The sequence below is a fragment of the Pigmentiphaga sp. YJ18 genome, assembly GCF_038066655.1.
Taxonomy (GTDB): Bacteria; Pseudomonadota; Gammaproteobacteria; order Burkholderiales; family Burkholderiaceae_B; genus Pigmentiphaga.
On the sequence record NZ_JBBUKU010000001.1, the window covers coordinates 221,286 to 276,705 of the forward strand.

The 55,420-nt window shown below is 67.2% G+C and carries 58 protein-coding genes and 1 tRNA gene (2 of these 59 only partly in view); 10 read left to right on the forward strand and 49 right to left on the reverse strand.

Annotated elements, in window-relative coordinates; translation table 11 throughout:
* The 6 genes from WKR98_RS01095 to WKR98_RS01120 form a co-directional block, all read left to right on the forward strand.
* Window positions 1-1,186, forward strand: the 3' portion of a protein-coding gene (locus WKR98_RS01095; RefSeq protein ID WP_341431790.1) for a CaiB/BaiF CoA transferase family protein. 23 nt of this gene lie to the left of the window's left edge; the window shows 1,186 of its 1,209 coding nt (coding positions 24-1,209); the start codon falls outside the window, past its left edge; it ends in the stop codon at window positions 1,184-1,186.
* Between the two features lie 75 nt (window positions 1,187-1,261).
* Complete coding sequence (locus tag WKR98_RS01100; protein ID WP_341431791.1) at window positions 1,262-1,600, forward strand: hypothetical protein; 339 nt, start codon at window positions 1,262-1,264, stop codon at window positions 1,598-1,600.
* 201 nt (window positions 1,601-1,801) lie between these two features.
* Window positions 1,802-2,086: a BrnA antitoxin family protein gene (locus WKR98_RS01105; RefSeq protein WP_341431792.1), complete on the forward strand. Its 285-nt coding sequence runs from the start codon at window positions 1,802-1,804 to the stop codon at window positions 2,084-2,086.
* A gap of 114 nt (window positions 2,087-2,200) precedes the next feature.
* Window positions 2,201-3,607 carry a DUF1800 domain-containing protein gene (locus tag WKR98_RS01110; protein ID WP_341431793.1) on the forward strand — a complete coding sequence of 469 codons (1,407 nt, stop codon included), beginning with the start codon at window positions 2,201-2,203 and terminating at the stop codon, window positions 3,605-3,607.
* Between the two features lie 4 nt (window positions 3,608-3,611).
* Window positions 3,612-4,772, forward strand: coding sequence for a DUF1501 domain-containing protein (locus WKR98_RS01115; protein ID WP_341431794.1), 1,161 nt, complete (start codon window positions 3,612-3,614; stop codon window positions 4,770-4,772).
* 8 nt (window positions 4,773-4,780) lie between these two features.
* Window positions 4,781-5,203: a hypothetical protein gene (locus tag WKR98_RS01120; RefSeq protein WP_341431795.1), complete on the forward strand. Its 423-nt coding sequence runs from the start codon at window positions 4,781-4,783 to the stop codon at window positions 5,201-5,203.
* Window positions 5,204-5,227: 24 nt separating this feature from the next.
* Here WKR98_RS01120 and WKR98_RS01125 read toward each other — a convergent pair whose 3' ends face one another.
* On the reverse strand, window positions 5,228-6,466 hold the full coding sequence (locus WKR98_RS01125) for an MFS transporter (RefSeq protein WP_124691464.1): 1,239 nt from the start codon (window positions 6,464-6,466) through the stop codon (window positions 5,228-5,230).
* Between the two features lie 204 nt (window positions 6,467-6,670).
* Here WKR98_RS01125 and infA point away from each other — a divergent pair, with 204 nt between their 5' ends.
* Window positions 6,671-6,934, forward strand: coding sequence for a translation initiation factor IF-1 (gene infA / locus WKR98_RS01130; RefSeq protein WP_124691465.1), 264 nt, complete (start codon window positions 6,671-6,673; stop codon window positions 6,932-6,934).
* A 68-nt stretch (window positions 6,935-7,002) separates the two neighbouring features.
* On the opposite strand, the gene WKR98_RS01135 is transcribed toward infA, so the two are convergent.
* From WKR98_RS01135 to petA, 13 genes are all read right to left on the reverse strand, one after another.
* Window positions 7,003-7,209, reverse strand: a complete 207-nt coding sequence (locus tag WKR98_RS01135) for a cold-shock protein (RefSeq protein ID WP_124691466.1) — start codon at window positions 7,207-7,209, stop codon at window positions 7,003-7,005.
* A 211-nt stretch (window positions 7,210-7,420) separates the two neighbouring features.
* A tRNA-Thr gene (locus WKR98_RS01140) sits at window positions 7,421-7,496 on the reverse strand.
* A gap of 33 nt (window positions 7,497-7,529) precedes the next feature.
* Window positions 7,530-8,345, reverse strand: a complete 816-nt coding sequence (locus tag WKR98_RS01145; RefSeq protein ID WP_341431796.1) for a sulfurtransferase — start codon at window positions 8,343-8,345, stop codon at window positions 7,530-7,532.
* Window positions 8,346-8,364: 19 nt separating this feature from the next.
* A complete protein-coding gene (locus WKR98_RS01150; RefSeq protein ID WP_341431797.1) occupies window positions 8,365-9,783 on the reverse strand; it encodes an MFS transporter in 1,419 nt (472 codons plus the stop codon).
* Window positions 9,783-10,565, reverse strand: coding sequence for an ABC transporter ATP-binding protein (locus tag WKR98_RS01155; RefSeq protein WP_341431798.1), 783 nt, complete (start codon window positions 10,563-10,565; stop codon window positions 9,783-9,785). Before WKR98_RS01155 ends, WKR98_RS01150 begins: the two co-directional genes overlap by 1 nt.
* Entirely contained in the window at window positions 10,558-11,382 is an 825-nt protein-coding gene (locus WKR98_RS01160) for an ABC transporter permease (protein ID WP_161567964.1), read from the reverse strand. The genes WKR98_RS01155 and WKR98_RS01160 overlap by 8 nt, the downstream gene beginning before the upstream one ends.
* Window positions 11,375-12,409 carry an ABC transporter substrate-binding protein gene (locus tag WKR98_RS01165; RefSeq protein WP_341431800.1) on the reverse strand — a complete coding sequence of 345 codons (1,035 nt, stop codon included), beginning with the start codon at window positions 12,407-12,409 and terminating at the stop codon, window positions 11,375-11,377. Before WKR98_RS01165 ends, WKR98_RS01160 begins: the two co-directional genes overlap by 8 nt.
* 5 nt (window positions 12,410-12,414) lie before the next feature.
* Complete coding sequence (locus tag WKR98_RS01170; RefSeq protein ID WP_161567965.1) at window positions 12,415-13,332, reverse strand: TauD/TfdA dioxygenase family protein; 918 nt, start codon at window positions 13,330-13,332, stop codon at window positions 12,415-12,417.
* A gap of 139 nt (window positions 13,333-13,471) precedes the next feature.
* Window positions 13,472-14,005 (reverse strand): ClpXP protease specificity-enhancing factor, encoded by a 534-nt coding sequence (locus WKR98_RS01175; protein WP_124691488.1) that lies wholly within the window; start codon window positions 14,003-14,005, stop codon window positions 13,472-13,474.
* 94 nt (window positions 14,006-14,099) lie between these two features.
* Window positions 14,100-14,711, reverse strand: a complete 612-nt coding sequence (locus WKR98_RS01180) for a glutathione S-transferase N-terminal domain-containing protein (protein WP_124691489.1) — start codon at window positions 14,709-14,711, stop codon at window positions 14,100-14,102.
* Window positions 14,712-14,795: 84 nt separating this feature from the next.
* Window positions 14,796-15,638, reverse strand: a complete 843-nt coding sequence (locus tag WKR98_RS01185) for a cytochrome c1 (protein ID WP_192901847.1) — start codon at window positions 15,636-15,638, stop codon at window positions 14,796-14,798.
* A 50-nt stretch (window positions 15,639-15,688) separates the two neighbouring features.
* Window positions 15,689-17,074 (reverse strand): cytochrome b, encoded by a 1,386-nt coding sequence (locus WKR98_RS01190; protein ID WP_124691491.1) that lies wholly within the window; start codon window positions 17,072-17,074, stop codon window positions 15,689-15,691.
* 128 nt (window positions 17,075-17,202) lie between these two features.
* A complete protein-coding gene (gene petA / locus WKR98_RS01195) occupies window positions 17,203-17,811 on the reverse strand; it encodes a ubiquinol-cytochrome c reductase iron-sulfur subunit (RefSeq protein ID WP_124691492.1) in 609 nt (202 codons plus the stop codon).
* A 216-nt stretch (window positions 17,812-18,027) separates the two neighbouring features.
* Between petA and mscL the strand changes: the two genes are divergently transcribed.
* A complete protein-coding gene (mscL, locus tag WKR98_RS01200) occupies window positions 18,028-18,468 on the forward strand; it encodes a large conductance mechanosensitive channel protein MscL (RefSeq protein ID WP_341431801.1) in 441 nt (146 codons plus the stop codon).
* Window positions 18,469-18,745: 277 nt separating this feature from the next.
* Here mscL and WKR98_RS01205 read toward each other — a convergent pair whose 3' ends face one another.
* Window positions 18,746-19,570, reverse strand: a complete 825-nt coding sequence (locus tag WKR98_RS01205) for a Nif3-like dinuclear metal center hexameric protein (protein WP_341431802.1) — start codon at window positions 19,568-19,570, stop codon at window positions 18,746-18,748.
* 36 nt (window positions 19,571-19,606) lie between these two features.
* On the opposite strand from WKR98_RS01205, the gene WKR98_RS01210 reads away from it, so the two are divergent.
* Window positions 19,607-20,785 carry a S1C family serine protease gene (locus WKR98_RS01210; RefSeq protein ID WP_124691495.1) on the forward strand — a complete coding sequence of 393 codons (1,179 nt, stop codon included), beginning with the start codon at window positions 19,607-19,609 and terminating at the stop codon, window positions 20,783-20,785.
* A gap of 14 nt (window positions 20,786-20,799) precedes the next feature.
* Here WKR98_RS01210 and WKR98_RS01215 read toward each other — a convergent pair whose 3' ends face one another.
* From WKR98_RS01215 to WKR98_RS01350, 28 genes are all read right to left on the reverse strand, one after another.
* Window positions 20,800-21,531, reverse strand: coding sequence for an ABC transporter ATP-binding protein (locus WKR98_RS01215; RefSeq protein ID WP_341433754.1), 732 nt, complete (start codon window positions 21,529-21,531; stop codon window positions 20,800-20,802).
* Between the two features lie 14 nt (window positions 21,532-21,545).
* Window positions 21,546-23,366 (reverse strand): branched-chain amino acid ABC transporter ATP-binding protein/permease, encoded by a 1,821-nt coding sequence (locus WKR98_RS01220; protein ID WP_445936043.1) that lies wholly within the window; start codon window positions 23,364-23,366, stop codon window positions 21,546-21,548.
* Complete coding sequence (locus WKR98_RS01225) at window positions 23,363-24,397, reverse strand: branched-chain amino acid ABC transporter permease (protein ID WP_341431803.1); 1,035 nt, start codon at window positions 24,395-24,397, stop codon at window positions 23,363-23,365. The genes WKR98_RS01220 and WKR98_RS01225 overlap by 4 nt, the downstream gene beginning before the upstream one ends.
* Before the next feature lie 45 nt (window positions 24,398-24,442).
* On the reverse strand, window positions 24,443-25,591 hold the full coding sequence (locus WKR98_RS01230) for an ABC transporter substrate-binding protein (RefSeq protein WP_341431804.1): 1,149 nt from the start codon (window positions 25,589-25,591) through the stop codon (window positions 24,443-24,445).
* 76 nt (window positions 25,592-25,667) lie between these two features.
* On the reverse strand, window positions 25,668-26,432 hold the full coding sequence (gene tatC / locus WKR98_RS01235) for a twin-arginine translocase subunit TatC (RefSeq protein ID WP_124691499.1): 765 nt from the start codon (window positions 26,430-26,432) through the stop codon (window positions 25,668-25,670).
* Window positions 26,429-26,995, reverse strand: coding sequence for a Sec-independent protein translocase protein TatB (tatB, locus tag WKR98_RS01240; RefSeq protein WP_124691500.1), 567 nt, complete (start codon window positions 26,993-26,995; stop codon window positions 26,429-26,431). Before tatB ends, tatC begins: the two co-directional genes overlap by 4 nt.
* Before the next feature lie 161 nt (window positions 26,996-27,156).
* Window positions 27,157-27,396 carry a Sec-independent protein translocase subunit TatA gene (gene tatA / locus WKR98_RS01245; RefSeq protein ID WP_124691501.1) on the reverse strand — a complete coding sequence of 80 codons (240 nt, stop codon included), beginning with the start codon at window positions 27,394-27,396 and terminating at the stop codon, window positions 27,157-27,159.
* A gap of 61 nt (window positions 27,397-27,457) precedes the next feature.
* Complete coding sequence (locus WKR98_RS01250; protein WP_087838605.1) at window positions 27,458-27,811, reverse strand: histidine triad nucleotide-binding protein; 354 nt, start codon at window positions 27,809-27,811, stop codon at window positions 27,458-27,460.
* A gap of 1 nt (window position 27,812) precedes the next feature.
* The gene (locus WKR98_RS01255) at window positions 27,813-28,154 is read right to left on the reverse strand and encodes a phosphoribosyl-ATP diphosphatase (RefSeq protein ID WP_124691502.1); all 342 of its coding nucleotides are present in this window, start codon (window positions 28,152-28,154) and stop codon (window positions 27,813-27,815) included.
* Window positions 28,151-28,576: a phosphoribosyl-AMP cyclohydrolase gene (gene hisI, locus WKR98_RS01260; RefSeq protein ID WP_124691503.1), complete on the reverse strand. Its 426-nt coding sequence runs from the start codon at window positions 28,574-28,576 to the stop codon at window positions 28,151-28,153. The genes WKR98_RS01255 and hisI overlap by 4 nt, the downstream gene beginning before the upstream one ends.
* Complete coding sequence (hisF, locus tag WKR98_RS01265; protein ID WP_124691504.1) at window positions 28,576-29,355, reverse strand: imidazole glycerol phosphate synthase subunit HisF; 780 nt, start codon at window positions 29,353-29,355, stop codon at window positions 28,576-28,578. The genes hisI and hisF overlap by 1 nt, the downstream gene beginning before the upstream one ends.
* A 178-nt stretch (window positions 29,356-29,533) precedes the next feature.
* The gene (gene hisA / locus WKR98_RS01270) at window positions 29,534-30,286 is read right to left on the reverse strand and encodes a 1-(5-phosphoribosyl)-5-[(5-phosphoribosylamino)methylideneamino]imidazole-4-carboxamide isomerase (RefSeq protein ID WP_124691505.1); all 753 of its coding nucleotides are present in this window, start codon (window positions 30,284-30,286) and stop codon (window positions 29,534-29,536) included.
* An 81-nt stretch (window positions 30,287-30,367) separates the two neighbouring features.
* Complete coding sequence (gene hisH / locus WKR98_RS01275) at window positions 30,368-31,000, reverse strand: imidazole glycerol phosphate synthase subunit HisH (RefSeq protein WP_124691506.1); 633 nt, start codon at window positions 30,998-31,000, stop codon at window positions 30,368-30,370.
* Window positions 31,001-31,588, reverse strand: a complete 588-nt coding sequence (gene hisB, locus WKR98_RS01280; RefSeq protein WP_124691507.1) for an imidazoleglycerol-phosphate dehydratase HisB — start codon at window positions 31,586-31,588, stop codon at window positions 31,001-31,003. It lies immediately after the preceding gene.
* Window positions 31,589-31,626: 38 nt separating this feature from the next.
* Window positions 31,627-32,940: a histidinol dehydrogenase gene (gene hisD / locus WKR98_RS01285; protein WP_341431805.1), complete on the reverse strand. Its 1,314-nt coding sequence runs from the start codon at window positions 32,938-32,940 to the stop codon at window positions 31,627-31,629.
* A gap of 133 nt (window positions 32,941-33,073) precedes the next feature.
* A complete protein-coding gene (gene hisG, locus WKR98_RS01290; protein WP_124691509.1) occupies window positions 33,074-33,763 on the reverse strand; it encodes an ATP phosphoribosyltransferase in 690 nt (229 codons plus the stop codon).
* On the reverse strand, window positions 33,760-35,040 hold the full coding sequence (gene murA, locus WKR98_RS01295) for a UDP-N-acetylglucosamine 1-carboxyvinyltransferase (RefSeq protein ID WP_341431806.1): 1,281 nt from the start codon (window positions 35,038-35,040) through the stop codon (window positions 33,760-33,762). The genes hisG and murA overlap by 4 nt, the downstream gene beginning before the upstream one ends.
* Window positions 35,040-35,285: a BolA family protein gene (locus WKR98_RS01300; RefSeq protein ID WP_124691511.1), complete on the reverse strand. Its 246-nt coding sequence runs from the start codon at window positions 35,283-35,285 to the stop codon at window positions 35,040-35,042. Before WKR98_RS01300 ends, murA begins: the two co-directional genes overlap by 1 nt.
* A 4-nt stretch (window positions 35,286-35,289) precedes the next feature.
* Window positions 35,290-36,147 (reverse strand): ABC transporter permease, encoded by an 858-nt coding sequence (locus WKR98_RS01305; protein WP_124691512.1) that lies wholly within the window; start codon window positions 36,145-36,147, stop codon window positions 35,290-35,292.
* Window positions 36,144-37,133: an ABC transporter ATP-binding protein gene (locus tag WKR98_RS01310; RefSeq protein WP_445936047.1), complete on the reverse strand. Its 990-nt coding sequence runs from the start codon at window positions 37,131-37,133 to the stop codon at window positions 36,144-36,146. Before WKR98_RS01310 ends, WKR98_RS01305 begins: the two co-directional genes overlap by 4 nt.
* Before the next feature lie 215 nt (window positions 37,134-37,348).
* Window positions 37,349-38,014 (reverse strand): MlaC/ttg2D family ABC transporter substrate-binding protein, encoded by a 666-nt coding sequence (locus WKR98_RS01315; RefSeq protein ID WP_238160191.1) that lies wholly within the window; start codon window positions 38,012-38,014, stop codon window positions 37,349-37,351.
* An 8-nt stretch (window positions 38,015-38,022) separates the two neighbouring features.
* A complete protein-coding gene (locus WKR98_RS01320) occupies window positions 38,023-38,808 on the reverse strand; it encodes an MlaA family lipoprotein (RefSeq protein ID WP_124691514.1) in 786 nt (261 codons plus the stop codon).
* A 16-nt stretch (window positions 38,809-38,824) separates the two neighbouring features.
* The gene (gene mlaD, locus WKR98_RS01325; protein WP_124691515.1) at window positions 38,825-39,343 is read right to left on the reverse strand and encodes an outer membrane lipid asymmetry maintenance protein MlaD; all 519 of its coding nucleotides are present in this window, start codon (window positions 39,341-39,343) and stop codon (window positions 38,825-38,827) included.
* A gap of 84 nt (window positions 39,344-39,427) precedes the next feature.
* Window positions 39,428-40,213, reverse strand: coding sequence for a lipid asymmetry maintenance ABC transporter permease subunit MlaE (mlaE, locus tag WKR98_RS01330; protein WP_124691516.1), 786 nt, complete (start codon window positions 40,211-40,213; stop codon window positions 39,428-39,430).
* Complete coding sequence (locus WKR98_RS01335) at window positions 40,213-41,055, reverse strand: ABC transporter ATP-binding protein (RefSeq protein ID WP_124691517.1); 843 nt, start codon at window positions 41,053-41,055, stop codon at window positions 40,213-40,215. The genes mlaE and WKR98_RS01335 overlap by 1 nt, the downstream gene beginning before the upstream one ends.
* Window positions 41,056-41,424: 369 nt before the next feature.
* Complete coding sequence (locus tag WKR98_RS01340) at window positions 41,425-42,894, reverse strand: glutamate synthase subunit beta (protein ID WP_124691518.1); 1,470 nt, start codon at window positions 42,892-42,894, stop codon at window positions 41,425-41,427.
* Window positions 42,895-42,990: 96 nt separating this feature from the next.
* The gene (locus WKR98_RS01345) at window positions 42,991-47,775 is read right to left on the reverse strand and encodes a glutamate synthase-related protein (RefSeq protein ID WP_124691519.1); all 4,785 of its coding nucleotides are present in this window, start codon (window positions 47,773-47,775) and stop codon (window positions 42,991-42,993) included.
* Between the two features lie 207 nt (window positions 47,776-47,982).
* Entirely contained in the window at window positions 47,983-48,684 is a 702-nt protein-coding gene (locus WKR98_RS01350) for a hypothetical protein (RefSeq protein WP_341431808.1), read from the reverse strand.
* 262 nt (window positions 48,685-48,946) lie between these two features.
* Between WKR98_RS01350 and rpoH the strand changes: the two genes are divergently transcribed.
* Window positions 48,947-49,861 (forward strand): RNA polymerase sigma factor RpoH, encoded by a 915-nt coding sequence (rpoH, locus tag WKR98_RS01355; protein WP_124691521.1) that lies wholly within the window; start codon window positions 48,947-48,949, stop codon window positions 49,859-49,861.
* A gap of 690 nt (window positions 49,862-50,551) precedes the next feature.
* On the opposite strand, the gene WKR98_RS01360 is transcribed toward rpoH, so the two are convergent.
* The 6 genes from WKR98_RS01360 to WKR98_RS01385 form a co-directional block, all read right to left on the reverse strand.
* A complete protein-coding gene (locus WKR98_RS01360) occupies window positions 50,552-51,526 on the reverse strand; it encodes a tripartite tricarboxylate transporter substrate binding protein (protein WP_124691522.1) in 975 nt (324 codons plus the stop codon).
* 152 nt (window positions 51,527-51,678) lie between these two features.
* Window positions 51,679-52,278 (reverse strand): SCO family protein, encoded by a 600-nt coding sequence (locus tag WKR98_RS01365; RefSeq protein WP_341431809.1) that lies wholly within the window; start codon window positions 52,276-52,278, stop codon window positions 51,679-51,681.
* 7 nt (window positions 52,279-52,285) lie between these two features.
* Entirely contained in the window at window positions 52,286-53,170 is an 885-nt protein-coding gene (cyoE, locus tag WKR98_RS01370; protein ID WP_124691524.1) for a heme o synthase, read from the reverse strand.
* A 15-nt stretch (window positions 53,171-53,185) separates the two neighbouring features.
* A complete protein-coding gene (locus WKR98_RS01375; protein WP_341431812.1) occupies window positions 53,186-54,235 on the reverse strand; it encodes a COX15/CtaA family protein in 1,050 nt (349 codons plus the stop codon).
* Window positions 54,236-54,244: 9 nt separating this feature from the next.
* Entirely contained in the window at window positions 54,245-54,889 is a 645-nt protein-coding gene (locus WKR98_RS01380; RefSeq protein WP_238160192.1) for an SCO family protein, read from the reverse strand.
* On the reverse strand, window positions 54,861-55,420 hold the 3' portion of the coding sequence (locus tag WKR98_RS01385) for an SURF1 family protein (RefSeq protein ID WP_341431813.1). 226 nt of this gene lie beyond the right edge of the window; only the last 560 of its 786 coding nucleotides appear in the window; its start codon lies off the right edge, out of view; the stop codon is at window positions 54,861-54,863. Before WKR98_RS01385 ends, WKR98_RS01380 begins: the two co-directional genes overlap by 29 nt.

A 55,420-nucleotide genomic window follows, 5' to 3' on the forward strand; every position in this document is an offset into this window, starting at 1 on the left:
CGAAGGCATCACCGTCCTCGACCTCGGACAGGTGTACCAAGGGCCCTATTGTGGCTTTCTGCTTGCCACTGGCGGCGCGAGAGTCATCAAGATCGAGCCGCCCGGCGGTGATTCCGTGCGCAGCCGCGCCGACGCGCCCGGAGGCAACTCGCTGGCCTTCGCCATGCTGAACGCCAACAAGGAAGGCATGACCCTGGACCTGAAGACCCAGGCCGGCAGGGACCTGCTGCTGCGCATGGTGGATCGGGCGGACGTGCTGCTGGAAAACTTCGCGCCTGGCGTGATGGACAGGCTGGGCCTGGGCGCGGACGCCCTGTGCGCGCGCAACCGCCGGCTGATCTACGCCTCGGGCAGCGGCTACGGATCGACCGGCCCCTATCGCGACGTCCTGGCCATGGACCTCACCATCCAGGCGATCGGAGGCATGATGTCGGTGACCGGTTTCGCCGATGGCCCGCCGTTGAAGGCCGGCGCCGCCGTCAGCGACTTCCTGGGCGGAGCGCACCTGTACGGCGCCGTCGTGACTGCCCTGTTGCAGCGCGAGCGCACGGGCGAAGGCTGCGCGGTCGAGACCGCCATGTTCGACATGTGCTACCACACGCTGGCTTCCAATCTGAGCATGATGCACAAACAGGGGCGGCCCGCGCCTCGAACGGGCAACCGGCACGGCGGACTATCGGTGGTCCCCTACAACGTCTATCCGGCCCGGGACGGCCACGTCGCCATCATTTGCGTCAAGGACGCGCACTGGCGGAATCTGGCCCGCACCATGGACCGTCCGGAACTGGCGGACGATTCCCGCTATGCCAGCAACCGCGCACGCGCCGAGGCCATCGACGAAGTCGACGAACTCATCTCGTCGTGGTCCCGCCAGCACGGCAAGGAAGAAATTTTCCGGATCTCCCAGCGTAACCGTTTCCCGGCGGCGCCCGTCCGAGACCTGCGTGAACTGAGCGAAGATCCGCACCTGCACCAGCGAGGCGCACTGCATTACATGGACCATCCGGTGCTGGGACGGATCGCGCTGCCGCATTCGCCGCTGCGCTTCGTCCGGCAACACCAGTTGCCGCTATCGCCGAATCCCGCGCTGGGAGAGCACAACGCCAGCGTGCTGACGAACATGCTTCGCATGTCCGACGAGGATATCCGCAACTACGATCGCCTCGGAGCGTTCGGCTCCGCCTGACCGACACCAGGCAGGCTTGCTGCCCGCGGCAAGCCCACGTATCGTTGCTCCGCATCGCAGGCAAGGAGACGCGGGATGACGATAGGAACGACATGGCGCATGCTGGCCTGGGGCGGCTGCTTGGCCGCCAGCGCGGCTGCCGCCGAACCGCAGGCGATCGAAACAGAACTGGGCCCGGGCGCGCGCGCCGTCCGGGTGGTAGGCCAGCCCGGCGATTCCCCCTCGGCGCTGCGCGCCCGTCTCGACCAGCGCCTGGACGAACTGTGCCAGGGCCGGGTCTATGCCGTGTCCTACCAGGAAGGCCAATCCGTGCGACAGTGGCACGCAGCGGGCGGCTCGACCATGATGGCCGCCCCGGAAACCGTCGTTCCCTATGCCGATGCGCAGGCGGTGTGCGACCAGCAGCAAGACTGACCCGTCGAGACATTTCTGTCCACGGCGAGCTTTACCCGCACTTAGCCAGACTTTACGGCTCTGATCGCCCGCGATATTCGCCGGGACTATGAAGAAATCCGATACGTCGCCATCGGCTGCACGTTGCAGTGTTGATGGAAATCCCAACGGGCGTGCGCATCATCAGCCTGCGCAAGGCCAACTCTCGCGAGGTCCGAGCCTATGAGCAGAAACAAACGGCCGTTGACCGATGACTCCGGAGAAGCCCGGGAGCTTGGCGCGGAAGATCTGAAGCACTTCGGTTCCCCACACGAAGTTCTTCCCGAATCCCTGCGGGAGAAAATCGGCACCCGGCGGCGTGGTCCTCAAAAAACCCCGACCAAGGTTCCGGTCACCATCCGGCTTTCGCGCGAGGTCGTGGAACGCTTCAAGGCATCTGGCACGGGTTGGCAGACACGCGTCGATACCGCGCTGAAAGAATGGCTGGAGACGCACGAACCAGCGTGACCCCGCTTGGCCGCGAGAAGCCAGCCGGCCTTACACGCGCTTACACCCCCACGCCCCGCGCCGCGAAAGAATCGTGAAACGGCGGGTCCAACGGCAGGACCCCTGGGAGCAGGCATGGCCGTACACGAACCCGCGATGCCCGGCATCGCCCTCAACCGCTTCGGACTGGGCACGCGACCCGACGACACGGCGCCCGCCGACGGCAGGCAGTGGCTGCTGGAACAGCTTGGCCGCTACGAGCCTCGCCCGGCCGCCTGGGACCCCCTGCCGGCCTCCGGCGACCTGGTCCGGGACACCGTCGCCCGCCAGCGCGAAATACGCGACACGCCCTCGGACCAGCAGGCTCCCGCCCGCGAGGCCCTGCGCAAGGCGCAGCGCCAGCATTACCTGGATGCCATCGACATGCGCACGCTGTCGGCATTGGATGCGCCCACGCCCTTCGTCGAACGGCTGGTGCATTTCTGGGCCAATCACTTCGCCATCTCGGCCGAGAATCCCGCCGTCGCGATGCTGGCGGGCAGCTTCGAGGCCGACGCCATCCGCCCGCACGTGCTCGGCCGTTTCGAGGACATGGTGCTGGCGGTGGAGCGCCATCCGGCGATGCTGCTGTTCCTGAACCAGAATGCGTCGATCGGCCCCGGCAGCGTGGCCGCGACCCGCGCCACGCGGCGCAATCCGGCACAGCAGCGCGGGCTGAACGAAAACCTGGCGCGCGAGATCATGGAACTGCACACGCTGGGCGTGCGCAGCGGCTACGGCCAGGAAGACGTGACGGAGTTCGCGCGCGCCCTGACGGGCTGGTCGGTGGCCGGCCTGGGCGCGCCCGACACGCCCCGGCGCGGCGTCGAACTGGACCAAGGCACGGGCTACGCGTTCCAGGCCGAACGCCACGAGCCCGGCCCGCGCACAGTGCTCGGCCGCCGCTACGGCCAGGCCGGGCAGCAGCAGGCCGCCGCCATCATCCGCGATTTCGCGCGCGCCGATGCCACCGCGCGCCACGTGGCGACCAAGCTCGCCCGCCACTTCGTGGCCGACAACCCGCCGCCCGCGGTGGTCGAGCGGCTGGCCCGTGCCTACCGCGATCACGGCGGCGAACTGAAGCCGGTCTACCAGGCGCTGATCGCGTCCCCGGAGGCCTGGCGCCCCGCGCCCGCCAAGTTCAAGACGCCCTGGGAATGGCTGCTGTCCTCGCTGCGCGGGCTGGGCCGCACCGACCTGCAAGGCGTGCGGGTGGCGGCCCTGATGCAGCAGTTGGGCCAGCCGCTGTGGCGCCCCGGTTCGCCCGCCGGCTACGACGACGTGGCGGGCAGTTGGGCCGCCCCCGACGCCCTGATGCGGCGCGTGGAACTGGCGGGCCGCCTGGCCAGCCTGCCGGACGCCGGCATGGACGCGCGCCAGCTGGCGCCCCGGCTGCTGCCCGGACAACTGGGCGAGGCCACCGCCACGGCGCTGTCGCGCGCCGAATCCGGACGCACCGCGATGGCGCTGCTGTTGGTGTCGCCCGAGTTCCTGAGGAGATGAAGCCATGACCATCGCCCATCCCCGGCGCCGCTGGCTCCAGCAGGCCGCGCTTGCCGCGGCCGCCACGGCATTCGCGCCGCGCGTGCTGTTCGCGCGGGCCGAGACCGACCGGCGCTTCGTCTTCATCATCCAGCGCGGGGCGGCGGACGGCCTGAACACCGTGATTCCCTACGCGGACCCCGCCTATGCCGGGCTTCGGCGCGAACTGGCCATCGATCCCGCGCAGGCGATACGGCTGGACGGCAGCTTCGCCCTGCATCCCGCGCTGGCGGCCACCGGCGAACTCTACCGCGCCGGACAGGCGCTGTTCCTGCATGCCGTCGCGTCGCCTTACCGGGAACGTTCGCACTTCGACGGCCAGAACGTGCTGGAGACCGGCGGCACCCGCCCCTACCAGCGCAAGGACGGCTGGCTGAACCGGTTGCTGGGCATGCTGCCCGGCCTTAAAGATGCCGAGGCGATCGCCCTGGCGCCCACCGTTCCGCTGGCGCTGCGCGGCCAGGGGCGGGTTGCATCGTACGCGCCGTCCGCCCTGCCCGCGCCGCCGGACGACCTGCTGCTGCGCGTCCAGCAACTGTATGAGCCCGATGCCCAGTTGCATGCGCTGTGGGACGCCGCCCTGGAAGCGCGCGACATGGCGGGCCCCGGCCGGACCCGGCAGAATCCCGCCGAACTGGGCAAGCTGGCCGCCACGTTCCTGAAGCGCCCCGACGGTCCGCGCATCGCCATGGTGGAGACAGGCGGCTGGGATACCCATGCCGGCCAGAACGCCCGGCTGGCCGCGCAGTTGAAGAACCTCGACGCGCTGCTGGCCGCGTTGAAGGAACACCTGGGCGATGCCTGGACCCGGACCGTCGTCCTGGTCGCCACCGAGTTCGGCCGCACCGCCGCCGTCAACGGCACCGGCGGCACCGATCACGGTACGGGCTCCGCCGCCATGCTGGTCGGCGGCGCGGTCCGGGGCGGCCGCGTCATCGCCGACTGGCCGGGGCTGGGTCCGTCCCAGCTTCTGGAAGCGCGCGACCTGCGGCCCACCCTCGGCCTGCCCACGCTGATCGCCGCCACGGCCGCCGAGTGCTTCGCGCTGGACCCGGGGCGTACGCTGCAAACGCTGTATCCTGGACAGACGGCGGCAGGAAGGCTGCCGGGACTGCTGACGAGTTAGCCCCACCCATGCCCAAGGACCGCCCCGTCCCTTTCGCGCCACCCCGCCGGCAAGCCGCCGCGCCGCGCAACTCGCTGCTATGGATATTCGAGCCGCTGGAACGGGATGCCGGCTATTCCAGCAAGCGCATGTTCGGCTGCCTCGCCGCCTACCTGGACGACCTGCTGTGCCTGGTGGTGGCGGACCGGGGCGATCCCTGGAGCGGCCTGCTGGTGTGCACGTCCAAGGACCGGCACGCGGCGTTGATCGACGACGAGCCGGCGCTGCGGCCCCACGCGGTGCTGGGCAAGTGGCTGTACCTGCCCCAGGACCACGCGGAGTTCGAAACCACCGCGGCCAGGCTGGCAGAACTCGCCCAGGCGCGCGACCCGCGCCTGGGCGTTGCGCCCCAGCCACGTGCCCGGCGAACACGGCGGGGTACCTTGGGTTGACCGCTACGGCGGCGGGGACGTCCCTTAGCGCGCCCGACCTTCCTGTGCGCCGGCCTCGCCCCGGTCACGCGGCAGGCAAGCCAGCACCAGCAGCGAACACGCCCCGGCGCAGATGAAGGCAACGCCATAGCCCCCACCGGCCGAAACGAATATCGCGAACAGCGTGGGCGCGACCATGTTGGTCAGGTTGACCAGGATGCTGGACCCCGCGGCGGTTTCCGAAATCATGTGCGGCGGCGAACGGCGCGCCACTTCGGCGATCTGCACGCCGTTCCAGCTCGCGGCCGAGCATCCCGCCACGAACGCCAGCAGAAGCGCCGCCCATAGCGGCCACGCCGGACTGGTAAGACCCAGCAGCGCCGTCGTCACCGCCGACAGCACGGCCGCGATCGACAGCACCGCGGTGGCCGACCGCAGATAATCGGACAGCCAGCCCAGCGCGATACGGCCGATCACCCCGCCCGCCTGCATGACCGCGAAGACCATGCCGGCCCGCCCCAGGGAATAACCCAGCCCATCCACCAGATAGACCACGGTGAACGTGAACCAGCAGCTCTGGGATACGGCGAACAGGCTGCCGACGACGGAAATCTTCAGCAGGCCGCGGTTGTGCATCAGCGAGGCCAGGGGCACGCCCAGGGTACGCAGCGACCGCCACGTCGGCACGGGGAAGGAGCGGCCCGTGCGCTCGGGGATCTCGTCCAGGCCGGCGCTCAGCCGCCAGGTCAGCGCGATGGGCAGCAATACGACCACCGCGCAGGCCAGCAGAGCAATGCGCCAGCCCGCCAGCGCCACCACGGCGGGCACCAGCAGCCCCGCCATCACGCCGCCCAGCGGCACCCCGGCCTGCTTGATCGAGAACATCAGGTTGCGCTTGCCCGGCGGGGAGAATCTTTGCAGGACCTCGCTGCCAGCCGGGTTGGCGGCGCCATTGCTCAATCCCATGGCAAAACACGCGGCCAGCGCGACGCCCAGGCTGGGATACAGCAGGAACGCCAGGCAGACGGCCCCCAGCGACAGCGTCAGTTGCAGGGTGCGCATCCCGCCGACCTGCTTGAGCAGGGCGGAGCCCGCCAGCAGGATGGCCAGTCCCCCCATCGAATTGCTGGCGGTCAGGTAACCGATGGAACTGCCGCTCCAGCCGAACTCCGCGGACATGGCCGGCGCGATAATGGGAATGAGTCGGGTCAAAAACGACGAAATTGTCTGCAAAATGCAAATGGCCACTACAGGCATCAGCCAAGCCGGTGCGGTGCTTGTCATCGAGTCTCTTGCGTCGCGCTTGTCGGGGATGCCAGGGGAAAGCGGCGTCCCGCCCGGGTGATCCGGGGGTTTGCCTTTCATGATACCGCTAAGGTTCCTGACGATCTGCGTGGATCGCGGCGGTTGCCCAATTGCGGCAAACAGGGCAACATGGCCCACCACCGGGTCACAGGCTTTCGCCAGACCCATTTAGGAGCGAGCAGTTTGCCCAAGGAAGATTTGATCGAAATGCGTGGCGTGGTCAACGAGGTCTTGCCTGACTCACGGTTCCGGGTCACGCTGGAAAACGGCTTTGAAATCACGGCGTATTCCGGCGGAAAGATGCGTAAATTCAACATCCGCGTCCTGGCGGGCGACGACGTCACGCTAGAGATGTCCCCCTACGACATGACCAAGGGCCGCATCACGTTCCGCCATATCGCGGGACGTCCCGCCGCCGCCCCCGGCCCCAAGCCCCGGAAAAGGTAAAGCGGTCGTCCAAATGAAAACAGCTCCCGAGGGAGCTGTTGGCTTTCAGTCAGCCTGCTTGCGCAAGCTTAGAGCACCTTGATCTTGGTCGCGGCCGGGCCTTTCGCGCCCTGGCCGGGAATGAAGCTCACGCGCTGGTTCTCTTCGAGGGAGCGGTGGCCGCTGCCCTGGATTTCCGAAAAGTGCGCGAACAGATCCTTGCCGCCCGCGTCCGGCACGATGAAGCCGAAGCCCTTCTCGGAGTTGAACCACTTGACGATGCCTGTTTGTTCCATGTCATTTCCTTGGTGATAAAAAAAACGGATTTCCCGTCAACACACGACACTCAAGGAAGAAATGGGAACGACGAAGACCGCTATCGTGGACTTTGACTGACCTGGATTACGACTCTTGAAGGCCGTGGCTGGCGGACTATGGACTGGAAAGCTCGAGATGTCAAATCGGCTGTATCAGGAAGCTTTCCATCCAGGGGAAATGACAAGGCACTGGTGCCGGTGAAAGGAATCGAACCCTCGACCTTCTCATTACAAGTGAGCTGCTCTACCAACTGAGCTACACCGGCAGAAGGCGGGATTGTAATGGAAATCGATGTCCGTCACGCCGGGGCCGCGACGGCCAGCCGCGCCGGATCGCTGGACCAGGCGCTCCACGAGCCCGCGTACAGAGACGCCTTCACGCCCAGGTCCTGCACGGCGGCGATCCAGTACGCCGCCGCCACGCCCGACCCGCAATAGGCCACCACCGGCCGCTCGTCGTCGTCGAGCAGGCCGAGCTTGCGCGCCAGGGCCTGGCGCTGGGCGAAGGGCAGCAGGCGGCCGTTCGCATCCTGCCAGATGCCGGCGGGGCTGCTGACCGCGCCAGGCAGGTGGGACGGCTGCTTGCCGTCGCCCGCATAGGCCGCGGCTGTTCTGGCATCAAACAGGCGATATGCCGGAAGATCGGCGGCGATGGCGTCGGTTTCGATGGGAGACAGCTCAGGCGGGATCACCTGCCCGGGCAACGGCGCCGCGTCGCCGCCACGGGCGGCCCAGCCTGCCAGGCCGCCATCCAGGATGCGGACACGAGGCAGTCCGGCCCAGGTCAGCACCCACCACGCGCGCGCGGCGGCCGAGCCGTTGGCGGCGTCATAGACGACAATGTCGCCATCCGCACTCAGGCCGACCTCGGCTGTCCAGCGGCGGACCGCTTCCGGTGTCGGCAACGGCAGGCGGCCGAGGCCGGGATCGCCGGGCTCGGCGTAGTGCGTGGGCAGCGCGGTCTCGATGGATCCTGGAACGAGTTCGGCCGGCGCCGGGCCCGCATCGGGTGCGACATAGACCACGGCCACGTTTCCGGAAGCCAGGGCCGCCGCCAGATTTTCGGCGGAGATGAAGGGGGAATGCGTACCGGAAGCAGGAAGAATCGCGCTCATGAGGGTTCCTTGTGAAGGATCAGCGTTTGGTTTGGAGAAGGTCCCGGCCGGCCGACGGCGGCATCGCTAGCGTCATGGCCGCGCTGCCCAGGGCGACGGCGCCCAGGACGAGGTAGACCCAGGAATAGGCGGTATCGCCCGAGCCGGCCGCGGCCCCGCCCTGGAGCAGCAGCGCGGCCACGGCCACGCCCATGGCCACGGTCAGGTTCTGGATGGCCAAAAAGAAGCTGGTGGCGGCGGCCAGCCGGGGCCGCGCCACGTCGGCATAGGCTAGCGTGCCGTAGGCGTTCATCTGCAACGAGCGCGCCCAGCCGAAGCCGAATAGCATCGCCGCGTACACGGCCATGGCCTCGCGCGGCGGCACCCACCCCGCGGCCGCCAGGCAGCCCGCCGCCAGCGCGCCATGCAGGAACAACCCCTTGCGGTATCCGGTCCGGCGCAGGATCTTGCCGCTGAAGAACTTCATCGCGAAGCCTCCCACGGCCGGGATCAGCACGACCAGCCCCGCCTCGAGCGGGCTGTAGCCATCGCGCTGCTGCAAGGTCACGGGCAGCAGGAAGGGCACGCCGCCCACAGCGATGCGAAACACCGAGCCGCCCGCCATCGCATCGCGAAAGCTGCGCAGCGCCAGCAGGTCCAGGGCCAGCACGGGTTCGGCCGTGCGCCGCGCGTGCCGCACATAGGCCGCCACCAGCAGCACGCCGGCCGCCAGCGCCGCCACGGCCGGCCCGGTCCGGACCTGGGCCTCGGCCAGCGCCATCAGCCCCCACATCAGGCAGGCGAAGCCGATGCCGCTCAGCAGGGTGCCGCGCAGGTCGAACGCGCCCCCACCCCGGCCTTCGGTGGCGGGCAGGAAGCGCCGGACCAGCCATAGCGCGCCCAGGCACAGCGGCACGTTGATCCAGAAGATCCAGCGCCATCCCACGTAGGTCGTCAGCAGGCCGCCCAGGAACGGTCCGACCATGGGTGCGATCATGGCCAGCAGGATCACCAGCGCCATCGCCTCGACCAGTTCGTGCCTGGCGGCGGTGCGCAGCACGATCAGCCGGCCCACGGGCGCCATCAGGGCGCCCGCCATGCCTTGCACGAAGCGCAGCGCGATCAGGACCAGGGCGTTGGGCGCGAAGCCGCAGGCGATGGAACTGGCCAGGAACAGCCAGATCGCGCCGGCGAACACCCGCTTGTCGCCGTGGCGTTCGGCCAGCCTGCCGCTGAGCGGAATCAGGACGGTCAGCCCAAGCAGGTAGGCGGTAATGGTCGCGCTGAGCGTGACCGTATCCGAGCCCAGGTCCGCCGCCATGGCGGGCAGCGCCGATGCCACGCTGGTGGCGTCGAGCTGTTCGACAAAGAAGATGGACGAGACGATCCATGCGGTGCGCCGGGTCTGCGGCGACAGGCGCTCGGGCGGGGCAGCCGCCGCGGTGACTGCCGGGGGCATCAGGCCGCCCGGCGTACGCCGGCCGCATCGGCATCCGCCTCGGCCTCGCCCGCGATCAGCGCGCGCAGCGCCTGCCGGACCGCCTGCCGCTGCGCTGGCGTTTCCCATTGCGCGCGCGGGAATTCACCCACCACCCGTCCCGGTCGGTCGAACACCAGCACCCGGTCGGCCATGGACAACGCCTCGTCCAGCGAATGCGTGATCTGCAGCACGGTCTGCCCATGCGCCTTGGCGATGCGCTGGAAGTCGCCGCGCAGTGCGGCGGCGGTTACCTCGTCCAGCGCGCCGAAGGCCTCGTCGGCGATCATGACCTCGGGCTGGGTGATCAGCGCCCGCGCCAGCGCCACCCGCTGGCGCATGCCGCCCGACAGTTGCTGGGGATAGGCCTGCTCGTGGCCGGCCAGGCCGACCTTGTGCAGCAGTTCGATGGCCTGCGCCTCGGTGTCCGGCGAACGGGTGCGCAGGATCTCCAGCGGCACCAGCACGTTGTCGAGCGCCGTGCGCCACGGCAGCAGGCGATCGGTCTGGAACACGCAGCCTATCCGGCCACGCAGGCGGGTGAAGTCGCGCAGGGGATCGACCCCCAGCACCCGCACCCGGCCGCCCGAGGCCTGAGACAGGCCCAGGATCAGGTTGACCGCGGTCGACTTGCCGCAGCCCGTGCGGCCGACGATGCAGACGTGTTCGCCGGTGGACACGGAAAAACTCAGGTCGGCGATGGCCGGCGCGTGGCCCTTGCCGAACCGTTTCTCGACCTGGGCGAATGCGATGGCGTCAGGCATGGCTGCGTACTCCGTCATGGCCGCGATACGACAGGAAACGGCGTTCGAAGCCGCTCAGCGCCTGATTGCTCAGGATGACGAAAGCCACCAGCACGGCCGTCCAGACGATGGTCTGGTCCATGCGGAACATCTCCTGCGACACGCGCAACTGGTGGCCGATGCCGGTGATTCCGCCCAGCAGCTCGGCCATGATGGTGACGCGAGTGGCATTGCCGATATTGATCCGCCACACCGTCAGCAGCGACGGCAGGACCGCCGGCCACCACAGGATGCGCGCCCGCTGCCACGGCGTGGGCCGCATGGACTGCACCAGGTCCACCCAGTCGCGTGGGATGCCGCGCAGGGCGTCGCGGGCCTGGTAGAAGAACGCGGGCAGCGCCGACGTGACCACGACGAAGGCGATGCGCGCCTCGGCGTCGCGGAACCAGAGGATGGCGAAGATGACCCAGCACAGGGACGGAATGCCCTGCTTGAGCTCGACCAGCGGCACCAGGAAGCGCTCGACGTGGACGTTGCCGGCCACGGCCGCGCCAAGCAGGGACGACACCAGGAACGACGCCAGCAGGTACGCCCAGATGCGCCCGTAGGTGATGGCGATGGCGGACCAGCCTTCGGGCGAGGCCAGCAGGTCGCCCGCGGTGGCCGCTATTTGCGACAGCGAGGGAAAGAACATGGGGGTCGAATGATGCGACGCCCATTCCCACGCCCCCAGCATCAATGCAATGGCCAGCGCACCTTCCCACGGCACGGCCGGCCAGGACGGCAGTCCCGCGCCGCGCCGCCGCGCCGCCGTGTCAGGATCCGCGAGGCTATTCATTCCTTCCTTCCACGTCGAAGGCCGACACCAGCGAATCGAGTTCCGCATCCGTCAGCGGGCGCGGCAACTGGCCGCCCTCGGGCAGCAGCTTCTGGGTCAGCAATGCCACCGTCTTGATGTGCCGGCGCAGGGGCTCGATACGGGTCAGGTCGCGATAACGCTCCAGCACGCCTTGCAGCGCGCCCACCTCGACCTGCGCGTCCTTGGACACGAGGCGGGCGGCTTCGGCCGGCTTTTGCCGGATGAACTCCGCCGCTTCCCGGTTGGCCGCGTAGAACTTGCGGATCAACGCCTGGTTGGAGGCCTGGGCGATCCACGGCGACGCCACGCCCAGCGTGATGGACGGCACGAAATCCGTGCCCGATGCCTTCTGCCAGACGGCCTTGTCGAACACCGGCAGTGCGTGCAGCGCCCCCTTGCCCTGCGCGACCGCGGCGGCGCCCTCGGTGGGATTGACCAGCAGCGCGTCGACGCGCCCGAGCTGCAACTCGGCCAGCCCGGCGGCGCCGCGCGCGCTCGAGGACTTGATCGTGACCTTGCCCAGATCCACGCCCCGGGCCTGCAGGAACCACTTCGACAACGCCCAGCTTCCCGTGATGGTGTCGGTTTGCACCACCTTGCCCTGGAGCTGCTTGACGTCCGTGATCGCGGGATCGCGGATGACGATGTCGGACTCGAAGTTGAAGATATTCCACAACAACGTGAAATCGGCGCCCTGCTGCTTGAAGCGGCTGACCGCGGCGATCGCGGCGCAAAAGCAGACCGGGTCCCGGCCCGTGGCGAAATCGGTATAGGCTACGTTGGAAGGCTTGGGCGTAACGGTCAGTTCGAACCCGTGCTTGCGGTCCAGCCCCAGCCGCTGGATCAGCACCGGTATCCATATGCTTTGCGAAGGCGGCGAAAACACCGTGACCGCCAGCTTGGGCAGCGGCTCGGCCGCCTGGGCGACGGATACCGTAGCGTTCAACGCCAGCCCCACGGCCAGCGTGGTGCCGGCCCTGCGGAACAGCTCTTTCAGGTTTTTCATGGCTATCAATCCAGCACCGCGCGATGCAGCACGCGGCCTTGTCCCGCGTAGTTGAAGATGCCCCGATGCTGGACGATGCGGTTGTCCCAGATCAGCGCCGCGCCGGTCTCCCAGCGATACTCGGTGCAGACTTCGGGCGACTTGATGAACTCGAACACGATGCCCAGCAGATGGTCGCTGACCAGCCGGGGCACGCCCAGCACCCGCTGCGCATAGAGTTCGCAGGCGAAAAGCTGGCGGGCGCCGGTTTCCGGATGCACCCGCACCAGCGGTACCTCCAGCGGCGGCGTGTCGAGCCGCGCCTGGGCCAGCCGCTCCGGATCGCCGTAGGACATGGACACCAGCCCCATCTGGTCGGCGTTGTGCAGAATGGTCAGCGTGTCCAGATAGGCCGCGAAGCGCGGGTCGAGCAGCCGGTAGGCCGCCGTGGCATTCGAGAACAGCGTCCCGCCCCCGTGCCGAGGCGCTTGCACGGCGTACAGGGCCGTGAATTTCTGCGGACGCTCACGATAGGCCTGGTCGATGTGCCAGATGTAGTTGGTGCGCGTCTTCTTGCGCGCCGAGTCGATGGCGTTGGCCTCGCCGCCCACGCGCGGCGCCTGCGGATTGCCGGCGAACCGGGGCGCGCCGAACAGTGCCGCGAACTGTTCGAAGTCACCCGCCGCGACCGATCCCGGCTCGAACGACAGGAAACCGTACTCCAGCAGGGAGCGGTAAAGGAAGGCCTGGATTTCGTCCGGTGTCCGGACCTCGGGCTGGAAGCGGAATCCCTGGACCAGGCCGCCCACGATGGGGGAATAGGGCTGGATGCGGATTTCGCCCAGGCGCGTCTCGTCGTAGCGATAAAGCTCGGGGTCGAGGATGCGGGGCTGGTGCAGCTCGGTGTCCGCGGGCCGATGCAGCGGTTTGAGCAATGCGTTCATCGTCATTCGTCTCGCGAAAGAGAACCAGAATAACGACGGCCGCCGCGCCCGCTAACGAATGTTTCCGAGTTTCGTTATGCGTCGCGTGAAAGCGGAAGAGCGCAGGCGGGGCAGTTGCCCCGCCGGCTCGGGGAAGGACTTACTTGATGACGGTCAGCTTCGGCCGGCCGCGATCGGGGCCGCCCGAAGGCGCGGGATCCGTATCCTCCGGACCCTCGTCGGACGAGGCCGACGGCGTTTCGCCCGCCGGCACGGCGGACAGTTGCGGACGAGGCGCCGACACGTTCTCTTGCGGCTCGGCGGCGGCCGCATCGTCGACCACCGGGCTGTCTGGCGCGACGCCCGTGCCCGCCGCCGCGGACGGTCCGGCCTCGAAAGCCATGCCATGTCCGGTCTCGCGCGCGTAGATGGCCGTGACCGCATCCACCGGAACGGAAATCTGCCGCGCCACGCCGCCGAAGCGCGCCTGGAACTCGATGAACTCGTTGCCCAGTTGCAGCTTGTGGGTAGCCAGCCTGCCGACGTTCAGGACGATCTCGCCGTTCTTGACATGCTCGCGCGGCACCACCACCCGCTCGTCGACGGTTACCGCCAGGTGGGGCGTATAGCCGTTGTCGGTGCACCACTCGTGCAGTGCGCGGATCAGGTAAGGCTTGGTGGAGATTTCACTCATGGTTGCATCCCTCGCGCGGCATGCCGCGGCTGGCGGACGGCCCGGACAATAAGGGCCGCCCCACGGGGCCGGCGGATGATCCGTGCGCTGCGCATCAGCGGCGCATGACCTTTTCGGACGGCGTCAGCGCCTCGATGTACGCCGGCCGCGAGAAGATGCGCTCGGCATACTTCTGCAACGGGGCGGCGTTCTTCGGCAGCTCGATGCCATAGTGGTCCAGGCGCCAGAGCAGCGGTGCGATCGCCACGTCCAGCATCGAGAACTCTTCGCCAAGCATAAACTTGTTTTTCAGGAAGATAGGCGCGAGCTGCGAAAGGCGGTCGCGGATCTGCTGGCGCGCCTGCTCGAGCGCCTTCTCGTCGGCGCGGCTTTCCCGGGCCTCCAGCGTGCCGACGTGCAAGAACAGTTCCTTCTCGAAATTGAACAGGAACAGCCGCGCACGGGCGCGCATCACCGGATCGGCGGGCATCAGCTGCGGATGCGGGAAGCGCTCGTCGATGTACTCGTTGATGATGTTCGACTCGTACAGCACCAGATCGCGCTCGACCAGGATGGGCACCTGGCCGTACGGGTTCATGACGGCGATGTCCTCGGGTTTGTTGTAGAGGTCGACGTCGCGGATTTCGAAATCCATGCCCTTTTCGAACAACACGAAACGGCAGCGTTGGGAGAACGGACACGTGGTTCCGGAGTAAAGCACCATCATGGCGGGGCCTCCGAGAGGGTATGTAAAAACGTTAAAGGGCCAGCCATCCAAAAGGATGCTGGCCCCGGACAGGTAGTTCGAGAACTACTTGACGTCCTTCCAGTACACGGCGTTCAGGCGCCAGGTGATGACCGTGAAGAAAGCCAGGAAAATCAGCACCCACACCCCCAGTCGCACGCGATGCTGCTGCACGGGCTCGGCCATCCACGACATGAACGCGACCAGATCGGCCACGTCGTTGTCGTACGCCTGCACCCGGGCCGGATCCTTGGCCGTGAAACGCGTTTCCATCGTTTCGTGGCCGTGGTAGTCGGCGACCGGCTCATGCTTGACGGTAGCAGCGCCGTTCACGTCGTAAGTCGTCGTGACACGCTCCCAACCGTGTTCGCCTTCGCCCCGGTGCATGGCGACGGTGGTGAGTTCGCGCGGACCCTGGCGTTCCCACAGCACATGGGGCATGCCCACACTGGGAAAGACCAGGTTGTTCCAGCCCGTGGGCCGGGTATCGTCGCGGTAGAACGTACGCAGGTAGGTGTAGAGGTAATCGGCGCCCGACGGTCCGGCGTTGACGGATTTCGCCCGGGCAATGACCGACAGGTCGGGAGGCGCGGCGCCGAACCATTCCTTCGCCTCTTTGGCGCTCATGGCAACGGTCATCATGTCGCCGACTTTACCGTCCGAGAACAGGAGGTTGTCCTTGATCTGTTCGTCGGTCAGGCCGATGTCCTTGAGCCGATTGTACCGCATGGCCGAAGCGGCATGGCAGTTGAGGCAATAGTTGACGAACAGTTTGGCCCCGTTTTGCAGGGCAGGCAGGTCGTTCAGGCGCGTGGGCGCCTTCTCCAGGTGATACCCGCCTTCGGCTGCCTGCACCCCAGTGCAGGCCAGCATCAGAATCAGTAGACCGAGCAGCTTCTTCATCGTGATATCCGTAGTCTGTCAGGCCGGCGCAACCGCCTCCGGCCCGTTGAACATCCTCAGTGGGCGGAGAAAGTGACGCGTTCGGGCACAGGCTTGAACGTGCCGAGCCGGCTCCAGAACGGCATCAACAGGAAGAAGCCCAGGTAGAGGACCGTACCGATCTGCGACATCAGGTTGAAGACCTCGGTGGGCGCCTGCGTGCCCAGGTAGCCCAGCACCAGGAAGTTGACGATGAAGATGCCGTAGATCCACTTGTGCCAGCCCGGACGATAGCGGATGGACTTGACGGGCGAATGGTCGAGCCAGGGCAGGAAGAACAGGATGACCACCGCGCCGCCCATCGTCAGCACGCCCCAGAACTTGGCGTCCCAGACGCGCAGCAGGACGGCGATGGCCAGCAGCACCACGACGATGGCGATCTTGGCGACGCCACTGACACGGCTCTTGAGCAGGAACCACACCGCCGCCGCGACCGCGGCGAACGCCAGCACCCAGGTGAAGTCGTCGGTGCAGGCACGCAGCATCGAGTAGAACGGCGTGAAGTACCAGACCGGCGCGATGTGCGGCGGGGTCTTCAGCGGGTCGGCCGGGATGAAGTTGTTGTATTCCAGGAAGTAGCCGCCCATCTCCGGCGCAAAGAACACGATCGCGCTGAAGATCATCAGGAAGATGGCCACGCCGAACAGGTCATGCACGGAGTAGTAGGGATGGAACGGAATGCCGTCGAGCGGGATGCCGTTGGCGTCCTTCTTGGCCTTGATCTCGACGCCGTCGGGGTTGTTGGAGCCGACTTCGTGCAGCGCGATGACGTGCGCGACGACCAGGCCCAGCAGCACCAGCGGTACGGCGATGACGTGGAACGAGAAGAAGCGGTTCAGGGTCGCGTCCGAGACGACGTAGTCGCCGCGGATCAGGATCGCCAGGTCGGGGCCGACGAACGGGATGGCCGAGAACAGGTTCACGATGACCTGGGCGCCCCAGTAGGACATCTGGCCCCAGGGCAGCAGGTAGCCCATGAAGGCTTCGGCCATCAGGCACAGGAAAATCGCCACGCCGAAGATCCAGACCAGTTCGCGCGGCTTGCGGTACGAGCCGTAGAACAGCCCGCGCAGCATGTGCAGGTACACCACGACGAAGAACATCGAGGCGCCGGTGGAGTGCATGTACCGGACGAGCCAGCCCCACGGCACTTCCCGCATGATGTATTCGACCGACTGGAACGCGCGTTCGGCGTCGGGCTTGTAGTGCATGACCAGGAAAATCCCGGTCACGATCTGGATGACCAGCACCAGGAGCGCCAGCGAGCCGAAGAAATACCAGAAATTGAAGTTCTTCGGTGCGTAGTACTCGGACAGGTGCGCTTTCCAGGTCGAGGTGAGCGGAAAGCGGGCGTCGATCCAGCCCAGAAGGCCAGTTGTCTCGACATTCTTCTCGCCAGCCATGGCTGCTGCTCCTTTTGCTCGGCGGGTTCGGCGCTGCGCTGCTTGGTGCCGCAACGCCGACGTGTTTCTATGGCTACGTTTGACAGGAGGACGCGGCTATCGCCTCCCCCGCTGCGAATGACTGACGGTCAGGCCTTGTTGTTCTTGTCGACACCGACCACGATCTTGGTGTCGGACAGGAACTCGTAGGGAGGAATCGTCAGGTTGTCGGGCGACGGCTTGTTCTTGTACACCCGTCCGGCCATGTCGAAGGTCGACCCGTGGCAGGGGCACAGGAAGCCGCCGTGCCAATCGGCCGGCAGACTGGGCTGGGGCCCGGTGGCGAACCGGGCGGTGGGCGAGCACCCGAGGTGCGGGCAGATGCCGACGGCGACGAGGTACTCGGGCTTGATCGAGCGGTACTCGTTGCGCGCGTACTCGGGCGTGATTTCGTTCGGATTGCGCTCGGAATTCGGGTCGGCGAGCTGGGCGTCGACTTCCTTCAGCGTGGCAAGCTGCTCGGGCGTACGGCGAATGATCCAGACCGGTTTGCCGCGCCACTCGACGGTGCGCATTTCACCCGGCTGCATGTCTCCAATTTCGACTTCCACCGGAGCACCCGCCGCCTTCGCCCGTTCGGACGGGGCGAACGTGCTGACGAAAGGAACGGCCACGCCTACAGCCGCGACTCCCCCGACAGCACAGGTGGTTCCGACCCAAAAACGGCGGTCGGCGTCTACCACTTTGTCCTGACTCATTGATTGACCCTCAAGATTACTTCTTCTCTTAGCACTTGAAAGCAGATTGGCGCTCTTGGCGGACCGGCGCCTTATAGTAACCTTCGAGTATAACGCAATGCCTACAGGCCCCGACAGACTTCGTAGCACATTCGCACTCGCACTATTACGGTCGAGCTTCCCGCGGCGCAAGGAAATAAGGGATACTTTCGCGCAACAACAAACGGGAGGTGGTTCATGAGCATCATGAAGGAATTCCGCGATTTCGCGATGCGCGGCAATGTCGTCGACCTCGCGGTCGGTGTGATCATCGGCGCGGCGTTCGGCAAGATCGTCGATTCGCTGGTCAAGGACATCGTCATGCCGATCGTCAACGTCATCCTGGGCGGCAACGTCGATTTCAGCAACAAGTTCATCGTACTCCGGGCGCCGGCCGACTACGCCGGCCCGCAGACGTACGACGCCCTCAGCAAGGCCGGCGCCACCCTGCTCGGGTGGGGCAATTTCCTGACGATTCTGATCAACTTCGTGTTGCTGGCTTTCGTCATCTTCTGGATGGTCAAGGCCATGAACCGCGCCCAGGCCCGCTTCGCCAAGGAAGCCCCGCCCGCCGCGCCCGCGCCGACCCCGGAAGACGTCGAACTGCTGCGCGAAATCCGCGATCTGCTCAAGAGGTAGGTCCAAGAGGTAGATCCCCCCTACGCCCTTCGGGCGCCCCCCAGGGGGCGAAACCGGCGGACTGGCGAAGCCAGATCCGCGGTTTCCTGGGTCTAGGGAAACTATCTTGGATAGATAGCACGGTTGCTACCGCTGGCAGCCAGCGAAGCACCGGCGCCACAACCCAAGACAGCGGTACTAGACCCAGGATGCGGTGGATCCGGCTCCGCCGGTCCACCCGCATCGCCCCCTTGAGGGGGCCCGCGTAAGCGGGTAGGGGGTGGGCTCCACCCCCCCCTCAGACGGGGTTGTCGATGTCGATGAAATCCACCCGGATGCCGAAGCGGGCGGCGATGGCCTGGCCCAGGGACAGGACGCCGTAGCGTTCGGTGGCGTGGTGGCCGGCGGCCAGAAAGGCGGTGCCGGTTTCGCGGGCGAGATGGACGGTGGGTTCGGAGATCTCGCCGGTGATGTAGGTCTGGGCGCCGGCGTCGATGGCGTCCTGGAGCATGCCCTGAGCCGCGCCGGTACACCAGGCGATGCGGCCCACGGGGCAGGAGGGGTCGCCGATCAGCATGGGCTCGCGCCGCAGGCGCTGGGCGATGCGGGCCGCCAGGTCGCCTACCGTGGCCAGACCCGGGGCCTGGCCCAGCCAGATCAGGCCGTCGTGGCCGGTGGTCTGGGGCACGCCCTCCACCAGATGGGGGGCCAGGCCCAGCACCTCGGCCAGTTGTGCGTTGTTGCCCCACCGGGGGTGGGCATCCAGGGGAAGGTGGTAGGCGAACAGGTTCAGGTCATGGCCCAGGACCAGCGACAGGCGGGTGCGCCGGGTGCCCCGCACGCGCGGGTCCTCGTTCTTCCAGAACCAGCCGTGGTGGACCAGCAGGCCGTCCGCCCCGGCGTCGATGGCGTGCCGGATGGCGGCCTCGGACGCGGTCACGGCGGCGATAATATGCCGGACCACGGGCCGGCCCTCGACCTGCAGGCCGTTCGGGCAGTAGTCACGGAACCGGGCAACCTGCAGTTCAGCAGCCAGCCAGGATGCGAGTTCCTCGGCGCTGACGCCACCCGCGCCCCCCGCTGGTGCATGGGTTTGCGCTGAGGCCTGCTCGCCTGCGATCATTGTCAATCTCCTAAGCTAGGGAAAAGTATTTTGCACATGCGCCGACTATGGCTGATCTTTGCCCAGACCACCACCGTCTGTCTGGCCATTTTATTCATCGTCGCCACCCTGCGACCCGAATGGCTGCCACGCCGCGGGGGCCCGGGCAGCAATAACGCCATCGTCGTCCCGTTCTTCGAGGCCTCGCCCTCGCCGACCGGCGAAGGCGGCGCCACCGCGTCCTATGCGGCGGCCACCCACAAGGCGGCACCGGCCGTGGTGAACATATTCACCAGCAAGGACACGCCCCAGCAGCCCGCCTATCCGTTCTCCGACGATCCGGTGTTCCGGCGCTTCTTCGGCGAACCCGACACCAACCCGGAGCCCGTCTCCAGCCTGGGATCGGGCGTCATCGTCAGCCCCGAAGGCTACATCCTGACCAACAACCATGTGATCGAGGCCGCGGACGAGATCGAAGTGGCGCTGGCCGACGGCCGCAAGGGCAAGGCCACGCTGGTCGGATCCGACCCCGAAACCGACCTGGCGGTGCTGAAACTGGCGCTGCCCAATCTGCCCTCGGTCACCTTCGGCCGGGCCGAGGACCTCCAGGTGGGCGACGTGGTGCTGGCCATCGGCAATCCGTTCGGCGTGGGCCAGACCACGACCATGGGCATCGTCTCGGCCCTGGGCCGCACCCACCTGGGCATCAATACCTTCGAAAACTTCATCCAGACCGATGCCGCCATCAACCCCGGCAACTCCGGGGGCGCGCTGATCGACGCCCAGGGCAACCTGGTCGGCATCAATACCGCCATCTATTCGCGCTCGGGCGGTTCGCTGGGCATAGGCTTCGCGATTCCGGTCAGCACGGCGCGCCAGGTGATGGAGCAGTTGATCACGACCGGCACGGTCACGCGGGGCTACATCGGCGTCGAGCCGCAGGACCTGACGGCCGAGCTGGCCGACGCCTTCAAGCTGTCGCGCAAGGAAGGGGTCATCATCGCCGGCGTGGTGCGCGGCGGGCCGGCGGCCAAGGCCGGGATCCGCACGGGCGACATCGTCGTATCGGTCGCGGACAAGGCCATCCTGGACACCACCACCATGCTCAACGCCATCGCCCAGCTGCCGCCGGGCGAGAAGGTGGCCATCAAGATCGTCCGCGGCGGGCAGGAAATGGAAACCAGCGTGACCATAGGCACGCGACCCAAGCCCAAGCGCGAAGTCCAGCAGCCCTGATGCCGGGCCGGGCCCTACCTGTTGCGGCCCAGGCCCAGGTAGCTCTCGACCACGCGCGGATCGTCCGCCAGTTCGCGGGCCGGGCCGGCCAGCACCACCTGGCCGGTCTCCAGCACATAAGCGTAGTCGGCCGTCTGCAGGGCCGCGCGGGCGTTCTGTTCGACCAGCAGGATGGCCACGCCCCGGCGCCGCAGTTCGGCGATGATCAGGAAGATTTCCTTGACGATGCGCGGCGCCAGCCCCAGCGAGGGCTCGTCCAGCAGCAGCAGGCGGGGCTTGGCCATCAGGGCGCGCCCCAGGGCCAGCATCTGGCGCTCGCCGCCCGACAGGGTGGCGGCCAGTTGCTGGCGGCGCTCCTTGAGCCGGGGGAACAGCCCGTAGACCTCCTCCATCGACGCGGCCTGGTCGCGGTGGCCCGAGCGATAGCGCTGGAAAGCGCCCAACAGCAGGTTGTCCTCGACGCTCATCTCGCCGAACAGCTCGCGTTTCTCGGGCACGAGGTTCAGGCCCGCGGCGACCATCTGCTCGATGTCGACGCGCCGCTGGGGCCGCCCCTCCAGGCTGATGGCGCCCCGCGCCGGCAGCAGCCCCATGATGGCCGACAACAGCGTGGTCTTGCCCGCGCCATTGGGGCCGATCACGGTCACGATGGTGCCCGCCGGCACCGCCAGGTCTATGCCATGCAGCGCCTCGACCTTGCCGTAGGACACGGACAGGCCGGAAACCTCGAGCAGCGGCGCGGCCATTGCCGCCGGACCCGTCATTCCACACCTCCCAGATACGCTTCCAGCACGCGCGGATCGCGCTGCACGTCCTCGGGCAAGCCCTCGGCGATCTTCTCTCCGAATTCCATCACCACCACGCGGTCGGCCAGGCCCATGACGAAATCCATGTCGTGCTCGACCAGCAGGATGGCCATGCCCTCGGCGCGCAGCGCCTTCAGGGTGTCCGACAGGGCCTGCTTCTCGAGGTAGCGCAGGCCGGCCGCCGGCTCGTCCAGCAGCAGCAGGCAGGGGTCGGCGCACAGCGCGCGGGCGATTTCCAGCATGCGCTGTTTGCCCAGCGGCAGCGAGCCCGCCGCCACGTGCAAAGAGTCGCCCAGCCCCACGCGCCGCGCCTGCCGCGCCGCCTCGGCCAGGAGACGCGCCTCTTCATGGCGATCCAGGTGCAGGCTGCCCAGCACCAGGCCCGACAGCAGCCCCGGGCGCTCGCGCAGGTGGGCGCCCAGCGCGATGTTCTCGATCACCGTCATCTGCGGCAGCAGGCGCACGTGCTGGAACGTGCGGCCCATGCCCAGCGCCGCGATTTCGCGCGACGGCCGGCCGGTCACGTCCCGCCCGCGGAAGACCACCTTCCCCAAAGAAGGATCGTCCACGCCGGACAGCAGGTTGAACATGGTGCTCTTGCCCGCGCCGTTGGGGCCGATCAGCGCCAGCACCCCGCCCGCGGGGACGGTGAAACTGATGTTGTTGTTCGCCACCAGGCCGCCGAACCGCTTGGTCAGGCCCCGGGCTTCCAGCACGACCTCGCCATGCGCCGGCTGGGCGCGCCGTGCCAGCGGCTGCGCCCCTTCGTCGACGGCCCGCTGGGACTGGGCCAACGGCAGCCAGCGCCGGGCCAGGCGGACGATCACCGGCCAAAGCCCGTCCGGCGCGCGTTGCAGGGCGACCACGAGCAGGATGCCGAAGAAGATGCTCTCGAAGTTGCCCGAAGCGCCCAGGAGGCTGGGCAGCAGGTCCTGCAGCCACTGCTTGAGCATCGTGACCAGGCCGGCGCCGACCAGTGCGCCCCAGACCTGCCCCGCCCCGCCGATGACGGCCATGAACAGGTATTCGATGCCGATGTGCAGGCCGAAGGGCGTGGGGTTCACGAATCGCTGCATGTGGGCGTACAGCCAGCCCGACACGCATGCCAGCAGGGCCGCGATCATGAAGATCGCGATGCGCGAGCGGGCGGTATCCACCCCCATGGACTCGGCCATCACCATGCCGCCCTTCAGCGCCCGGATGGCCCGGCCCTCGCGCGAGTCCAGCAGGTTGCTGACCAGCAGCATGGCCAGCAGCAGGATCGCCCAGATCAGCCAGAACAGTTGCCGGCCCTTGGACAGGTCCAGCCCGAAGATCGAGATCGGCGGCAGGCCGGACAGTCCGGTATGGCCCCCCAGGAAATCCAGCGTCCCGAACAGGAAGTACAGGCTCAGGCCCCAGGCGATGGTGCCCAGCGGCAGGTAGTGCCCGGACAGGCGCAGCGCGATCGCGCCCAGCACCCAGGCCGCCGCCGCCGTTACCACCAGGCCGGCCAGCAGCCCCAGCCAGGGCGAGCCGCCCAGCCACGCGAAGGCGGGCGGCAGCGTGGCGATGGACAGCCAGGCGCTGGTGTAGGCGCCCAGGCCCACAAAGGCCGCCTGGCCGAACGAGGTCACTCCGCCCACGCCGGTCAGCAGCACCAGCCCCAGCGCCACCAGCGCGTACAGGCCGATGTAGTTCAGCAGCGTGACGGTGAACTCGGACATCCCGAACACGGCGGCGACGAGCAGGACGAGGCCGGCGCCGACGAACCAGATGGGACGCAGCCGCATCATTCTTCCTCCACGTGGCGCGAGGCGAGCGAGCGCCAGATCAGCACCGGAATGATCAGCGTGAACACGATGACTTCCTTGTAGGCGCTGGCCGCGAACGACGAGAAGGCCTCCAGCAGGCCCACCAGCACCGCGCCGGCGGCGGCCAGGGGATAACTGCCCAGGCCGGCGATGATGGCGGCGACGAAGCCCTTCAGGCCGATCAGGAAGCCCGTGTCGTAGTAGATGGTCGTGATGGGCGCGATGAGGATGCCCGAGAACGCCCCGATCAGCGCGCACAGCGTGAAGCTCAGCTTGCCGGCGAGGCTGGTCGGGATGCCCATCAGGCGGGCGCCGACCCGGTTCACCGCCGTGGCGCGCAGGGCCTTGCCGTACAACGTCCGGCCGAACAGCACCGTCAGCGCCAGGATGAGGGCGATGGAGGAACCGACCACCCACAGCGTCTGGGCCGAGACCGGAATGCCGCCCAGCTCGATGCCACCGTCGGTGAAGGGCGAGGTGCGCGCTCCCTCGGCGCCGAAGAACAGCAGCCCCAGCCCCACCATGGCCACGTGCACCGCCACCGAGACGATCAGCAGCACCAGCACGCTGCTCTCGGCCACTGGCTGGAAGGCCAGGCGCCAGACCATGGGCCCTATCGGCACCACGACCAGCAACGCGAACAGGATCTGCGCGACCAGCGGCATCTGCTGGAAATCGACGAAACGCGCCGCGGCGAAGATCAAAGCGGGATACAGCAGGTTCCAGCCGGCGGCGCGTGGAATGGCGCGCCAGTCCTGGCGCCGCCACGCGGTCCACAGCTCCACCAGCATGACGGCGCAGCCGCCCATGGCCAGCAGCCAGACCGTTCCCGGCAACTGGCCGGCCTGCAAGCCCGCCAGGGTCAGGGCGCCCCAGGCGACGAACTCGCCCTGGGGAATGAAGATCACACGCGTGACCGTGAAGGCCAGCACCAGCGCCATCCCCAGCAACGCATAAATGGCGCCGTTGACGACGCCGTCCTGGATCAGGAAAAGGGCGATCTGTAGATCCATGTCAGCTCCGGCAGGGCCGGAGATCCGCCCTGGTCCACCAGAAAATTACTTGATCAGCTTCCAGGCACCGTTTTCGATGACGACCATCACGCGGGAACGGTTGTCCAGGCCGACGTGGTCCGTGGGGCTCATGTTGAACACCCCGTGCGCGCCCGCCACGTTCTTGACGTTTTCCAGCGCGTCGCGCAGGGCCGCGCGGAACTCAGGCGTGCCCGGCTGCGCCTTCTTCAGGGCGGCCTGGGCGGCCGCCTCGATCAGCTTGCCGGCATCCCAGGCATGGGCGCCGAAAGTGGACACCGAACCCTTGCCGTAGGTCGCCTCGTACTTCTGCACGTACTCGGTAGCCGAAGCCTTGACCGGATTGTCGGCCGGCAGCTGGGCCGACACCAGCACCGGGCCGGCCGGCAGGAAAGTGCCTTCGATGTCCTTGCCACCCACGCGCAGGAAGTCGTTGTTGGCGACACCGTGGGTCTGGTAGTACTTGCCGCGATAGCCGCGTTCTTTCAGCGTCTTCTGGGGCAGCGCGGCGGGAGTGCCGGCGCCGGCGACCAGCACGGCGTCGGGCTTGGCGGCGATCATCTTCAGCACCTGGCCGGTCACCGACGTATCGGTGCGGTTGTAGCGCTCGTTGGTCAGCACCTTGATGCCGGCCGCCTGGGCCGCCTTCGAGAACTCCTGGTACCAGCCCTCGCCGTAGGCGTCGGCGAAGCCGATGAAGGCCACCGACTTGATCTTCTGGCCCTGCATGTGCTCGACGATGGCCTTGGCCATCTCGGCATCGTTCTGGGGCGTCTTGAAGGCCCAGCGCTTCTTGGCGTCCTGGGGCTCGACGATGGCGGCCGAGGCCGCCATGGAGACCACCGGGGTCCCGGTTTCGGCGGCGACGTCGACCATGGCGAGCGAGTTCGGCGTGATGGTGGAACCGACCATCACGTCGACCTTGTCCTCGGTCACGAAACGGCGGGCGTTCTTGACCGCCGTCGTGGTGTCGCTGGCGTCGTCCAGCACGATGTAGTTGACTTTCTGGCCCGCGATGGTCTTGGGCATCAGGGCGAAGGTGTTCTTCTCGGGGATGCCGAGCGAGGCTGCCGGCCCCGTGGCGGACACGTTGACGCCCACGGTGATGTCAGCATGCGCGGCGGCCGCGAAAACGCCGAGGCCCACGGCCAGGGCCAGTTTGTTCAAGGAAAACATGAAGGTCCCCACTTGTGCTTGTTCTGGAACCGAACCCCTGCCCCGGCCGCGCGGACGGCGCCGGAGCATGGCGGGTTCAGACTTTCTCGATCTCGGTCGAATCCGATTCCCGGCTCTTGACGAAACGGGCCGCCACCAGGCCCAGTTCGTAGAGCACGCATAAAGGTACCGCCAACAGGAACTGGCTGACAACATCCGGCGGCGTGACGACGGCCGCCAGCACGAACGCGCCGACGACGACGTAGCCGCGCGCCGCGGACAGCTTGGCCACGGTGGTCACCCCGGTCTTGACCAGCAGCACCACCGCCACCGGCACCTCGAAGGTCAGGCCGAAGGCCAGGAACATCGTCATGACGAAGTTCAGGTAGGCCTCGATATCCGGCGCCGGCGTGATGGACTGCGGCGCGAAGGTGGCGATGAAGTGGAAGACGGTCTTGAAGACCACGAAGTAGCAGAACGCCATGCCGGACAGGAACAGCACGGTGCTGGACATGATGAGCGGCAGGGCCAGCCGCTTCTCGTGCTGGTAGAGGCCGGGCGCGACGAAGGCCCAGGCCTGGTACAGCACGAAGGGCAGCGCGACAATGAAGGACGCCAGCAGCGTGACCTTGACCGGCACCATGAAGGGCGTGATCACGCCGGTGGCGATCATGCGCGTGCCCGCCGGCAGGGTCGCCAGCATGGGCTGGGCCAGCACGTCGTAGATGGCCGAGGCGCCGGGATAGAGGAACAGCACGATGAAAACGGCCACGACCGCGACGATGGCCTTCAGCAGGCGGTCGCGCAGCTCCACCAGGTGGGAGATGAAGCTGTCTTCCTGCGATACGTCTTTGTCAGTCACGTTCTTTCGCGTACCGTCGAAGCCTCGGCCGGCTGGCCGGCGGCGGGTTGATTGGCGGACGGCGGCAGCGGGTCCGTCGGAAACAGCGAGCCCTGGGCGAGATCCTGTTCGGACGGCGCCTCGTGGGCAACGGCCGGCTCGATGGCCTGCCCCGCGGAGGGCGCGTCAACCGGCGCAGTTGCTGTCCCTTCGGCGGCCGGCGCATCCAGCGCGGGAGCCTCGGCAGCCGGTTCCGGCGTTCCGCTGGCCGCGTCCTTGACGTCGCGGGCGGCCCCCTCGACAGTCTGCTGGACCTCGTTGAGGCCTTTGTGCAACTCGTCCACGTTGGTCTTGACCGTGGTCTCGAGCGAACGGGCGGCGTCTTCCATTTCCTTGCGCAGGTTGCGCAATTCGTCAAGCTCCACCTCGCGGCGGATATCGCTCTTGACGTCGTTGACGTAGCGCTGCGCCCGGCCCAGCAGGTGGCCGATGGTACGCGCCACCTTGGGCAGCCGCTCGGGCCCGATGACGATGAGCGCCACCACGCCTATGGTGAGAAGCTCGGTAAAGCTGACGTCGAACATTCAGCGCCTATGGGAACACCCCCTACGCCCTGACGGGCGCCCCCTCAAGGGGGCGGCACTAGCGGACCGGCAGAGCCGGATCCGCGGTGCCCTGGAGTGGGTCGGTTATCTTGGCGCGGGGCGCCTTCGTGTTGATGATGGATCTGGAGGGGAAACCCCTGTCAGGTCCGTTCTTTTTCTTTGGCTTCCACGTCGATGGTGTCGGCGGAGACGCGCTTGGGGTCGGCGGAAGTGGTTTCCGAGTTGGAAGCCGCGGCGTCGCCGCCTTCCTTCATGCCTTCCTTGAATCCCTTCACGGCGCCGCCCAGGTCTTGCCCGAGGTTCTTCAGTTTCTTGGTGCCGAAGATCAGAACCACGATCACCAGGACAACCAGCCAGTGCCAAATGCTAAAGCTACCCATTACATGCTCCACGCCTTGCGGCGGAAAATCGTCCAGTCAATAGGGGCGGAAATCGCCCGGCTTAGTCGCGCTTCCAGGGGCGGGGACCGCCTATCACGTGGTAGTGCAGGTGCGGCACTTCCTGTCCACCGTCCGCGCCGTTATTGGCCATCAGACGGAATCCGCCTTCCGGACCGGGGCGGCAGCCCTGCTCGAGCGCCAGGCGGGGGATCAGAACCTGCATTCTACCCAACAGCGGTACGTCGCTCGCGGCCACGTCCTGCAGCGACGGAACGTGCCGCTTGGGAATGACCAGGAAGTGTACCGGCGCGATGGGATTGATGTCGTGGAAGGCGAAGATTTCGTCGTCTTCGTAGACCTTGCGCGAGGGGATTTCCCCGCGCGCGATCTTGCAGAAAATACAGTTGTCACTCATCTCATTGTTTCGGGGCATTGCCGGCTCGGGCGGCTTTTTCATCCAAACCCGACAGGCCTTCGCGCCGCGCGAGCTCGGCGACGACCTGTTCGGGACGCAAACCGTAATACTCCAGCATGACGAGGCAATGAAACCAGAGATCGGCTGTCTCGTAAATGATCTTTTCCGGCACGCCGTCCTTGGCCGCCATCACGGTCTCGGTGGCTTCCTCGCCGATCTTCTTCAGGATCCCGTCGGGCCCCTTGCTGAGCAGCCGGGCCACGTAGGACGTCTCGGGCGAGCCGCCCCGGTCGGGCCGGCGGCTGGCGATGGTGTCGGCCAGTTGCGCCAGGAAATCGTTCATTTGTAGATGCTCTCCGGGTCCTTCAGGACCGGGTCGGTCTCGACCCAGTGCGCGCCGCCCTCGGTTTCCAGGCGGCGGTAGAAGCAGCGTTCGCGGCCGGTATGGCAGGCGATCCCGCCCACCTGCTCGACCCGCAGCAGCACCACGTCGCCGTCGCAATCGAGCCGGATCTCGCGCACGCGCTGGACGTGGCCGGATTCCTCGCCCTTGCGCCACAGGCGGTTGCGCGAGCGCGACCAGTAGGTGGCGTTGCCGGTGCGCAGGGTCTCGCGCAGCGATTCCCGGTTCAGGAAGGCGAACATGATGACCTTGTCGGTCGTGACGTCCTGCGCGATGCCGGGCACCAGGCCGTTATCGTCGTAGACGATGGCTTCCAGCCAGGCTTCCTGGTCGGCGGACAGGGTCTGGGGTGCGGTATCCATCAGTCGTCCAGCCTCATGCGTATGCCGCGGTCTGCCATGAAGCGCTTGGCCTCCTGCACCGTGTGCTGCCCGTAGTGGAAGATGCTGGCGGCCAGCACCGCATCGGCATGGCCTTCGGTGATGCCGTCCGCCAGGTCCTTGAGCGAACCGACGCCGCCGGAAGCGATGACGGGGATGGCCACCGCGTCGGACACCGCACGCGTGAGCGCGAGGTCGAAGCCCGAACGGGTGCCGTCGCGGTCCATGCTGGTCAGCAGGATCTCGCCCGCCCCGTACTCGGCCATCTTGCGCGCCCATTGGACCGCATCCAGCCCGGTGGCGTTGCGCCCGCCATGCGTGAAGACCTCCCAGCGCGGCGCCTCGCCTTCGCCCGACACCCGCTTGGCATCGATGGCGACCACGATGCACTGGGCGCCGTAGCGGCCGGAGGCCTCGCGCACCAGGTCGGGATTGGTCACGGCCGAGGTGTTGATGCCCACCTTGTCGGCGCCCGCGTTCAACAGCCGGCGCACATCCGCCACCTGCCGCACGCCGCCGCCCACGGTCAGCGGAATGAACACCTGCGAGGCCACCTGCTCGATCACGGACAGGATGATGTCGCGCTGGTCGCTCGACGCCGTGATGTCCAGGAACGTGATCTCGTCCGCGCCCTGGTCGTCATAGCGGCGCGCGATCTCCACCGGATCCCCGGCATCGACCAGATTCACGAAATTGATTCCCTTGACCACGCGACCAGCGGTCACGTCCAGACAAGGGATAATACGACGCGTCAACATCACAGAATTCCAAAAACACACGTTGCCGGGCGCAGAATCCCTCCGCCCAACCACTACGATACGCCCATTCCCAAGAGAGCAGCCCACCTTGGGCCCCGCGGATCAGCGCGGTTGTTCCCCCAGGATGCGATGGATCCGGCTCCGCCGGTCCACCCGCATCGCCCCCCTGGGGGGGCGCCCGTCAGGGCGTAGGGGGGGAGCTCAATGCATCGGCGCGGGCCTGCGCTGCCTGGAAATCCAGCGTGCCCTCGTAGATGCTGCGGCCCAGGATGGCGCCTTCCACGCCTTCGTCCTCGACGGCGCAGAGCTGCTCGATGTCGGTCAGGTTGGCGATGCCGCCCGAGGCGATGACCGGGATGCGCACGTGCTGGGCCAGTTTGACCGTGGCCTCGACATTGACACCCGACAGCATGCCGTCGCGGCCAATGTCGGTGTAGATGATGGACGAGCAGCCGTAGTCCTCGAATTTCTTGGCGAGGTCGGTCACGTCGTGGCCGGTCAGCTTGCTCCAGCCGTCGGTGGCCACCTTGCCGTCCTTGGCGTCCAGGCCGACGATGATCTGGCCGGGGAAAGCGCTGCAGGCGTCGTGCAGGAACCCGGGGTTCTTGACCGCCGCGGTGCCGATGATGACGTAGGAAATGCCGTTGTCCAGGTAGCGCTCGATGGTGTCGAGGTCGCGGATGCCGCCGCCGATCTGCACCGGGATGTCATCGCCCACGGCGTCGAGGATGGCCTTGATGGAGGCTTCGTTCTTGGGTTTTCCGGCCACGGCGCCGTTCAGGTCCACCAGGTGGAGCCGGCGCGCGCCCTGCTCCAGCCAGTGCGTGGCCATGGCGGCGGGTTCTTCGGAAAATACGGTGGCATCGTCGAGATCGCCCTGGCGCAGGCGGACACAACGACCGTCTTTGAGATCAATCGCGGGAATGAGGAGCATGGCGAATCAGGATGTCGTTCGAATCAGTGGCGCTAACTGGGCTGCGGGACGGAAAAAGGGGGCCTTGTCGGCTAAAGGGACTCACGGGTTCCACCGCACGAAATTCTGGTAGATACGCAGGCCCGCCCCCGCGCTTTTCTCAGGGTGAAACTGAGTTGCGAAGATGTTATCTCTGGCTACCGCGCAGGTAAAGGCGACCCCGTAATCGGATTGACCGGCAATTACCCCTAGATCGGCAGGCGCCACATAGTAGCTGTGCACGAAGTAGAAATAGGTATCATCGGCCACGCCGTCCCATAAGGGATGGGACAAGGTCTGCCGCACGCGGTTCCAGCCCATGTGGGGCACCTTCAGCCGCTCGGGCCCCTCGAAGGCCGGGCCGGCGAAGCGCACGACCTGTCCGTCGAAGATGCCCAGGCCGTCGGCCGGCCCTTCCTCGCTGCGCTGGAACAGCATCTGCTCGCCCACGCACACGCCCAGCAGGGGCTTGCTGCGGGAAGCTTCGACTACCGCCTCGCGCAGGCCGGTTTCCTCGAGGTAGCGCATGCAGTCGGGCATGGCGCCCTGCCCCGGGAACACGACCCGGTCGGCCGCTCGCACGCCGGCCGCATCGCTGCAGATGCGCACCTCGGCCTCGGGCGCGACGTGTTCGAGCGCCCGGGCGACCGAGCGCAGGTTGCCCATGCCGTAGTCGACGATGGCAATGCGCGTCATCTAGAGCACTCCCTTGGTCGACGGCACGGTGCCGCCGGCGCGCGGGTCGACTTCCAGCGCCATGCGCAGCGCCCGGCCGAAGGCCTTGAACACCGTCTCGCACTGGTGGTGGGCGTTGGCGCCCCGCAGATTGTCGATGTGCAGCGTCACCAGGGCATGGTTGACGAAGCCCTGGAAGAATTCGCGCGTCAGGTCGACATCGAACTGGCCGATCATGGCCCGGGTGAAGGGAACGTGGAATTCCAGGCCCGGACGGCCCGAGAAATCCACCACCACGCGCGAGAGCGCCTCGTCCAGCGGCACATAGGCATGGCCGTAGCGGCGGATGCCGGCCTTGTTGCCGGCCGCCTTGGCCACCGCCTGGCCGAGCGTGATGCCGACGTCCTCGACCGTGTGGTGGGCGTCGATGTGCAGATCGCCGTCGGCCACGACGTCGATGTCGATCAGGCCATGGCGCACGATCTGGTCGAGCATGTGGTCCAGGAACGGCACGCCGGTCTGCAGGTTCTGCTTGCCGGTGCCGTCGAGGTTGACGACCGCGCGGATGCGCGTTTCGTTGGTGTTGCGGGTGATCTCGGCGGTACGCATGATCGGTTCCGGATGGTCGGGTTGAATGGGCGGCGGCGTCACGAGGCGCTGCCGTCGTCCAGGCGGTATTCGGCGCTGCGCGCGTGCGCCTGCAGCCCTTCGCCGTAGGCCAGGGTGGCGGCGACGCGGCCCAGGGTACGCGCGCCGGCGCCCGAGACCTTGATCAGGCTCGATCGCTTCTGGAAATCGTACACGCCCAGCGGCGACGAGAACCGCGCGGTGCGCGAGGTCGGCAGCACGTGGTTGGGGCCGGCGCAGTAGTCGCCCAGCGACTCCGAGCTGTGCGTGCCCATGAAGATCGCGCCGGCGTGGCGGATCAGGTCGGCCCAGCGCTCGGGCTCGGCGGTGGAGATTTCCAGGTGCTCGGGCGCGATGTCGTTGGCGATGGCGCAGGCCTCTTCCAGGTCGCGCACCAGGATCAGCGCGCCGCGGTTGGCCAGGCTGGTGCGGATGATGTCCGCGCGCGGCATCGTGGGCAGCAGCCGGGCGATGGCGGCCTCGACCAGCTCGATGTAGCCGGCGTCGGGGCACAGCAGGATGGCCTGGGCCAGCTCGTCGTGCTCGGCCTGCGAGAAGAGATCCATGGCGATCCAGTCGGCCGGCGTCCTGCCGTCGCAGATGACCAGGATCTCGCTGGGGCCGGCGATCATGTCTATGCCCACCGTGCCGTACACGCGCCGCTTGGCGGCGGCGACATAGGCGTTGCCGGGCCCGACGATCTTGTCGACCGGAACGATGGACGGCGTGCCGTAGGCCAGCGCGCCCACCGCCTGCGCGCCGCCGATGGCGATCGCGCGGTCGACGCCGGCGATGGCGGCGGCGGCCAGCACCATGGGATTGCGCACGCCGTCGGGCGTGGGCGTGACCATGACGACTTCGGCCACGCCGGCCACCTTGGCCGGGATGGCATTCATCAGCAGCGACGACGGGTAGGCCGCCTTGCCGCCGGGCACGTACAGGCCCACGCGGTCGAGCGGGGTGACCTTCTGCCCCAGCACGGTGCCGTCGGGCTCGGTGTAGGTCCAGGTCTCGGCCCGCTGTCGCTCGTGGTAGACCCGGATGCGGTCGGCGGCGGCTTCCAGCGCGGCGCGCTGCTCGCGCGGCAGCGCCTCCAGGGCCGCGACCCAGTCGGCGCGGGGGATGTCCAGTTCGCGGATGGACGCGGCCTGGACGCGGTCGAAGCGGCGGGTGTATTCCAGCACCGCGCCGTCGCCGCGGGTGCGGACGTCCAGCAGGATATCGGCCACGGCGCGTTCGATGGACGCGTCCTCGGACGCTTCGAAGGCCAGCAGCGCGTGCAGGCGGGTTCGGAAGTCGTCGCTACGGGTATCGAGTCGGTTGATGAGGGACATACGCTAGCTCTGCAAAATCGGTTTCCGGAAGGCAGCCCTGCCCCGCGCCGGCGGCGCGTGGCGATGGACGATGCAGCCTCTGCATGGCGCGGCGGGCTGGCCGCGCGGCGAGCGCTCCGCGGATGCCGCCAGGTCAGGCCGGCATGGCCAGGCTGGCGCGCGCGAAGGCGTCGATCAGAGGCTGCAACCGGTGTCGCCGGGTCTTCAGGGCCGCCTGGTTGACCACCAGGCGAGACGATATGTCCATGATATCTTCGACCGCGACCAGGTTGTTGGCCCGCAATGTCCCACCGGTGGACACCAGGTCGACGATCACGTCGGCCAGCCCCACCAGCGGCGCGAGCTCCATCGACCCGTACAGCTTGATCAGGTCGACGTGCACCCCCTTCGCGGCGAAATGCTCGCGCGCGGCCTGCACGTACTTGGTCGCCACGCGCAGGCGGGCGCCCTGGCGCACCGCGCTGGCGTAGTCGAAGCCCTCGGGCACGGCCACGCACAGCCGGCACTTGCCGATGCGCAGGTCCACCGGCTGGTACAGGCCGCCCGGATGCTGGGCCGCATGCTCGATCAACACGTCCTTGCCGGCCACCCCCAGGTCGGCGGCGCCGTACTGGACATAGGTGGGGACATCCGAGGCACGCACAATGATGATGCGCACGCCGGGGTCGCTGGTCGGCAGGATGAGCTTGCGGGACTTCTCCGGGTCCTCGACCACCGTGATGCCGGCCTCGGCCAGCAGGGGCATGGTCTCGGTGAAGATGCGGCCCTTGGACAGCGCCAGCGTGATGGGCGTGTTCGGGTCGGCCGGGGCGAAGGCGCTCATCGTGCCTGCCCTCCGGACCCGCCCACGCGGCGGATGTCGGCGCCCAGCTGCAGCAGTTTGCGCTCCATCTGCTCGTAGCCGCGGTCCAGGTGATAGATGCGGTCGATCGTGGTCTGGCCGTCGGCGACCAGGCCCGCGATGACCAGGCTGGCCGAGGCGCGCAGGTCGGTCGCCATGACGGTGGCGCCCGACAGCCCCGCCACGCCCTTGACCACGGCGGTGTGGCCGTCGATCTCGATGTCCGCTCCCAGCCGGCGCAGTTCCTGCACGTGCATGTAGCGGTTCTCGAAGATGGTCTCGGTGATGACCGCGGTTCCTTCCGCGATGGCATTCAGGGCCATCAGCTGGGCCTGCATGTCGGTCGCGAAGCCGGGATATTCCAGGGTGCGGAAGCCCACCGCGCGCGGCCGACCATTCATGCCCGCCTCGATCCAGTCGGGACCGCACTCGATGGCCAGTCCGGCCTCGGCCAGCTTGTCCAGCGTGGCGCCCATGCTGGCCGGATCGGCGTTGCGCAGCACGACCTTTCCGCCCGCCGCGCCGACCGCGCACAGGAAGGTGCCGGCTTCGATACGGTCCGGCATGACGCGGTGGGTGGCGCCGTGCAGCCGGGACACGCCCTCGATCACGATCCGGTCCGTGCCATGGCCGCTGATGCGGGCGCCCATCTTGATCAGCAATTCCGCCAGGTCGACGATCTCGGGCTCGCGCGCCGCGTTCTCGAGCACCGTCAACCCGTCGGCCAGCACGGCCGCCATCATCAGGTTCTCGGTGCCGGTCACCGTAATCATGTCGGTGCGGATGGTGGCGCCCTTCAGGCGCTTGGCCCGCGCCACGACGAAGCCGTGCTCGATGCTGATCTCGGCCCCCATGGCCGCCAGCCCCTTGATGTGCTGGTCGATGGGACGCTGGCCGATGGCGCAGCCGCCGGGCAGGCTGACCCGGGCCTCGCCGAAGCGCGCGAGCAGCGGGCCCAGCACCAGGATCGAAGCGCGCATGGTCTTGACCAGCTCGTACGGCGCTTCCAGCGACTCGACGCGGCTGGCTTCCAGCACCACCCGGTCGCCCGGCTGGCTGGCGCGCTCGGCCTTCGCGCCCAGTTGGCGCAACAGGCGCAGCGTGGTGCCGATGTCGTTGAGCTGGGGCACGTTCTCGAGCGTGACCGGATCGGCGGTCAACAGCGCGGCGCACAGACAAGGCAGCGCGGCGTTCTTCGCGCCGGACACCTCGACCTCGCCGCGCAGGGGGCGGCCGCCGGTGATCTGCAGCTTATCCATTAATTGCCCGCCTTGAATTCCTGGGGAGTGAGGGTGCGCATCGACAAGGCATGGATTTCTTCCCGCATGCGTTCGCCCAGCGCGGCATAGACCAGTTGGTGCCGCGCGATGGGGCGCTTGCCCGCGAATTCGGCGCTGACGATGACCGCCTCGAAGTGCTGGCCGTCGCCCTGCACGTCGACATGTTCACAGGGCAGTCCGTCGACGATGTATTGCCGGACCTGCTCCGGAGTCGGAAGAGTCATGCTTTCAGTAACGCAGTTTGTAGCCGGTGGACAACAGGCGCAGCGCGAACCCGGCCACCACCAGGAACGTCCCCGCGACCACCGCCAGGCTGTGCCAGGGGGTGACGTCGGAGACCCCGAAAAACCCGTAGCGGAAGCCGTCTATGGTGTAGAAGATCGGATTCCAGTGCGACACCGCCTGCCAGAACGGCGGCAGCGAATGCACGGAATAGAATACCCCGGACAGGAAGGTTGCCGGCATGATCAGGAAGTTCTGGAAGGCCGCCATCTGGTCGAACTTCTCGGCCCAGATCCCGGCGATCAGCCCCAGCACCCCCATGATGCCGCTACCCAGCACGGCGAACACCAGCATCCACAGCGGTTCGGCGAAATGCGGCGCGGCGAAGAACAGCGACACCGCGTAGATTCCCAGTCCGACGAACAGGGCGCGCACGATGGCCGCCAGCACGTAGGCACAGAAGACTTCCCAGTGAGTCAGCGGCGGCAGCAGCATGAAGACCAGGTTGCCGGTGACGCGGCTTTGCATCAGCGACGACGAGGAATTGGCGAACGCGTTCTGCAACATGCTCATCATCATGAGCCCGGGGATCAAGAAGGCCGTGTAGGGCACGGTGTCGTAGACCGTGACGCGGCCTTCCAGCACGTGGGCGAAGATCAGCAGATACAGCACCGCCGTCATCACCGGCGCGCCCACGGTCTGGAACCCCACCTTCCAGAAGCGCAGCATTTCCTTGCAGAACAGCGTCAGGAAGCCGGAGCCCGCGTTCAGGTTGGGTTGCAAGCCGACGAAACCCGACGGCTTGGCGGTCTCGGAACCGGTACTCGTGGTCGCGCCCTCGGGCGGCCGTGCGACAACGCTCATGCCGCCTTCTCCAGCGACGCCGAGGAGGAGCCCCCGTGCATGATGTTCAGGAAAGCATCCTCGAGGTCTGCCGGCAGCACTTCGATACCCTCGATGGCGCCGCCCGCCGTGCGCACCTGCGCCAGCAGGGACTCCAGCTCCGTGCTGGTGTCCAGGCGCAGCACCGCCCGGTTGCCCTGGCGCTGCACCAGCCGCTCGTCCAGCGCGCGGCTCTTGCCCGCGGGCCAGCCCGATGCCCCCATGTGCAGGACCAGGCGCGAGCCGCCGACCTTGGCCAGCAGCGCTCGCGTGGTATCCAGCGCGACGATGCGGCCGGCCTTGAGCATGGCGATGCGGCCGCACAGCTCCTCGGCCTCTTCCAGATAGTGAGTGGTGAGCAGGATGGTGTGGCCCATGCGGTTCAGGCGCGAGATGAACTGCCACAGCGTGCGCCGCAGGTCCACGTCCACGCCGGCGGTGGGCTCGTCCAGCACGATCACCGGCGGCCGGTGCACCAGCGCCTGCGCCACCAGCACCCGCCGTTTCATGCCGCCCGACAGGGCGCGCATGTTGTCGTCGGCCTTGGAGGTCAGGCCCAGGTTTTCCAGGATCTCGTCGATCCAGGCGTCATTGTTGCGCAGCCCGAAATAGCCCGACTGGATACGCAGCGTCTCGCGCACGGTGAAGAACGGGTCGAACACCAGCTCCTGCGGCACCACGCCCAGCGCCCGCCGGGAGGCACGGAACTGCGACACGACGTCGTAGCCGCAGATGGACACCTGGCCCGTGGTCGCGCGCGACAGCCCCGCCAGGATCGCGATCAGCGAGGTCTTGCCCGCGCCGTTCGGCCCCAGCAACCCGAAGAACTCGCCCTGGGCAATGTCCAGGCTGACATCGTTCAGCGCCTGGAACCCATCCACCGCCTGGCCAGCGCCCATGCGCCGCCACAGGCTGGTCTGCCTGGGGTACACCTTGGAAACATGCTCGATGCGAACGGCGGATGACATGGCTTGATCAGAAAACACTACCGCGCCGGGAGGGCCTCGCAGCCCCCTAAAAAGCGCAAATCCCGGCAAACGCCGGGCAATCCCTCATTATAGAGGATGGGCAAGACGGGCACGAACACCCCTCCCTCCATCCTGTAGCGCCTCCCCAGGATGCGGTGGATCCGGCTCCGCCGGTCCACCGCCCCCTGGGGGGCGCCCGAAGGGCGTAGGGGGGGTCACCTAAACGCTGCGTTCCGCTCAGCCAGGGACTTGATCAGCCCATCGACGCCGTTCTGGCCGATCTGCTGCGAGAACTGGTTGCGATAGTTCTCGATCAGCCACACGCCCAGGACGTTGACGTCGTAGATCTTCCAGCCCTGGCCCGCCTTCTCCATGCGATAGTCGACGGGAATGGGATCGCCGACCGGCTGCTTGATCACGGTCTTGACCACCACGTCGGTGGCGTCGGCCGGATAGTGCGAGGGACGCAACTCCACGGCGGTCTGCTGCTTCACGGACGAGACCGCCCCGCTATAGGTGCGCACCAGCGTGGTGCGGAATTCCTTGACCAGCGCCTTCTGCTGCTCGGGCGTCGCCTGGCGCCAGTAGCGGCCGGCGGCCAGCCGCGTCGTCTTCTCGAAGTCGACGTAGGGCAGGATCTTCTGGTCCACCAGTTGCAGCAGGCGCTGGGGGCTGCCGGACTGCACCGAGGGATCGGCCTTGATGGCGGTCAGGACTTCGCCCGTGACCTGCTGGATCAGCGATTCGGGCGAGCCGGCGCCCTGCGCCCGGGCAGCCTGCATGCCGCCGATGGCCAGCACCATGCCGGCGGCCAGCGCCGCCAGCCAGTTCAGGATCCGGGGCGTGGCCGCCGCCGGCATCGTCATGTCTTGCGAAATCATGGAAATCCTTACTTTTTCTGCGTACCCGACGCCGGGGCGGGCGCCGCGGCATCGTCATCGTCGTCGTAGTTGGGCAGCGAGTAATCCGGCAGGGCGCCTTCCGCGCCATTGGCGCCGCGGATCAGGCTGGCGCGCCGCTGCAGGTAGGCATCCCGGGTGAAGGTATACGGATCCAGCGCGACCTGGTCGAGCAGGTTGCCCACCTCGAGCAGGTTGGCGCGCGCGTTCACGACCCGCAGGCCATAGACGCTATTGCGCACGGGCACGTTGTCGATGTTGCTGACCGCGACCGGATCGGCCAGGAAGTCCACCGCCGTGCCGCCCGCGTCGCGGACGGTGCTGGGGCCCAGCAGCGGCAGCACCAGGTACGGGCCGGAACCGACGCCCCAGACACCCAGGGTCTGGCCGAAATCGGCCTTGTTGCGAGGCAGGCCGTTCTGCGTGGCGAGATCGAAACAGCCGAACACGCCCATGGTGGTGTTCAGCAGCACGCGGAAGGAAGTGTTGATGCCATCCGGTGCCCGGTTCTGCAGGAAGCTGTTGATGGCCGACATCACGTCGCCCACGTTGGCGAACATGTTGCGCACGCAGCTGCGCACCGGCGACGGCACCACGTCCACGTAGCCCTGAGCCACCGGCTTGAGCACGGCACGGTCGACCGTATCGTTGAACTTGTACATGCTGCGGTTGAATCCCTCCAGGGGATCCCGCGGGTCGGCCGGCCGCCCTTCCGGTGCGGTGGCACAGCCCGCCAGCCCTGCGGCCAGCATCACTGCCAGGATTTTCTTATTCATTTTCTTACACTCGTCGTCATTTCGCGGCGGGTTCTGCCGAGCCCGCGGAACCGCCTTCCGCCGGCTTGCTGTTACCGCCCTCGGCAGCCTTGCTGTAGAGGAACTGGCTGATCAGATTCTCCAGCACGACCGCGCTCTGGGTATAGCGGATCTTGTCGCCGGCGGTGAAATTCTTGTCGTCGCCACCCGGCTCGATGCCAATGTACTGCTCGCCCAAGAGGCCCGAGGTCAGGATCTTGGCGGACGAATCGGTGGGAAACAGGTAGCGCGCATCCAGGTCCAGCGTCACCACGCCCTGGAACATCTTGTCGTCGAACGCGATGCTGGACACCCGCCCCACGACCACGCCGGCGCTCTTGACCGCCGCGCGGGGCTTGAGCCCCCCGATGTTGTCGAAATTGGCCGTTACCGCATAGGTCTTGCCCACCGACAGCACGCTTAGCAGGTTGCCTGCCTTCAGCGCCAGGAAGACCAGGGCGAGCGCGCCCACCAGCACGAATATTCCCACCCAGAGATCGACTTTTTCTCGCGACATCTCGTATTCCTCCGGTACCTCGCCCACGGCGGGTCCCTAGCCAATTCCTTGCAGCGGCCGCCCGGCGGGCGCCGCGTCATGTTTTCAGTTGCCGAACATCCAGGCCGTCAGCAGGAAGTCCAGGCCCAGCACCGCCAGCGACCCGGCGACCACGGTACGCGTGGTCGCGCGCGACACGCCCTCGGGCGTGGCCTTGGCGTAATAGCCCTGGTAGAGCGCAATCAGCGTCACCGCCACGCCGAAGACGACGCTCTTGAGCACGCCGTTGCCCACGTCCTTCCAGACGTCGACGCCGTTCTGCATCTGCGACCAGAAAGCGCCGTCATCCACGCCGATGAGCAGCACGCCCACGCCCCAGCCACCCAGGATACCGACCGCCGAGAACACCGCGGCCAGCAGCGGCATGGCGATCACGCCGCCCCAGAAGCGCGGCGCCAGCACCCGGCGCACGGGATCCACGGCCATGACTTCCATGGCCGACAGTTGCTCGCCTGCCTTCATCAGGCCGATCTCGGCGGTAAGCGAGGTCCCGGCCCGGCCGGCGAACAGCAGCGCGGTCACGACCGGCCCCAGTTCACGCACCAGGCTGAGCGCGACCAGCAGGCCCAGCGCCTGCTCGGAGCCGTAGCGATTCAGGGTGTAGTAGCCCTGCAACCCCAATACGAAGCCGACGAACAGGCCCGATACGGCGATGATCACCAGCGAATAGTTGCCGATGAAGTGGATTTGCTGCACCACCAGCCGCGGACGGCGCAACGCGGTGCCGCTCTTGAACAGCAATTCGACGAAAAACCGGGCAAAGGTGCCCAGGCCGACCAGCGATGCGCGCGTACCGGCGCCCACCGAGATCAGGAAACGGGTCAGGGCCATCAGCGCACCCTCCGCTGGCGCTCGAGCCAGGCCTGGTAGGCAGGCGTCTCGGGATACTGGAAAGCCACCGGACCGTCGGGCTCGCCGTGGAGGAACTGGTGCACGAACGGATCCTGCGACGCGGACAGCTCGGCCGGCGTGCCGGAGGCGACGATGGTGCCGCGCCCCAGCAGATAGACCTGGTCGGTGATGTGGAAGGATTCCTGCACGTCGTGCGTGATCAGCACCGAGGCGCAGCCCAGCCGGTCGGTCATGGTCCGGATCAGCTGGGCGGTCACGCCCATGGAAATGGGATCCAGGCCGGCGAAGGGCTCGTCATACAGGATCAACTCGGGCTCCAGCACCACGGCCCGCGCCAGCGCGACCCGGCGCGCCATGCCGCCCGAGATTTCCGAGGTGCGCAGGAAGGCGGCCGCCTTCAGGCCCACGGCGTCCAGCTTGGACAACACCCGCTCCAGGACTTCCTGCTCGGTCATGGACGTATGCTCGCGCAGCGGAAACGCCACGTTTTCATAGACGTCCAGATCCGTGAATAGCGCGCCCTGCTGGAACAGCACGCCCATGCGCTTGCGCAGGTCGAACAGGCGGTCGCCCGACGACTGGCCGATGTCTTCGCCCAGCACCAGCGCCTTGCCGGCCTGGGGCGGCAACTGGCCCGTGGCGGCGCGCAGCAGCGTGGTCTTGCCCGACCCCGAGCCGCCCATGATGGCCACCACCTGCCCGCGGCGGACCTGCATGTCGACGTCCCGCAGGATGACACGGTCGCCATAGCCCACCGACAGGCCGTCGAAGGCTAGCGCCACATCGGTAGGGGAATGCGTAGATCGTGCCGAATCAGGCATGTAGAGGCAAGAAGAGTTGAAAAGATGGGCGTTGCTTGCAAAAAACCGGTGGGTTCGAGAGGAATCCAGCGAGGGATTCTAACAGCAGCACGCCTGGGCACCGTGCTAACCCTTAGGCAGCAGCGGGTTTTGTCCCCGGCTCATGTGCCGCGATTTGCCGGCGGCGCATGATCGTCCTGTCCATGGCGCGCCGGATCCCGGCCAGCATGGCCCATGGAAGAGTGAAGATTATGAACCACGGCGCCTCGCGCCGGTTTACGTTTTTTACAACAAACGCCCGGCTGGCCCGTATATCCCCATGAAAAAGCCCCGAGGTCCGGCCGGACGACTCGGGGCATGGTGGCACGATGCTTTTAAGCGATCATTAATTCAGCGAGGCAGCTCGGTCGCCCCCATCAGGAAGGTATCGACCGAGGCCGCGCACTGGCGGCCTTCGCGGATGGCCCAGACCACCAGCGACTGGCCGCGCCGCATGTCGCCGGCCGCGAAGACCTTGTCGACGTTGGTGCGGTAGTCGTCGGTGTTGGCCCGCGCGTTGCCCCGGGCGTCGCGCTCGACGCCGAAGGCTTCCAGCACCTGCTGCACCGGCGACACGAAGCCCATGGCGAACAGCACCAGGTCGGCGGGCAGCTCGAATTCGGAGCCCTCGACCTCGGCCATCTTCATCTGGCCGTTGTCGCCGCGTACCCATTCGACGCGGCAGGCCACGAGCGACGTCACCTTGCCGCCCTTGCCCTTGAAGGTCTTGGTCGACACCGCCCAGTCGCGGTCCACGCCTTCCTCGTGGGACGAGGAGGTCCGCAGCTTCAGCGGCCAGTACGGCCAGGTCAGGTCCTTGTTCTCGGCAACCGGCGGCTGGGGCATGACCTCGAACTGCGTGACGGAGGCCGCGCCGTGGCGATTGCTGGTGCCCACGCAGTCCGAACCGGTGTCGCCGCCGCCGATCACGATGACGTGCTTGCCCGTGGCCATGATCTGGTCCTTGAGCTTGTCGCCCGCCACCACCTTGTTCTGCTGGCGCAGGAAGTCCATGGCGAAATGCACGCCCTGGAGCTCGCGGCCCGGCACGGGCAGGTCGCGCGGAGTTTCCGAGCCGCCCGACACGACGATGGCGTCGAACTCGGCCTGCAGCTCCTGCGGGGTCTTCACCGAGGCGGAAATGCCCAGGGCCTTGGCGTCCTCGGCCCGGCCGACGAAGGTCGAGGGACGGAACACGACCCCTTCCTGCTCCATCTGCGCCATGCGGCGGTCGATCTGCCACTTCTCCAGCTTGAAGTCGGGGATGCCGTAGCGCAGCAGCCCGCCGATGCGGTCGCTCTTCTCGAACACCGTCACTTCATGCCCGGCGCGCGCCAGTTGCTGGGCGCAGGCCAGCCCGGCGGGGCCGGAGCCGACCACCGCCACCTTCTTGCCCGTCCTGGCCTTGGGCGACACGGGAACGACCCAGCCGTGCTCCCAACCATGGTCGATGATGGCGTGCTCGATCGACTTGATGCCGACGGCGTCGCTGTTGATGTTGAGCGTACACGCCGCTTCGCAGGGCGCCGGGCAGATGCGCCCAGTGAACTCGGGGAAATTGTTGGTGGAATGCAGCACCGCCAGGGCCTGCTTCCAGTTCTGGCGATACACCAGGTCATTCCAGTCGGGAATGATGTTGTTGACCGGACAGCCGTTCGTGCAGAACGGGATGCCGCAGTCCATGCACCGGGCGCCCTGCTGCTTGGCCTGCTCGGTGTTCAGATGAAGGACGAATTCCTTCCAGTGCTTGACGCGCTGCTCGGGCGCTTGCGCCGCTTCCTGCAGACGCTGGTATTCCAGAAATCCGGTGACCTTACCCATGGCTCTTTCCTGACTATCCTGTTTGGAGCCGGCGCGTACGCCGCGCCGGCTCCGATTTCGTTACGGTTCGCGCCGCCTCCCGGCGGCAAGGCGTGCCTAGGCGGCCAGCTTCTGCGGATTCCGGGCATCCCACATTTCGCCCAGCGCGCGCCGGTATTCCGTCGGCATGACCTTGACGAACCGGGTGCGGGCGGTTTCCCAGGCATCCATGATGTCGCGGGCGCGGAAGCTGCCGGTGTAGCGGAAATGGTTCTCGACCAGGCGGCGCAGGATGGCCTCGTCGGTATCCCGTTCGCCGCCTCGCACCATGCTGTGCCACAGGCGCTGCGAACCTTCCTTCTCCTGGACCGCCGCGGGCACGACCTCTTCCAGCTCGACCATGGCCAGGTTGGCGCGCAGGCGGAAGGAGCCGTCCGGGTCGTAGACGTAGGCCACGCCGCCCGACATGCCGGCGGCGAAGTTGCGGCCGGTCTCGCCCAGCACCACCACGGTACCGCCGGTCATGTATTCGCAGCCGTGGTCGCCCACGCCTTCGACCACTGCCGCGGCGCCCGAGTTGCGCACCGCGAAGCGTTCGCCCGCCACGCCGTTGAAATAGGCCTCGCCCGACAGCGAGCCGTACAGCACGGTGTTGCCGACGATGATGTGCTCGGGGCCATGGCCGCGGAAATCATTGGGCGAGCGCACGATGATGCGGCCGCCCGACAGGCCCTTGCCGACGTAGTCGTTGCCGTCGCCCACCAGGTCCAGCGTCACGCCGTGGGCCAGGAAGGCGCCGAAGCTCTGGCCCGCCGTGCCGTTGCACTGGATGTGGATGGTGTCGTCGGGCAGGCCCTCGTAGCCGTACTTGCGCGCCACCATGCCGGACAGCATGGCGCCGATGGTGCGGTTCACGTTGCGCACCGTCGTGATGAACGAGACTTTCTCGCCGCGCTCGATGGCGGGGCGCGCGCGCTCGATCAACTGGTGGTCCAGCGCCTTGGCCAGCCCATGGTCCTGCTCGTCCACGTGCAGGCGGGCCACCTCGGCCGCCACGCGAGGCTGATGGAACACACGGCTGAAGTCCAGGCCGCGCGCCTTCCAGTGCTCGATGCCGGCGCGCATGTCGAGCAGGTCGGAACGGCCGATCAGCTCGTCGAACCTGCGGATGCCCAGCTGGGCCATGAGTTCGCGCACTTCCTCGGCGATGAAGAAGAAGAAGTTGACGACGTGCTCGGGCTTGCCCTGGAACTTGGCGCGCAGGACCGGATCCTGCGTAGCCACGCCCACCGGGCAGGTATTCAGGTGGCACTTGCGCATCATGATGCAGCCTTCGACCACCAGCGGCGCGGTGGCGAAGCCGAACTCGTCGGCGCCCAGCAGCGCGCCGATCACGACGTCGCGGCCGGTCTTCATCTGGCCGTCGGCCTGCACGCGGATGCGGCCGCGCAGGTGGTTCAGCACCAGGGTCTGCTGCGTCTCGGCCAGGCCCAGTTCCCAGGGCGTGCCGGCATGCTTGATCGACGACACGGGCGAAGCGCCGGTGCCGCCGTCGTGGCCGGCGATCACCACGTGGTCGGACTTGGCCTTGGCCACGCCCGCGGCCACCGTGCCGACGCCGACCTCGGACACCAGCTTGACCGAGATCGACGCCTGGGGATTGGCGTTCTTCAGGTCATGGATGAGCTGGGCCAGGTCCTCGATGGAATAGATGTCGTGGTGCGGCGGGGGCGAGATCAGGCCCACACCGGGCACCGAGAAGCGCAGCTTGGCGATGTATTCGGACACCTTGTGGCCGGGCAGCTGGCCGCCTTCGCCGGGCTTGGCGCCCTGCGCCATCTTGATCTGGATCTGGTCGGCGCTGGCCAGGTATTCGGCCGACACGCCGAAGCGTCCCGAGGCCACCTGCTTGATGCGCGAACGCAGCGAATCGCCTGCCTTCAGCGGCACGTCGGCCACCACGCGATCGGCGCCCAGCACCGAAGCCAGGGTGTCGCCGTCCTTGATGCCGGCCTTGCCGTGCTGCAGTTCGGTGCGATAGCGCAGCTCGTCCTCGCCGCCCTCGCCGGTGTTGGACTTGCCGCCGATGCGGTTCATGGCGATCGCCAGCACCGAATGGGCCTCGGTCGAGATCGACCCGAGCGACATCGCGCCGGTGGCGAAGCGCTTGACGATGTCCTTGGCCGGTTCGACCTCGGCCAGCGCAATGGCGTGGGCCGGATCGAACTTGAACTCGAACAGGCCGCGCAGCGTCATGTGGCGCTTGCTCTGGTCGTTGATGATCTGCGCGTATTCCTTGTAGGTGCGGTAGTTGTCCGCACGGGTGGAATGCTGCAGCTTGGCGATGGCGTCGGGCGTCCACATGTGCTCTTCGCCGCGGATCCGGAAGGCGTACTCGCCGCCCTCGTCCAGCGCGCCTTCCAGCAGCGGATCGTTGCCGAAGGCCGCCTTGTGCATGCGCAGGGATTCCTCGGCCACCTCGAAGATGCCGATGCCCTCGATGTTGCTGGCGGTACCCGGGAAATACTGCTCGACCAGCGGGCGGTTCAGGCCCACGGCCTCGAAGATCTGGGCGCCGGTGTACGACATATAGGTCGAGATGCCCATCTTGGACATGACCTTCTGCAGGCCCTTGCCGATGGCCTTGACGTAGTTGTAGATGGCCTTGTCCACCGGCACCTTGGCGTCGTGCTCATGCTCGTGCGCCAGCGCTTCCATCGCCAGGTAGGGGTGAACGGCCTCGGCGCCGTAGCCGCCCAGCAGCGCGAAGTGGTGCACCTCGCGGGCCGAGCCGGTTTCCACCACCAGGCCGGTGCTGGTGCGCAGGCCGGCGCGGATCAGGTGCTGGTGCACGGCCGAGGTGGCCAGCAGCGCGGGTATGGCCACGCGGCCGCTGTCGACCAGGCGGTCGGACACGATCAGGATGTTGTAGCCGCTCTTGACGGCGTCCACGGCCTGGGCGCACAGCGCCGCCACGCGGGCCTGGATGCCTTCCTTGCCCCAGGCGGCCGGATAGGTGATGTCCAGCTCGAAGCTCTTGAACTTGCCGTTGGTGACCCGCTCGATGTGGCGGATCTGCGCCATGTCGGCGAAGTCCAGCACCGGCTGCGCCACTTCCAGGCGCAGCGGCGGGTTCACGTTGTTGATGTCGAGCACGTTGGGCTTGGGCCCGATGAACGACACCAGCGACATCACCAGGTTTTCGCGGATGGGGTCGATGGGCGGGTTGGTGACCTGCGCGAACAGTTGGCGGAAGTAGTTGTAGAGGCTCTTGTTCTTGCCGGACAGCACGGCCAGCGGCGCGTCGTTGCCCATGGAGCCCGTGCTTTCCTCGCCCAGCGCGGCCATGGGGCGCAGGATGAACTTGTAGTCTTCCTGCGTCCAGCCGAAAGCCTGCTGCCGGTCGAGCATGGGCACCGCCGACCGGCCTTCCTCGATCTCTTCACGGACGGGCTCGGGCAGCGTGTCGAGCTTGATGCGGATGCGCTCGATCCACTGGCGATAGGGCTTGCTGTTGGCGAGCTGGTCCTTCAGTTCCTTGTCGTCGATGATGCGACCCAGTTCCAGGTCGATCAGGAACATCTTGCCCGGCTGCAGGCGCCACTTCTTGACGATCTTGCTTTGCGGGACCGGCAGCACGCCGGATTCCGATGCCATGATGACCAGGTCGTCGTCGGTGACGATGTAGCGCGCCGGGCGCAGGCCGTTGCGATCCAGCGTCGCGCCGATCTGGCGGCCGTCGGTGAAGGCGATGGCGGCCGGGCCGTCCCAGGGCTCCATCATCGCAGCGTGGTATTCATAGAAGGCGCGGCGCGCCTCGTCCATCTCGGCATGCTGTTCCCAGGCCTCGGGGATCATCATCATCATCGCGTGCGAGATGGAATAGCCGGACATGACCAGCAGTTCGAGGCAATTGTCGAACGTGGCGGTATCGGACTGGCCTTCGTAGACGATGGGATAGAGCTTCTTCAGGTCGTCGCCCAGCACCGGCGATTGCATCACGCCTTCGCGCGCGCGCAGCCAGTTGAAGTTGCCCTTGACCGTGTTGATCTCGCCGTTGTGGGCGATCAGGCGGTAGGGGTGGGCCAGCGGCCAGGCCGGGAAGGTGTTGGTCGAGAAACGCTGGTGCACCAGGGCCAGCGCCGTGACGGCGCGCGAGTCGGCCAGGTCGCGGTAGTAGCGGCCCACCTGGTCGGCCAGCAGCAGGCCTTTGTAGACCACGGTCCGGCTGGAGATGGACGGCACGAAATATTCCTTGCCGTGCTTCAGATGCATCTTCTGGATGGCGTGCGAGGCCATCTTGCGGATCACGTACAGCTTGCGCTCGAGCGCATCGGGCACCATGACGTCGCCGCCGCGGCCGATGAAGAGCTGCCGGATCACCGGCTCCATGACCTTCACGTTGGGCGACATCGGCATGTCCTTGTCGATGGGCACGTCGCGCCAACCCAGTACCACCTGGCCCTCGGCGCGCACGGCGCGCTCGAGTTCGGCCTCACAGGCCAGGCGCGACCCCATTTCCTGGGGCAGGAACACCATTGCCACCCCGTACTCGCCGGGAGCGGGCAGGGCCACGCCCTGGCCGGCCATTTCCTCGCGATACAGCGCGTCCGGGATCTGGATCAGGATGCCCGCGCCATCGCCCATGAGCGCATCGGCCCCCACCGCGCCGCGGTGGTCGATATTCTCGAGAATCTTCAGGCCCTGCTGGATGATGGAATGGCTTTTCTGGCCCTTGATGTGGGCCACGAAGCCCACGCCACAGGCGTCGTGTTCGTTGGACGGGTCGTACAGGCCCTGGGCGTCCGGCTGGCGCGGCGCGGGCAGGCCGATGCGGGAGGCGTCGATGACGGCCGTCCGGGACGACGGGGCCGAGAGGTGGTCCTGGCTGGATAGGGGCATGGTGCGCTCCGCTGGGGGATCCGTGTGCCGGGCACGAATCCGGGGTACTGGACATCGGGATTCCGAACACGGCGCGCGCAGGCGTGCGGCGCCGAGGGGAATCGACGATACTGCGGCGCACCAGGGGCCGCAAGAAAAATAAAACGGGGAACGTCCCTAATTATTATCCAGGCTACAAATCGTGGAAATTAAATAAGGGACGCACCATTATCGTGCGTTTTCTTCCTCGACCTTGGGCTGCTTGCGCGGCCTCCCCCGCTTGCTGGCAGTGGCCCGCCGGCTGCTGGTGCCCTCCAGTGACTGCACGAAGGCCGGTCCACCCAGTGCCCACTGGCCGTACAGCGCCTGCTCGATGCGCTGTGCCACAGACTGGGCCACGCCTTCGGCCATCTTGGCGCGGTAGTTGGCCTGGCGGTCGAACGGCGTGTTGCCGCATGCCCAGTAATCGGCATGGTCGTGCAGCATGCCGGCCGACGCGGCGCCCATGTGCGCCGGGGCCGAGGACCATCGCCACAGCTCCGCATCCCCCGCCAGCCCCTGGCGCAGCGGGACGGTTTCGAGCCAGATCAGGCCGGGCAGCACCCAGGCGCCCGGTTCGACCAGGGTGGACCGGAACCGGCCGGCGAAGACCCTTCCTATATGCAGCCGGGCAGCCAGGCGGCGCCCCAGGGACTGGATCACGGCCGAGATTCCTCCCGGGCCGGTGGGAGTGGCCAGCAGCAGCAACTGGTCGAAAGTAAGCGCCCACCCATGCACCGCTACCCCGTGCTGCCTGGCGTCTGCCTCCAGCCAGGCGGCGACCTGGTCCAGCATGGCGCCGCCGTCTCCGCCGGCCGACAAGGGCACCGTGAAACGGGCCTGGGCAAGATGGGGGAGATCCGGGGCATACAGGCGGGGCAAACGGGCCATTTTTAGGGACGCATCAATATCGAAGGTCGGAAAATGCAGGTTTCCGCGAACGATACGCCGATTTCATGGTCTATGCAGTATGAAACCCTGATCGCCTGCCCACCTCTGGCCTTCTACCGGACGCCCTGGCGCCGACCTGGCCGGATTCGCCCGCCGTGCTGCATCGCACAGCGATCGATTCGCTTTATCGCACCCATCAAAAACACCCATTAGCACTCTTTGTTCGAGAGTGCTAACCTTCAGACATGGAGGTAAGCCGTTTATGAAACGTTCGTCGAATCAGTCCAACGTCCTCGCACCCGCCACGAGCGGTCCGGGCGCGCTGGCCCTGGCCATCGCCAACCCGGGCGCCCTTGGCACGATCGAAGCCTATATCGGCGCCGTCAACCGCCTGCCGGTGCTGACGGCCGAGCAGGAACACGAGCTGGCCCAGCGCTACCAGGAAAAGCAGGACCTCAACGCCGCCCGCGAACTGGTGCTGTCGCACCTGCGCCTGGTGGTCGCCATCGCCCGCCAGTACCTGGGCTATGGGCTGCCGCATGCCGACCTGATCCAGGAAGGCAACGTCGGCCTGATGAAGGCCGTCAAGCGCTTCGACCCCAACCGCGGCGTGCGGCTGGTGTCCTTCGCCATCCATTGGGTCAAGGCCGAGATCCACGAGTACATCCTGAAGAACTGGCGCCTGGTCAAGGTGGCCACCACCAAAGCCCAGCGCAAGCTGTTCTTCAACCTGCGCAGCCTGAAGCCGGACTCGCACGCGCTCACGCCGGACCAGGTCGAGGAAATCGCCGCCAGCCTGAACGTGCGTCCGCAAGACGTGACCGAGATGGAAGTGCGCCTGTACGGACAGGACATGGCCCTGGAAGGCCGTGGCACCGATGACGGCGAAAACGATTTCGCCCCCATCGCGTACCTCTCGGACGAAGGCCAGCAGGAGCCCAGCGCCATCCTCGAGGAACGCCGCCGCGACGAACTGCACGGCAGCGGACTCCTTCAGGCCCTGGAAAGCCTGGACGAACGGTCGCGCCGCATCATCGAAGCGCGCTGGCTGAAGGACGAAGGCGGCGCCACGCTGCAGGAGCTCGCGGACGAGTTCGGCGTGTCCGCCGAGCGCATCCGCCAGATCGAGGCGCGCGCCATGACCAAGATGCGCGGCGCGCTGGCCGAGTACGCCTGACCCGACCGCCACGGCCGCTTCATCGGCATGGGCCCCAAGGGCGGATTCCGGGACCACCGGATCCGCCCTTTTTGCTTGCCCGCGGCATATGTCACATCAGGTTACAGAATTGGCGGAAATTTACGTGGAAACACGGGTGGCGGGTGAACTTCCCCGCTGGGGAGAGGACTAACCGTCAGGTGGGACACGCTTTGGGTGCAACGCCCTCGTGTCGGAATGTCGGGCTTCCCCCCGCTCGACGTTTCTTCCGGTGCAGTCTGCCGGTACCAGCCGATACGTCCGCCTCTGCTTTTCTCCTCCCTCCCCCCCACTTGAGGCGGATATTCACGGGACACTTCGGTGTCCCGTTTTTTTTAGGGGGAGCCCACCCCCTACCCGCTTACGCGGGCCCCCTCAAGGGGGCGATGCGGGTGGACCGGCGGAGCCGGATCCACCGCATCCTGGGTCTAGTGCCCGTTTCTTGGGTTGTGGCACCGGTGCTATCGCTGGCTGCCAGCGGTAGCAACAGTGATTCAGTCCAAGATAGTTTCCCTGGACCCAGGAAACCGCGGATCTGGCCTTGCCAGTCCGCCGGTTTCGCCTCTCGGGACCCGGCGCCGGGCCGCCCCAAGGTGGGTCCCGGCCCCCCTTGGGGGCTGCCGCGTAGCGGCTGGGGGGCTGCCATTCTGGGCGCCCGAAGCGCGTAGGGGGTCAGTCCACTCTCCCTATGCGGCGGACAGCGGCTTGGACGCGCTGGGCGTCGGCTTGCCAATAGCGGGCGAAGTCGGGGGCGTCCATGTAGTCGATGGGACTGCCCAAGGAGGCGAAGGTCTGCTGGAGGGCGGGCTGGGCGGCGATCTTCTTCATGGCTGCGCGCAGGCGCGTCGTGACCTCGTCGGGGGCGCCGGCGGGGACGAACAGGGCCGACCACTGTGTGAACTCCACGTCGTAGCCCAGCGATTTCAAGCTCGGGACATCGGGCAGCGCCGCAAGCGGAGCGCTGCCCCAGTGCGCGAGCGCGCGCATCTTGCCGGATTTCAGGAAGGTGGTCGCGTTGGCGACGCCGGCCGCCGCGGTCTGGATCTGGCCGCTCATCAGCGATACGAGCGCCGGGCTACCGCCCGAGAACGGCACGTGCGTGATCCGGGCCCCGCTGGCGGCCTTGAACATTTCCATGGGCAGGTGCATCGCGCCGTAGACGCCGGACGACCCGTAGTTCAGCGCCTGCGGATCGGCCTTGCTGGCGGCCACCAGCTCGGCCGCCGAACGCCAGGGCGCATCCGCCCGGACCACCAGCAGGTTGGGATCGGCGGTAATGCGGGCGATGGGCGCGAACTGGTCCAGTTGGAATGCCGGCTTGCGGCCCAGCAGGCGGTCCGCCTCGGGCAAGCCCGAGATTCCCGACAGCGAGAGCAACAAGGTGTAGCCGTTCGGCTTGGCTCGGGCGACGGCCCCCATGCCTATCACCCCACCCGCCCCGCCCTTGTTCTCGACGATGAACGGCTGCTTCAATTCGCGCCCCAGGGCGTCGGCGATCGGCCTCGCGATGTTGTCTGCCAGACCGCCGGCCGCGTAGGGCACGACGATGGTCACCGGCCCCGTGGGATAAGGCTGCGCGGCCGCGAGCGCCGGCCCTAAGGCGGCGAGGCCCAGCGCGATGAAACGGGCTGCCTGGAATGTTGCCATCGGATCTCCTTGGCGATCAGTGTTCGCCATGGTGTGTCGAACGGATGGCCAAGACAATCTGCATTCCGGTCACAACTGCGTTGACCGTTTGCCAAAAGTGAAACGGCCCGCGGGCAAGGCGGGCCGAAACGCTAGGGAAACCGCCGCAAGCGCTACAACAGCTGACGAATGTCGCTGGCCAGGGCGTCGACGCCGGCATTGTGGCGGGCGAACAGGCGCAGGTGCCCCTCGGGGTCGTAGATGTAGACGCCGGCGGTGTGGTCCATGGTGTAGGAACCGGGTTCCTTGCCGGGAACCTTGGCGTAGAACACCTTGAAGGACTTGGCCACGCGGGCGGTGGCGTCGGCGTCGCCGCGCAGCCCGAGGAAGCCGGGATCGAACTGGGTCACGTAGGCGCGCAGGATCTCGGGCGTGTCGCGCTCGGGGTCCACGGTCACGAATGCCACCTGGACCTTGTCGCCGTCCTTGCCCAGGCTGTTCTTGACCTGCACGAACTCGGCCAGCGTGGTCGGGCAGACGTCGGGGCACTGCACGAAGCCGAAGAACACGACCAGGACCTTGCCCTTGAAATCCTGCAGCGTGCGGGCCTGGCCGTTGGAGTCCGTCAGCGACAGATCGGTGCCCAGGTCCGACCCGCTTACATCCGTGCTGTTGAACGAAGGCTTCTTCTCGCAAGCCGCCAGCATTGCCGCCGCCACGGCGGCAGCGCCGGCGCGCAGGACAAAACGGCGGGAAACAGCAAACTCGGCCATGACTACCTCACATCCAGTGGTCGACAAGCAGCGCCGCGAACAGCAGCGACAAATACAGGATCGAATAGCGGAACAGGCGCCGCGCCAGCTCGTCGCTGTAGTGGCGGTAGAGCTTCCAGGCGTAGCCAACGAACACCACGCCCAGGGCCACGGCGCTGGCCAGGTAGACCAGGCCGCTCATGCGGATGACATAGGGCAGTAGCGTGGTGGCGAACAGCGCCACGGAATACAGCAGGATGTGCAGCCGCGTGAGCTTCTGGCCGTGCGTGACGGGCAGCATGGGCAGGCCGGCGTTCTCGTAATCCTTGGTGCGGTACAGCGCCAGGGCCCAGAAATGGGGCGGCGTCCAGATGAAGATGATCAGCACCAGCAGCCAGGCCTCGGCCGGGACGCTGTCGGCCACGGCGGCCCAGCCCAGCGCGGGGGGCATGGCGCCGGACAGGCCGCCGATCACGATGTTCTGGGGCGTGCGCGGCTTCAGGATGACGGTATAGATGATGGCGTAGCCGACGAAGGTGGCGAAGGTCAGCCACATCGTCAGCGGATTGACCAGGGTGTAGAGCACCGTCATGCCCAGGCCGCCGACCACGCCCGACATGGCGATGATCTGCAGCGCGCCGATGTCGCCCCGGGCGGTGGGCCGGTGGGCGGTGCGGGCCATGCGCGCATCGACCTGCTCTTCGATCAGGCAGTTGATGGCGAAGGCGGCCGCCGCCAGCAGCCAGATGCCTATCGTCGCCGCGATCACGGTCTGCCACGGCGGCACCGCGGGGGTCGCGAGGAACATACCGATGACCGCGCAGAAAACGGCAAGCTGGCTGACGCGAGGCTTGGTCAGCACCCAATATTGCCGAAGACGCAGACTGACGGTAGACACAGTAATGCTTTCCATGAGGATTCCCGAACTTCAGTAGGCCCTCGCGCCGTTATCCGGCGCGTGGCGGGCCCGGCCCAGCCTGACCAGCAGCGTCACGCACAGGATGGTCAGGACGGCGGCCCCGCCGTTATGCAACACGGCGATCACTATAGGCCATTGCAGGAAAATGCTGGTCAGCCCGGTCAGCAGTTGCACCACGAGCATGGCCAGCAACGCTCGCGACGGCCCCTGCAGGCCTTCGTAGCGGCGCAGCCTGAACGCCAATGCGCCCAGGTAGATCAGGACCACGAACGCGAAATTGCGGTGCGTCCAGTGGATGGCGGTGAGCGCGCTTTGCGAGATGATCTCGCCCGAGGGCAGCTCGCCCAGCCCGCGCACGATCGAATAGCCGCCATGGAAATCCATGTCCGGCAGCCATTGGCCGTGGCAGGTCGGGAAATCCATGCAGGCCAGCGCCGCGTAATTCGTGCTGACCCAGCCCCCCAGCGCCAGCTGGGTATACAGCAGCACCAGGCCGACAGCCACGTACTTCCGCCAACGTCCGGCTTCCGGCACGATGTCCGGCAGCACCGTCTGCCTGGCCGACAGCCAGGTCAGCAGCGCCAGCAGGCTGATCCCGCCCAGCAGGTGGGCGGTGACCACCGCCGGCATCAGTTGGTGCGTGACGGTCCAGGCGCCGAAGGCCCCTTGCAGGCAGACCGCCGGCAGGATGACCGTGGCCAGCCAGGGCGACTGCGCCAGCGCCTTGCGGTGGCGCCAGGCCATGAACACGATGCCGATGATCAGGATGCCCAGCAGGGTGCCCGCGTAGCGGTGGATCATCTCTATCCAGGCCTTGGATAGTGTAACCGGTCCCTCGGGCATGGCCGTCGCGGCGGCGTGGATGTCGTGCCGCGCCCCGATCGGGGACGCGTTGCCGTAGCAGCCCGGCCAGTCGGGGCAGCCCAGGCCGGAATCGGTCAGCCGCACGAAGGCGCCGAACATGATCAGGTCGAAGGTCAGGAACATGGTGATCGCCACCAGCCTGGCATAGCGGGCGCGGATCCGGGAGGTCCCCTGTTCGGGGCGTTGCGTGTCCATGGTCCCGCCCTAGCCGATGCGCGAAGCGTGCAGCAGCTTGCCGATGTCGTCGCGCAGGCGCAAGGGATCGGGATTCTCGGGGAAGCGCAGCATCAGGTTGTTGCGGGGGTCGATCAGCCAGATGTGCTGGCCGAGCGCGGCAGGCGTGGCGTCGACACCGGACGGCAGCGCGAGGAAGTTCCCCACCTGCTCGCTCCGGGCCCGGACCATGTGGGTGCCTTCATAGGCGCGGATGACCACGGTCGGCACGGGCTCGTCGTCCAGGATCAGCCAGACGCGCTCGATACGGCCCACGTTCTTGCCCGTGCTGGCATGCGTCTGCCGCATGATGTAGAGCTTCTTGGCGCATTCGTCGCCGCAATCGCCGCCGTGGGCGGCCACCATGACCCACTTGCCGTTCAGGCTGCGCAAGTCGAACGGGGTGCCATCCAGGTTCGTCAGTTGCAACTGCTCGGCCGGCGGAACGGCTCGCTGCGGCTCGACCAGGTCGCCGTAGTTGGTACCGGCGCTGCCCGGGCGCCATTCCAGGAAATAGACCAGCGCGGCCGCCAGCACGGGCGCGGCGCAGACCGCCAGCACCGCGTACAGGGCGAACAGCGAGCGCCGGGGCCGGGCGGCGGCGCCGCTAGCGTTTCGGGCGGAGGACTCGGACAAGGATGACTCCAAAGGCGATGGCGGCGATGGCCGCGAACGAAAACCACTGCAACGCATAGCCGCGGTGCGTGTCTATATTGGTGGGCGGACCGGCCCAGTCACGGACCAGCCCGTCCGGCGCATCGCCGGTCTGTTCCAGCACGGCGGGCAGCAGGGCCACGCCCGCGGCCTTGGCGTAGGTGCCCAGTTCCAGGTTCTGTACCCGGGGGGGCGCGCCGGGCCAGCCGGGCAGGCTCGATGCCAGCTCGTCGCGCTTGCGTCCGCTCAGGGCGGGCAGTTCGAACAGGCGCGGCACGCGCGGGACGAGTTCGCCCCGCACGGTAACCGGACCGGTCGGCGTGCGTATGGTGACCGGGGCATCCGGCACCGGACGCGGCAGCCAGCCCCGCAGCACGGCCACGGCCTGCCGGCCTTCGTCGTCGAACGCCAGCGGCGTCACGACCCAGAAACCCGGCCGGCCGTCGGCCATGCGATTGTCCAGCAGCACCGTCCGGTCGGCCAGCCAGTGGCCGGACGCCTGGGCCGAACGCC

Bases quoted from the DNA above. Each gene is read 5' to 3' on its own strand.
- WKR98_RS01170 (WP_161567965.1), bottom strand. From the start codon at position 13,332: ATGAACGCATTGCTCAAACCGCTGCATCGGCCCGCGGACACCGAGCTG.
- WKR98_RS01115 (WP_341431794.1), top strand. From the start codon at position 3,612: ATGACCATCGCCCATCCCCGGCGCCGCTGGCTCCAGCAGGCCGCGCTT.
- mlaD (WP_124691515.1), bottom strand. From the start codon at position 39,343: ATGTCGCGAGAAAAAGTCGATCTCTGGGTGGGAATATTCGTGCTGGTG.
- hisD (WP_341431805.1), bottom strand. From the start codon at position 32,940: ATGTCCCTCATCAACCGACTCGATACCCGTAGCGACGACTTCCGAACC.
- WKR98_RS01340 (WP_124691518.1), bottom strand. From the start codon at position 42,894: ATGGGTAAGGTCACCGGATTTCTGGAATACCAGCGTCTGCAGGAAGCG.
- WKR98_RS01345 (WP_124691519.1), bottom strand. From the start codon at position 47,775: ATGCCCCTATCCAGCCAGGACCACCTCTCGGCCCCGTCGTCCCGGACG.
- hisH (WP_124691506.1), bottom strand. From the start codon at position 31,000: ATGACGCGCATTGCCATCGTCGACTACGGCATGGGCAACCTGCGCTCG.
- WKR98_RS01150 (WP_341431797.1), bottom strand. From the start codon at position 9,783: ATGCCCCCGGCAGTCACCGCGGCGGCTGCCCCGCCCGAGCGCCTGTCG.
- WKR98_RS01175 (WP_124691488.1), bottom strand. From the start codon at position 14,005: ATGAGTGAAATCTCCACCAAGCCTTACCTGATCCGCGCACTGCACGAG.
- murA (WP_341431806.1), bottom strand. From the start codon at position 35,040: ATGGATAAGCTGCAGATCACCGGCGGCCGCCCCCTGCGCGGCGAGGTC.
- WKR98_RS01225 (WP_341431803.1), bottom strand. From the start codon at position 24,397: ATGGATCTACAGATCGCCCTTTTCCTGATCCAGGACGGCGTCGTCAAC.
- WKR98_RS01145 (WP_341431796.1), bottom strand. From the start codon at position 8,345: ATGAGCGCGATTCTTCCTGCTTCCGGTACGCATTCCCCCTTCATCTCC.
- tatB (WP_124691500.1), bottom strand. From the start codon at position 26,995: ATGTTCGACGTCAGCTTTACCGAGCTTCTCACCATAGGCGTGGTGGCG.
- mscL (WP_341431801.1), top strand. From the start codon at position 18,028: ATGAGCATCATGAAGGAATTCCGCGATTTCGCGATGCGCGGCAATGTC.
- cyoE (WP_124691524.1), bottom strand. From the start codon at position 53,170: ATGGAAAGCATTACTGTGTCTACCGTCAGTCTGCGTCTTCGGCAATAT.
- WKR98_RS01220 (WP_445936043.1), bottom strand. From the start codon at position 23,366: ATGATGCGGCTGCGTCCCATCTGGTTCGTCGGCGCCGGCCTCGTCCTG.
- WKR98_RS01250 (WP_087838605.1), bottom strand. From the start codon at position 27,811: ATGAGTGACAACTGTATTTTCTGCAAGATCGCGCGCGGGGAAATCCCC.
- WKR98_RS01215 (WP_341433754.1), bottom strand. From the start codon at position 21,531: ATGGCCGCGCCGCTGCTCGAGGTTTCCGGCCTGTCCGTGTCCTACGGC.
- mlaE (WP_124691516.1), bottom strand. From the start codon at position 40,213: ATGGCCCTGACCCGTTTCCTGATCTCGGTGGGCGCCGGTACGCGCGCA.
- WKR98_RS01300 (WP_124691511.1), bottom strand. From the start codon at position 35,285: ATGACTCTTCCGACTCCGGAGCAGGTCCGGCAATACATCGTCGACGGA.
- WKR98_RS01360 (WP_124691522.1), bottom strand. From the start codon at position 51,526: ATGGCAACATTCCAGGCAGCCCGTTTCATCGCGCTGGGCCTCGCCGCC.
- WKR98_RS01160 (WP_161567964.1), bottom strand. From the start codon at position 11,382: ATGAATAGCCTCGCGGATCCTGACACGGCGGCGCGGCGGCGCGGCGCG.
- WKR98_RS01305 (WP_124691512.1), bottom strand. From the start codon at position 36,147: ATGAGCGTTGTCGCACGGCCGCCCGAGGGCGCGACCACGAGTACCGGT.
- WKR98_RS01255 (WP_124691502.1), bottom strand. From the start codon at position 28,154: ATGAACGATTTCCTGGCGCAACTGGCCGACACCATCGCCAGCCGCCGG.
- hisI (WP_124691503.1), bottom strand. From the start codon at position 28,576: ATGGATACCGCACCCCAGACCCTGTCCGCCGACCAGGAAGCCTGGCTG.
- WKR98_RS01100 (WP_341431791.1), top strand. From the start codon at position 1,262: ATGACGATAGGAACGACATGGCGCATGCTGGCCTGGGGCGGCTGCTTG.
- rpoH (WP_124691521.1), top strand. From the start codon at position 48,947: ATGAAACGTTCGTCGAATCAGTCCAACGTCCTCGCACCCGCCACGAGC.
- WKR98_RS01165 (WP_341431800.1), bottom strand. From the start codon at position 12,409: ATGAAAAACCTGAAAGAGCTGTTCCGCAGGGCCGGCACCACGCTGGCC.
- WKR98_RS01205 (WP_341431802.1), bottom strand. From the start codon at position 19,570: ATGATCGCAGGCGAGCAGGCCTCAGCGCAAACCCATGCACCAGCGGGG.
- WKR98_RS01320 (WP_124691514.1), bottom strand. From the start codon at position 38,808: ATGAATAAGAAAATCCTGGCAGTGATGCTGGCCGCAGGGCTGGCGGGC.
- hisG (WP_124691509.1), bottom strand. From the start codon at position 33,763: ATGAGCGCCTTCGCCCCGGCCGACCCGAACACGCCCATCACGCTGGCG.
- WKR98_RS01190 (WP_124691491.1), bottom strand. From the start codon at position 17,074: ATGGCTGGCGAGAAGAATGTCGAGACAACTGGCCTTCTGGGCTGGATC.
- WKR98_RS01105 (WP_341431792.1), top strand. From the start codon at position 1,802: ATGAGCAGAAACAAACGGCCGTTGACCGATGACTCCGGAGAAGCCCGG.
- WKR98_RS01350 (WP_341431808.1), bottom strand. From the start codon at position 48,684: ATGGCCCGTTTGCCCCGCCTGTATGCCCCGGATCTCCCCCATCTTGCC.
- WKR98_RS01375 (WP_341431812.1), bottom strand. From the start codon at position 54,235: ATGGACACGCAACGCCCCGAACAGGGGACCTCCCGGATCCGCGCCCGC.
- WKR98_RS01180 (WP_124691489.1), bottom strand. From the start codon at position 14,711: ATGATGGTGCTTTACTCCGGAACCACGTGTCCGTTCTCCCAACGCTGC.
- petA (WP_124691492.1), bottom strand. From the start codon at position 17,811: ATGAGTCAGGACAAAGTGGTAGACGCCGACCGCCGTTTTTGGGTCGGA.
- WKR98_RS01365 (WP_341431809.1), bottom strand. From the start codon at position 52,278: ATGGCCGAGTTTGCTGTTTCCCGCCGTTTTGTCCTGCGCGCCGGCGCT.
- WKR98_RS01335 (WP_124691517.1), bottom strand. From the start codon at position 41,055: ATGCCTGATTCGGCACGATCTACGCATTCCCCTACCGATGTGGCGCTA.
- WKR98_RS01135 (WP_124691466.1), bottom strand. From the start codon at position 7,209: ATGGAACAAACAGGCATCGTCAAGTGGTTCAACTCCGAGAAGGGCTTC.
- WKR98_RS01155 (WP_341431798.1), bottom strand. From the start codon at position 10,565: ATGCCTGACGCCATCGCATTCGCCCAGGTCGAGAAACGGTTCGGCAAG.
- tatA (WP_124691501.1), bottom strand. From the start codon at position 27,396: ATGGGTAGCTTTAGCATTTGGCACTGGCTGGTTGTCCTGGTGATCGTG.
- WKR98_RS01315 (WP_238160191.1), bottom strand. From the start codon at position 38,014: ATGATTTCGCAAGACATGACGATGCCGGCGGCGGCCACGCCCCGGATC.
- WKR98_RS01120 (WP_341431795.1), top strand. From the start codon at position 4,781: ATGCCCAAGGACCGCCCCGTCCCTTTCGCGCCACCCCGCCGGCAAGCC.
- WKR98_RS01110 (WP_341431793.1), top strand. From the start codon at position 2,201: ATGGCCGTACACGAACCCGCGATGCCCGGCATCGCCCTCAACCGCTTC.
- hisB (WP_124691507.1), bottom strand. From the start codon at position 31,588: ATGCGTACCGCCGAGATCACCCGCAACACCAACGAAACGCGCATCCGC.
- WKR98_RS01210 (WP_124691495.1), top strand. From the start codon at position 19,607: ATGCGCCGACTATGGCTGATCTTTGCCCAGACCACCACCGTCTGTCTG.
- hisA (WP_124691505.1), bottom strand. From the start codon at position 30,286: ATGCTCCTCATTCCCGCGATTGATCTCAAAGACGGTCGTTGTGTCCGC.
- WKR98_RS01125 (WP_124691464.1), bottom strand. From the start codon at position 6,466: ATGACAAGCACCGCACCGGCTTGGCTGATGCCTGTAGTGGCCATTTGC.
- WKR98_RS01310 (WP_445936047.1), bottom strand. From the start codon at position 37,133: ATGTCATCCGCCGTTCGCATCGAGCATGTTTCCAAGGTGTACCCCAGG.
- WKR98_RS01230 (WP_341431804.1), bottom strand. From the start codon at position 25,591: ATGTTTTCCTTGAACAAACTGGCCCTGGCCGTGGGCCTCGGCGTTTTC.